Genomic DNA, 51394 nt, shown 5'->3' on the forward strand with positions numbered 1-51394 from the left:
CTCGACTCAATTTGTCAACAACGCTTCAGGCTATCTCAACAACCGTAACGTGTTTACCTTCTTAGGCTAAGCCGAATAGTCCAGGTACTGTTGTTTAACTAAAGGGAGGGCTGTGGTTTCGACTACAGCCCTCTTTTCAGCTAGAAGTTGGGCGTGCTGTAGAAATACCTCTTGCTCGATGTAGCGCTTAAATATGGCGATGACCGCTATGGCAATTAGAGCTTGCTGTTTTCTGCAACTAAGCAGACAGATTTGAGCGATCGCCCTTACCCTTTCTAACCATTAACCTTACCGAAGTCTTCATAGGCGGCAGTAAAATTCTTTAGTAAGGTAGTAGTTAAAGTAACAGGATGCAGGAGGGACATAACTCTATGACTCGCCTCACAACTCCAAATTCACAGTCCCCAAAACTTGGAATGACATTGCTCTCAACCGTTATTGCAGTAGGAATTGGGCTGACGATCGCTCCAGCTACTCTCGCTCACCCATCTACTGCCCGTATTAGCTCGTCACCCTCCGTTACCTGGGGCACCTCAATTGCTCAAACTCCACCACGTGGGTACACCCCACCCCCACCCGTCAATCGGACTTCTTCGGGTGGCACGACAGGCGGTGTGAGAGGACAATGCAGCAGGCAGTCTGGTCTACCACTGCTAGCACTTGCGCCATCTAACGTAGAACAAACTTTTGCGACGTCTCGCCCAACGCTAGCCTGGTTTGTGCCAGAGGAAACGGCTTATGATCTGGTGTTTCAGCTCTTTCAGGGCGATGCAGCAGAACCGCTTTATGATGTGGAAATGACCAGCCAGCCAGGCGTCATGAGTTGGACCTTGCCTGCTGATGCGCCAGAGTTAACTACGGGTGAAACCTATCGCTGGCGAGTCATTTTAATTTGCAACCCCAATCGTCCCTCTCTCTCAGTAATCGACGAAGCCCAGTTTGTTGTTGCTGTGTCACCAGTCACGACAGCTACTTCTAATGACTCTGCTATTCATGTAAACCAGATGGTTGCAGCAGGCTTTTGGTATGATGCGCTGGCACTGACGCTGAGCGATCCGAACGGGGAACAGGGGCGATCGCTACGTCTAGAGCTACTACAAGATCTAGCTCAGATGGAAGAAAGTACTAACGCTCACCGTGCCCAGAATCTCCGCAGCATGATTGATACAGAGCGGTATTAAATTGCCTTACTTCAAGTGTTTCTATTGCGAATGCTTCTATGCATCATGAACAATCTATAGCAGGTCTAAATCAATACTGAAATGAGTAGATTGTGAGAGGTGCATTCCGTTGAGATGCTCCTCTCACAGCTTGTTTGAGATGACTTCAATCTGCCGAATTCTTACACTGTTGAATAACTTACAAACTCATTATTAGTCTCACAACGCGCCTAATGTTTCTACAGTTTAGACTGTAAGAAACGATACAATTTGAGGCGTTCTAGTTTGAATAAGATAAAGTTTCAGTAAACTTCCATAAAAGAATCATAAATTTCAACGAATTCTAGCTTTAGAATAGATGATAAACCTGTTTTAGGTTACAACAGTGATATCTTTCAAAGTCTTCAACTACAACTGGCGCAGTAAATTCTTTTAATTCCTGTTGAGGACAATATCCCCTGTAATAATAGCCATCTTCGATTTATAAACCATCCAATAGAGCTTAGCAGAGTGAGCAAGCTGTTGATTATTTCACATTTAATCAACAGTTTCGCTCAAGGGTTCTTGCTGTAAATCTACGAGGGGATAAATGGTTGACTTTACTGTTGCAATTAGAACGTACAATCGAGCGGATTTACTGTCTCTAATTTTAGATCGATTGCGATCGCAAATCGGAACTGAAGGTATTCAATGGGAAGTCATAGTAGTAGATAATAATAGCACGGATCATACTGCTAAAACTGTTCAAGATTATCAAGCTAATTGGACTTCATCATGTCCGTTGAGATATGTTGTTGAACTTAAACAAGGTGCTTCATTTGCACGGAGACGAGGCATTCAAGAGGCTCAAGGGGAATTAATTGGCTTTCTAGATGATGATAATGTTCCTGCTTTAGACTGGGTTAAGAATGCTTATACATTTGCCCAATCGTATCCTAAGGCAGGAGCATATGGAGGGCAGATTCATGGAAGTTTTGAAGTTGAACCACCTGATAACTTTGGACGGATTGCTCATTTTTTCCCAGTTATTGAACGGCGAGAAGTCATTTGTTTTACTTCAAAATATCCTAATAAAAAAGTTTTACCTCCAGGAGCAGGGTTAGTTATTCGGAAGACAGCCTGGCTCGAAAACGTTCCTGAAAATTTAAGTTTGAAAGGACCAGTGGGAAATTCTCTGTCTGCTAAAGGAGAAGATATTGAAGCATTACTTTATCTCAGTAGAGCAGGTTGGGAGGTTTGGTTTAACCCAGAAATGCACATTTATCACCAAATTCCTAAGCATCGTTTTGAAAAGGATTATTTGATCCAATTCTTTCGAGGAATTGGCTTCAGTCGCTATTACACCCGTATGTTGGGATGGAGTTTTTGGCAGCGACCCCTAATATTGCCGCTATACATGACGAATGACTTGTTAAAGGTTGTTTTACACGTTGCCAAATATCGTAGACAGCTAATCACAGACATAGTTTTAGCTTGTGAAATGGAACTATTTCTGAGCAGCTTTATTAGCCCATTCCATGCCTGTAAAAAGTATTTTTTAGGGAAAGGAATTCATTCGTTATGACGTCACAGATTCAACACCAAACCATTCCTAATATAAATTCTATTTCTTTTCAGAGTAAGCGAAAAAAGAAATTTAAATTAGGAGTTGTTGCTAACGAATTCTTTGATCTGTCAACTAGCAGAATGGGTGGATTTGGTTGGGCAACCCGTCAAGTTTCTACCTGCTTTAATACAAATCCTGAACTTGGAGTTGAAGTCGTATTCCTAGCAGGCGAGTTGTACGAAACACCTGGGCAACCAGAACGGTTGATTCATGGTAGCCGATTAATATTGCGACAACGAAACCGTCTTGCATATTGTCAACGGCTATGGGCTGAACAGTTTGATTGCCTATTGGCGATCGACTACCGACCGAGTTATCGCTCTATTTTCTGGGCACTACCACTTACTCCTATCTTGGTCTGGGTCCGTGATCCCAGACCTCCAGAAGATGTTGATAAAATTAATACCTTGAAAATTCCAGGTGCAGAGGATATTCGCCCTAAAGGAATTGATCCTATCGATTGCACATCGTTAGCTCAAGTTGTGCAAGGTTCTAAATGGTTTAATCGCCCAGTGAGATTTGCTACTACCGCTTCTTTCCTAGATGCCAAAGTCCCTGGAACCTATGGCGTAAAGCCATCTAAAGTTCACTTTCTACCAAACATTATTGACCTTGATCCTGGACAGATCGAGAAGAGCGATCGCCCGACTGTTGTTTTCCTAGCTCGGCTTGATCCTTATAAACGCCCGTGGATATTTACAGAGCTTGCTCATCACTTCCCAGAAGTAGAGTTTATATTTTTAGGAAAAGCACATTTCAAAGGACGAGGGGCTTGGGAAGCAGAGAACCTACCAAGCAACATTAAGTTTATGGGACATGTGGATGGCGATGAAAAAAACAAACTTCTTTCGTCAGCTTGGGCTTTGATTAATACCTCCATCCATGAAGGATTGGCAGTAAGTTTTTTGGAAGCCCTGATATGCGAAACCCCGATTTTAAGCTGTCAAGATCCTGAGACTGTTGTATCCCGTTTTGGGATTTATACAGGACGTTGGGATGGCTCAGGCATGGAAGGGTTGTCAGCCTTTATTGACGGCTTAAACCGACTGCTTAAAGACACAGAACTACGAACTCAATTGGGTAAGGCAGGACGGGAATGGGTTGAGCAAACCCACAATCAAGCTCGCTTTTTAGCTGCATTTCAGAACTTATGTTCACAAGTAGGAGCGCTAAGTGCAACGAATTTGAGCCAGCGCTCTAGTTAAAGGATGAGCTATGTCAACTCCCGTTGTTGTCTATCGCGATGAGTTGTTGCCTTATTCTGAAACCTTTATTCCAGCGCAGGTTGAGCACTACTCAACCTACCGAGGGGTTTATGTAGGAACAACCCGAACGACACAAGCAGATGCATTAATTCCTGCTGAAAAGAGTATTGTTTTAAGTGATTTCGTGTCATCTCCAGCAGTATGGAAAACAGCCTTTAAACTAGCAGGGGTCATTCATCCCGGTTGGTTGAATGCTTTAAAGGAACTTTCTCCTCGCTTAATTCATGCTCACTTTGGGTTAGATGGAGTATTCGCTTTACCGCTTGCACAACGGCTGCAGATTCCGCTGATAGTCACATTTCATGGCTACTTTGCAACTGCGGATATCCAACTTAGCCCTAATCTCACATTCGCATCTAATTTTTTCAAACAGCGCGGCAAATTTTTCCGCGAGCTGTATGCAAGAAGGCGCGATCGCCTGTTTCAAAACGCTCACTGTGGCATTGCGGTTTCTGATTTTATTCGCTCACAGCTTATTGCTAAAGGATATCCAGCTGACAAAATTCAAGTTCATTACATCGGCATTGACATTGATCAATTTGTTCCCAACCCAAGGGTCGAACGAGAATCTGTAGTGTTGTTTGTGGGACGATTTGTTGAAAAGAAAGGCTGTCAGTATTTGATTCAAGCGATGAGTCAAGTCCAAGCTGTTATGCCTGAGGTAGAGTTGGTCATGATTGGCAATGGACCTTTAAAACCCAGGTTAGAAGAGTTAGCAAAAAACACGTTGAAACGCTATCGTTTTTTGGGAGTGCAACCGTCTACAGTAGTGCGAGAGTGGATGAATCGAGCGTCGGTGCTGTGTGCTCCCAGTTTGACCACAGAGACTGGAGAATCTGAGGGATTGCCAATTGTTGTTTTAGAAGCGATGGCGATGCAGTTACCGGTTGTTAGCTCATTTCATGCAGGCATTCCAGAAGCGATCGCCCATGCGGAAACAGGATTTTTATCTGCTGAAAAAGATTGGCAAACTTTGACACAAAATATCCTGATTTTGTTGCAGAACCGAGAGTTGCACAACCAATTTGCGATCGCCGCTCGTAATCGAGTAGAGCAACAGTTTAATTTAAAGCACAATACTGCCAAGTTAGAAACCTGTTATTCTCAAGCTGCTTTGGAGTATTACAGTCGTAGATAGGTTGAACTAGAGGGATGAGTTCTGCCGCAAATATTTAATGCTAGAGCCAACTGCCAATCAATACAAAGGGTGCCCAGTAAGCAGGATGAAAGAATTCTTCTCCTGTTTCAATGAGCCTAATTTGCGCTTGTTGGAGTGCCTCTGCTTTGCTGGACTGCGGAATTTTCAGGTTGGCGTAAAAGGTTTCGACCAGGTCGGCGGTTGCCTGGTCATTCACAAACCAGAGGGAAGCTAACACACTACGAACGCCTGCTTGGGCTGCGGCTCCCGCTAGTCCCAGCGCAGCGCGGTTGTCTCCTACGGCAGTGGTGCAAGCGGTTAGTACTAATAGCTCAACGGGGCGATCGCTTTCTACTTGTCTCAGCAGTCGATCTAGACTGGTCAAGGTGAGTTTATTATCGGGCACATCACCCGTTACCAAGAAGGTATCTTCTGACTCGGTGCCAAACTCACCATGAGTGGCGATATGTAGAATTGGAAACTCTGCCGAAGTCAGGTTCTCCTCAATCCGCTCCAGGCGAAAGTCTGAATTGGTTAGGGTGACGCTTTCGGGTAACTCTGCTTTGATTGCGGAAATTTCCTGATCTACATTGCTCAGGGCAGCGTAGAAGCCAGCTTCGCTATTTGTAGGAGTTTCCATCGTAAGTCCGGCAGCTAATGCTCGCAGGTTTTCTCGATCGAGCGGGTTCAGGTCGGTGAGTTGCAGGCTGGGAGTGTAGGCGATCGCATACCGTTGGATCAAAAACTTTTCCCCATCGTGCAGAGCAGCCATTGGGACACTGCGTAAAATGTCATCTTGCACAAACACCAGTGTTTCAACCTGGGCAGTTGCCAGGGTTGCTTCAAACGGGCGAATCAACTGCTCATAGAGTCTTTGGGCTGGCTCTAAGTTATAGCGACGAAAGGCAGTTTCTAACCCCAAGCGGTAGTCATTGACGGCTGTAGTGATTGCTGAGCGAGAGAGCGGAATCCATTCGTACTGGCGGCGACCATCCGGTAGCGTCAAGATGATAGCGGTTTGGTCATCCAGAATTACTGTACTCAGTAGGGCAGCGCGATCGCCCCGGGTCAACAGTTTTTCTGGCTCCGTCAAGTCCAGGTTACGGGCTATCAATACACAATCATTGCCAAAGTAATTTTGCAGTTCTGCCAGTTTGAGTGAGTCGAGCGTGGTCAGAACACGACTCAGATCGTTAGGCTGATCCTCGGGCAAAGCAGGAAACAGGGTCGAGGGTGGGCTTTGCTTGAGCCGCAGGCTCATCAGTTGGCGGTAAATTGGCTCGATCGCATCGCGAAAGTCAAACTGCACGTCTCGACTGGCAATCAGAATGTCATCTCGAATTGTTTCTATTGTTGTAACCGACTGCTCGTATGCCTGAATTGCAGCGTCAGTCTGGTTTTGAGCTTGCAGAATGCGCCCTGCCTGCCATTCCCACAGATAACGACTGTCAAAATCATATTCGGCTGCTGCCCGTGCCTGTTGGGTTTGCCTGAGCGCTTCAGCTACACGCCCCTGGCATTCATAGAGCCGTCCCAAAGCGCCTAATGCAAAGGACTGCGATCGCCGATCGCCAATTTGTTCAGCAATTTGAATCGCTTGCTGTAGCAGTGCCTCGGTGGGGGCGATCGCGTCCTCAGCAGCGCACTGGTTGCTAGGTCGTGGCTGATCCACCGTTGCGGGTACCTGTAACAGCGCCAGATCAATTGCCGCCAGTGCTTTCTCCTGCATATCAGGAAGCTGGTTGAGCAAAGCTTCTGCCTGCTGGCGAGACTGTTGGGCAGCGGTCGTCGATCCGGTGCGATCGTAGGCTGGAATTGCCGCCAGCAGCACCCGCAGTTGATTTGACGGTAGGGTTGGGCGAGACAAACTTTGCTGAAACTGCTGTAAAGCCATCTGGTCAAAGGTTTGTCCCTCATTCCTCAAATCTAAAGCTCTGTCCCTATCGCCCAGCAACTCTGCTGAAACATACTGGCGATAGCGCACCACCGCCTGACTTGCAGCCGTTGCCCCCAGATCCGCATGAAGTGAAGCTTCCAGCAGCGGATTATTTGCCTGCTGAGCAATGGCTAAAGCCGCATCAAGATATTCCCTGGCGAGATCATAGTCTCCCATGAGTCGGTGTGCCTGCCCCAAACTGCCCAGCGCTGCCGTTTCGCCTAACGGGTCCGCTGAAGTTTGAGCGATCGCCAGCGCACTTCCCCCTACACAGCTACTCTGTCCATCAAAACTGCCACATAACAGCGTGACTGCTTTGCGCGACTGCCCAATGCGGTTATAGATCTGCGCCTGCTCGGTGAGCGATCGCCCCAACTGCCACACATATTCGGATCGCTGAGCCGACGGGCTGGACTGAAGCTGACCGTAATGGTCGATCACATTCTGCCAGAGAGCGATCGCCTCCGTTGCTTGCCCCAACGCCTGGTGAGTGCGGGCTAAATTCTCCAGCACGGTTGCTTCGTCGGCTAAGTTTGGGTGCTGTTCGTAATAGTCTAAAGCTGCCTCCCAGGGGGCGATCGCGCCCTGAAAGTCACCCTGCTGATAAAGCTCCACGCCTTGTTGTACCTGAGCCGTTACATCAACCGCAGGTTCCCTGGCTACTGCTGCAAGATGGCTGGTCAGCACGCTGAAAACCAGACTCAGACAAAACAACCCTACAAACAACAGCCTACGCATTCATCCAACCCTAAAAATATGACTAATGCTCAACACTCACTTACTTATTAACCCAGTATTAAAAAATACCTCAAAGACTCCCACAAGAAATGAATTTGTGTGAAATTAACTGTCAGAATATCTTGGCTTCAGGCAACCTTCAATTCGCTTTTACAAATCTTTCTCGGTACGTTAGGAGACATTGCAGATGTGGCAAGTGAGTAAACTACAGGTCAACCTCTGTATGGCGCGGTTGAGCCTGGGAACCCTGATCATGAGTGGTGCATTCATTCCACTCTCTGCTGAGGCTCAGCTAGAACTCACGCCCGATACTGCTGGCGATCGCACCACCAACACCATCGTTACTCCCGTCAGCGCTGAGATCGATATCATTCAGGGTGGGGCGCGTCCTGCCGATGGCACCAACTTATTTCATAGTTTTGAAGAATTCAATGTGGGAGAAGATCGGGGTGTTTACTTTGAAGCACCTAACGGGGTAGAAAACATCTTTAGCCGCATTACGGGAAGTGATCCTTCTGATCTGCTCGGCACTGTGGGCGTAATTGATCCGGTACTCAACTTTGACGATGCTAACCTGTTTTTGATCAACCCCAACGGTATCCTGTTTGGGCCAAACGCCATTTTGAATGTACAGGGTTCATTTGTTGGCACGACAGCCGATGCGATTGGGTTTGGCGATCGCGGCTCCTTTAGTGCGACTAACCCTGAATTGCCTTCTGAACTCCTAACGGTTAACCCATCGGTATTTTTCTTCAATCAACTAACCGCAGCCCCGATTCAAAGTACTGCACGGGATCTGTTGATTCCTGGACGCAGCGGTATCTTTTTAGGTGGAGACATTGTATTAAACAACAGCAACATTGCTGCCTTACGCAACAGATTAGAGCTTGGGGGCATTGCCGGACGGGGAACCGTTGGAATTAATTCTAATAATGGGATCTTTCGGCTGAACTTTCCAACCCATACAGCTAGGGCAGATGTTTCTCTGTTGAATGGCTCTGCGATCGGACTACTGGTGGATGGAGAGCTTGTAGTCAATGCTCATGATTTGAATCTCACCAACAACAGCAATATTATTTCAGGAATAACCCCTACACCAGGGTTTGAGGCTGCTCAAGCAGGAGACATCACCATTCATGCAACCGGAGATATTACCTTCTCTAACAGAAGCGGGGTGGCTAGTGGTGTTTTAGGTGCAACAGGCCGCAGCGGAAATATCCAAGTGACAGGTCAAAATCTCTTCCTAATCAACGGTTCTATCATTGGGTCTCTCAGTGCTGGACGAGGAGATGCCGGAGATGTAAATGTAGATATTGCAGATACCGTCTCCCTGTCTGGACGGGCACCCAATAATGCTGCTAGCAACATAACAAGCGTAGTTGGTTCTGACGATGAATTTGTAGGTATAGGTAATGGTGGTGATGTCAACATTCAAGCCAGGCGAGTTTTGTTAGACGATAGGGCTTCCATTTCATCCACCAACATTTTCGCTCAAGGTAATGCCGGAAACCTGCGAATAAGGGCAACTGATATTTTACGGTTAACCAATCTTTCTCGCTTAGAGACTGAAACAAGCGGTCGTGGAAGTGCTGGAAATATCTTAATTGAGTCAACCAATCAGGTCATTTTGTCTAGTGGTTCACGAATCTCAACGGCAACGAATGGAACGGGTAATGCAGGCAGAATTGATATTCAAGCAAATGACCGTGTTTTGCTAAACGGAGCTGATTCTCTGGGGAACAGAAGCATTATTTTTGCTTCGGTCAATCCCGCCGCTAATGCCTTCCGAACCCGTAGGGCCGGAAACATCACCATCACGGTAGAAAACGGTCCGCTAACTCTAAATAATGGAACTTATATTGACAGCAATGTAGAAGCCGGAGCAGTCGGCATCGGTGGCAGTATTTTCATTAACGCCGAATCACTTTCTCTGCTAAATGGTTCCCAAATTCAATCTATTCTTCGTGAAGAAGATTCAACCAGTAACACGCCCGGAGCGCAAGGCAGGACGGGTAATATTGCCATTACCACGAGGGATGTTTTTGCTGCCCGAGGAGTAGACCGTAATGGATTTAGCAGTGGTGTGTTTACCTCAGTTGGAGCTGGCACACTGGGTGATGCAGGAAATATCAGGTTGCAAACTGGCTCCATTGCCTTCAACGCAGCTCGAATCACTTCTGAAACATTCGGGCGGGGAAGTGGAGGCAATATTGGAATTACAGCCAACTCCATCACCCTGGTGAATGGAGCGCAAATTGGCTCCAGTACTTATGGACGAGGAGATGCTGGAAACATTAACGTGGATGCTCGTGGCGGAAGGATGACGTTTGATGGCAGGAGAGAGGGGATATTTCCTTCTGGCATCTTTAGCACAGTAGAACAAAATGCTATAGGCGATGGTGGCACGATAGAGGTTACAGCTGGTTCACTGTTCATCACAAACCGGGCACAGTTTTCTAGCTCTACGAGCGGTCGTGGAAATGCAGGAGGGATCACGATTTATGCAAGCGATCGCGTCCATTTCCTCAACTCCATCATTATTTCTGAAGTATCGAGCGAAGGTGGTGTTGGGAGTGGAGGAGATATCGCTCTCACCGTAACGGATGGCTCTCTAGAACTGGTGAATGGCTCTGCTCTCCTCGCTGACACTGAAAACCAAGGTAATGCCGGAAATATCACGCTTGATATTGGTGATACCATTATCCTGACAGGTCAAGGACCTAGCGCAGACGATATCAACATCATTGTTCCAAACCAAATTAGCTCTGCGGTAGATTCTTCTGGAACGGCGGTTGGGGATGGAGGTGAAATTGATATCACCGCTAATCGACTGGTGATGACGGATGAAGCATTTATTAGTTCTGCCACGTTTGGGCGAGGAGATGCTGGGGATTTGTTTGTCACCATTGATGACATTCAGCTTTCCCTCGGTAGCTCCATCACCAGTTCAGTTGGAAGTCGAGGAATTGGAGATGGCGGAGATATTGAAGTTGAATCTCGCTCCATTACCCTAACAGATGGCTCTCAGATTAGCGCCTTCGTAAATCGACAGCAGCGGAATAGCCAGGGAAATGTCATTCCTGCCGGACAGGGAAGTGGTGGAACGCTTCGCATACATGCATTTGAATCGATTACACTGACCGGAACCAGCAACAACGGCTTCTCTAGCGGCTTCTCCTCTCTCACCGAGAGAGGAGCCTCGGGAAGGGCAGGTGATATCTATATCGATACTGGTGAGTTGCAGATTGCAGATGGGGCAATTATAGTTGCCAGTACTTTTAATGCCAGTCCCGGAGGTGATATCTACATTGATGCCAACAGGTTAGAGGTAACGGATGGAGCGCAGGTTGTCACTTCTGCCCGCAGTGGTGGAAATGCCGGAGGTATTCAGCTCAATATCACCGATTCAATTCAGCTATCTGGATTTGATGCTAATTTTGGCGATCGCCAGCAGCGAGTTGAGCAGTTTATTCCCACCTCTGAAGGGCAGTTTGAGCAAGTTGACGACATCATCACAAATGAAGGAGCCAATAGCGGCATTTTCGCGAACACTCGTTCTGGCTCAACGGGTAGGGGTGGTCAAATTACGGCAAATAGCACCGACCTAACCCTTACAGATGGGGCAACCATTACAGCTCGGAGTGACGGGAGTGGATTTGCTGGAAATATCTTTATCACAACGGGCGATCGCCTTCGTCTAAACAACGGTGATATTGTCACCAGTGCGCTCAACTCCTCGGGTGGAGACATTCTAATCAACGCAATTAGAGAAAACAACGGCGAAGTCCGACTGGCGGATCGAGGTATTGTCACTTTAGAAGCAGACAGCGATATTACTACCAACAGCAGCGGCGATGGTGGCAACATCGCCATCGGTGGAACTGGGGTGATTGCCTTTGATGACAGTGATATTATTAGTCGCTCCAGTGAAGCACGGGGTGGCGATATCACGTTGAGTACTTTCTTTAGTGAAACCAATCCTCCTGGCAGTGCGGAAGACTTTGATCGGAATGACCAAGTTGACGTGAATGCGGCAGGCGCACTGGAGTCAGGGCAGATTGTCACCACTGACACTACCACAGTGCAAAACAGTCTGGCTGATTTGCCTGACACCTCTGTGAATGTCAATCAGCTACTTGCAAATAGCTGCATCGTCCGTAGCCAGGAGAACGGCACGTTTTTGGTGACTGGGACGGGCGGACTACCTCAGCGTCCGGGTGATACGGTCGTGCCCTCTTATCCGACAGGGGAGGTTCGTTCAATCCCTCAAGAGACTTCTGATGAGAGTCGGCAGCCCGGCAATCCCGTTGTAGAACCCCAAAATCTCTACCAGCTTGCAGATGGGCGAGTGGTGTTGAGTCGGGAGTGTGAGTAGAGAAATGATCACGGAGGAAGGGTGAGGGATAAGAAGTGATAGGATGGTGGGTTCGTTGAGTTCTTATTGTTGGGCTGTGTGGATTGAAGCATTGAGGCAGAGAGGTTCTGGTGTTTTGGAGGCGATCGCCCTCTATTTAACTCTAACTGTGAGTATGACTTTGGGAGCGACCGCCCAGACCCCGCCTGTGAATCTTCCTGATGACCTCCCTGACCCGGCTGAATCTGATATTCCAAACACCATTGACCAAATTACGCCGCGATCGCCCAGTGAAGAACTACTGCCCTTAGAGCCTCCAACCTCGCTCCCTTCCCCAATTCTGGAACCGTCCACCGTGGAGGCACCAGGGGTACCCAACTTAGCTCCAGTACAGATTCGAGTGAATTCTATTGAAGTGCGAGGCAACAGCATTTTTGAGCAGGAGATTGATCAGTTAATTCAACCTTTGTTGGGACGCGAGGTTTCCTTTGATCAGTTGATTGCCCTACGGTCTGCAATTACGGCGCTCTATACCAGCCAGGGATACATTACTTCTGGCGCATTCTTACCCAACAATCAAGATCTTTCGGATGGTGTGGTGCAAATTCAGGTGGTAGAAGGTGAGCTAGAAGCGGTTAATGTAGAGGGACTAGAGCAGCTTAACTCAAGTTATGTGCGATCGCGACTCACTTTGGCAGGACGTAGACCGCTCAACCAACAAAACCTGGAACGCGCTCTGCAACTGCTTCAGGTTGATCCGCTTTTGCGTCAGGTGAATGCTGAACTAACCGCAGGCAGTGCCCCTGGACTCAGCATTCTTCAGGTTGATTTGCAAGAAGCTCCGCCACTGACCGCCAGCCTTGGCACCAACAACTACCAGCCGACCAGCATCGGTTCTGCTCAACTCACGGTTGCAGCTAGCTATACAAATGTGATGGGAATTGGCGATCGCCTCTCTGCTCAATACGGACGCACCAGTGGTTTAGATTTGTATGACATCAGCTACTCCCTACCTGTAAACCCTCGTGATGGCTCGCTCACGTTGCGCTATAACAGCAATGACAGCCGCATCATTGAAGATGCAGTTGAAGACTTAGGCATTCGCAGCGAGGCAGAAAGCTGGTCATTAGAATTTCGTCAGCCCCTTTCTCGTAGCGTTACAGAGGAGTTTGCGCTGGGATTGGCGCTTGACCTGCGCCGCAGCCAAACTTACATTTTAGATGACATTCCTTTTTCGTTTTCGGCTGGAGCCGATGAAGGTGAGTCTAGAGTCACAGTGCTGCGGTTTTCCCAGGATTGGGTGAACCGGGGCAGAACTCAGGTGTTGGCGGCTCGTTCTCAGTTCAGCATTGGGCTGGATGCATTGGATGCCACGATTAACGATACTGGCACCGATGCAGAGTTTTTTAAGTGGCTGGGGCAGTTTCAGTGGGTGCGGCAAATTGAAGGGCGATCGCTCCTGGTTGCTCGGCTCAATGCCCAACTCACGCCCGACTCACTTCTCTCATTAGAGAAAATTGGATTGGGCGGACAAGACACCATTCGGGGCTATGCTCAAAACCAGCTCGTGGCAGACAACGCCATCTGGACTTCAGTAGAACTGCGCCTGCCGTTAAATCGCTCCAATCGTCTAGAGTTAATTCCTTTCCTAGAAGCAGGTCATGCTTGGAACAGCGACCTCCCCGACCCTGACCCCGATTTCTTGGTTGGAGCAGGCTTAGGCTTACGCTGGGAAGCATTACGCGGGCTAAATCTGCGAGTAGACTATGGCTTACCGCTGATTGGCGTTGACTCTGAAGGTGATTCTTTGCAGGACAATGGTATTTATTTGTCCGTACAATATTTCCCCTGGTAGATCCGCGTATTCCACGGTTAAAACTGTACCTTTTGAAGCTGAAACTAATTAAAGACTTTGTAAAGTGAGTCATTAACTCACCAAATGGCGTTAACTTAAATGGAGCAATGCCAGAAATGAGTTTCTCCCAAAAAACTTCTTCTAAGAAATTTTCTTGAGAAACCATGTTTGAAAATTGCTAAAAGTGTGGAACTTATCAAGCAATTCAACGTCCTTGTACTAAAACGTTTGGGAATCTACCGAATTCTGTTTGTTATTTCGACTGTCAACCATTCAGTAGCTTACTTAAAAGGAACATACAGTTAAACCCCTGATTTTACTACCGCAAAAGATGTATTGAGATACATCAAGATAGGATAACCAGGGCTTTTAAATTTTAATCACAGTAATTACTGGGTTGGCAATTACTAGTAGATAAACCCCAAAAGATCAGTAGTGCAAAAGCATTTAGCACTGCAAAAATATTCATGCCTGCTCCAGTCTGAAACATCTGATCCAACGGTGAGTAACTCAGGACATCTGCCAGTTGATGTTACTCAAGAGGAAAATCATGGCTGTTCTCACGGTTAGCAGTACCGCAAATGACGGTGCAGGTTCGTTAAGACAGGCGATTGCCAACGCTAAAGCAGGAGATACCATCAAGTTTGCCTCCAACTTGGCAGGGCAAAAAATTACACTCAGAAGCCAGCTCGAAATTAGCCCTGGCAAAAATTTAACCATTGATGGTGCTGGTGCAGCAGGGTTAACGATCAGCGGCAACAAGACTTCCCGCGTTTTCTACGTCAACTCTAATCAAGATTTTCCAACCAGTTTAACCGTCAAGAACCTGACGCTTACCGATGCTTACACGGCCGAACGAGGTGGTGGCATTCTTGCGGCTCATAAAGGCAATGTCACCGTAGAAAATGTTCGCTTTAATAATAATGTTGCTGACAAGGGCGGTGGCGCAATCTACACCGAATGGGAAACCGATCTAACGGTCACCAATAGCAAATTTGACCGGAATCAAGCGACTCAAGGCAATGATGAAAGAGGGGCGGGGGCGATCGCTTTCCTTAGTCCCGGCAACTTCATTGTCAGAAATAGTGAGTTTACTAACAACCGTGGCATCAATGGTGGAGCCATCAACAGCCTCAACGGTAAACTCACCATTGAAAACTCTAAATTTGTTAACAATGATACGACCTCTGCCCGGTATGATACAGGCAAAGGAAATCCCTTCCTGCGTGGCTATGGCGGTGCTATTTATACCGATCGCGCCAGTTCTACAAATGAGGCATCTGGCACGATTCAAATCAAAAACAGCGTATTTGAGGGAAATAAGGGACGAGGTGAAGGCGGAGCTGCCTATCTTTACACCGGCACTCAAGACAAAGTCACTATCGAGTCTACCGATTTCAAGAAAAATGAGGTCTTGGCACTACCCAATGGCGGCAATGGTGGCAATGGCGGTGGATTGGTGGTGATGAGCAACGGGCTTAACAAGGGTCTGACCATCCGTGATACTGCCTTTACAGACAATACTGCCGCTGGTCAAGGGGGTGGACTTTGGACAATGGATTCCCCGACTACCATCAACGGCAGTCTTTTCTCAGGCAACAAAACTCTGGGGACAACCTACAGCAATGTAGGCGGAGCGATGGCTCTCTACAGTCCTACCGATATTGTAGATACCAAAATTCTTAACAACAAAGCAGGCTGGGTTGGCGGTGGTATTTCTGCTAGTGATAAGTTTCCCGTTACGGTAAAAGACACTGTCTTTTACAACAACACGGCTGACAACGGCACCAACAACTGGGGCATTCAGCAACACACCAGCAGTGAATTAACTGACAAAGGTGGAAATACTCAGTGGCCACCAAAGCGTACCAACAACTGGAATGATTACAACGCAACGGCTCGAATCACCATAGCTCAACCCACCGCAAGTGACTTAAACACCAACGGAATAGGAGTTGCCTCTGGCACAGGTGGAACTCCGACAATTCCTGGTACCGGTGGAACTCCAACGACTCCTACCGATCCAGTAACTCCCGGCACCGGTGGAACTCCAACGCCTACCGATCCAGTAACTCCTGGCACCGGTGGAACTCCAACGCCTACCGATCCAGTAACTCCTGGCACCGGTGGAACTCCCACAACTCCTGGTACCGGTGGAACTCCCACAACTCCTGGTACGGGCGGAACTCCAACGACTCCTACCGATCCAGTAACTCCTGGCACCGGTGGAACTCCGACAACTCCCGGTACAGGTGGAACTCCGACAACTCCTGGCACTCCTTTACCTCTTGTTGCCAGAGCAGATACTATCTCCACAGCAAAAAATACTCCAATTCGGATTGATCCGCTCTCTAATGATTCTGTAGGAAGCGATCGCCCTCTTACCTTAAATATCTCCAAACGTCCTACTCAGGGCAAGGTTGAGGTGTACGACAACAATACACCTGGAAATGTAACTGATGACTTCATCATCTACACACCCAAGAACAATGCCATAGGTAAAGACTCTTTCACCTATCAAATCAACACGGGTGACGGTGCTGCTTCTAATACAGGTGTTGTGAGAGTAACGATCGGTTCCAAAACTTCTGCGATACCTCAACCTCCTGCGGCCCCGACTCCAACCCCCAACCCTCGACCCCCTTCAGCTCCCACTCCTGCGCTCAAAACACTCCGCTATGAAGCAGAGCAGATGAACCTCAACACCTATAAGGTGGAGGGACTGGACGGCTCCCGGGCATCAGCAGACCGCTACATCTCACTCCGCAGCACTGGCGAAACCTCGGGGAGTGCTAACGGTGTGTTTCGAGGTACAGCAGGTACTTATCAAGTCCGAGTCGGCTACTACGATGAAAACGATGGTCAGTCTTCTGCCAGCGTGACCGTTGCAGGTCAGCGTAAGAACTTCAAGCTCGACAAAGACCTGCTCTCTGACTCTGCCATGCACGATGCTAAAGCCGTAGTCACGACTCATTCTGCTGTCACCTTGAAAACAGGCGATCGCTTTGAGATTTCGGCTCGATTAGATAAAGGAGAGTTCGCTCGATTCGACTATATCGAGTTTGTTCCTGTAAATCAAAGGAGCAGACCTGTAACTGGACGCACTGAGACATCCAGAACAGTGATTCAAGGTCGAGCGAGCAACGACACTCTGATTGGCTCCAGCGCTCCCAACAAACTGTACGGTGGCAAGGGCAGTGATTCCCTTGACGGAAAGGCAGGAAACGATGTGCTGATTGGAGTAGATGCCAGAGATCCAAATCCAGGACGCAACGAGAAGGATGACCTGGTGGGTGGAGAAGGCGCAGACCGCTTCTACTTGGGCGATCAGTCCAAGATTTACTATAACGACGGCAGGTCTGACAGGGCTGGGGTAGGAGATTATGCTCGAATTCAGGACTTCAATGCCAGTGAAGGGGACAAAATTTACCTACACGGCAAAGCAGAGGACTATCGATTAGGAGCAGCCCCTCCGAGAGTGGGCACAGGAACAAGTATCTTCCACACCACGGGTGAACGAGATGAATTAATTGCCGTGGTAGAAGAGGTGCAACTTAGCTTGAGCAGCAATAGCTTTAAGTTTGCATAGGGTTTGAGAGGTTATAGGGTGCTTACCGGTTGATGATTCATGAGAGAAACAACATGGCTATTATTACTGTTACAAGCATCGCCAATAGTGGAGCAGGTTCTCTGAGAGAGGCGATCGCCAACGCACAGTCTGGAGATACCATTAAATTTAGCTCTACTTTGGCAGGGCAAACGATTACCCTCACCAGCGGGCAGCTTGAAATCAACAAAGGTTTGACCATTGATGGTTCAGGTGCTGCAGGTGTAAAGATTAGTGGTAATAACACCAGTCGAATCTTTGATGTAACCGCATCCAGTTCAAGTTTTACACTGCGAAATCTCACCCTGATCAATGGAAGAGCCAATGGTACGGGAGAAGCAGGTGCCGGAGGTGCTATCCGCACCGCTGGCGGTGGTCAACTGATTGTCGAAAATAGCACCTTTCAAAATAATGCTTCTTTTGGTGAGGGTGGCGGTGCTATCTGGGCAGGTTACAACAGCACCAATACTATTCTCAACAGCACATTTAATGGCAATGATGGCACATCAGGTCAAGGGGAACGAGGTGGCGGTGCTATTGCAGTCAAGAGCAAAAGCAGTCTCACTGTTAAGAACAGCCAGTTTACCAATAACAAGGGAACTAATGGTGGTGCAATCAACAGTCTTTTAAGCGGACTCACGGTTGAAAACTCCACTTTTCTCAATAATGACTCAACCGCAGGTGGTCCGTTGGGCCTTCATACCAAAGGGTATGGAGGTGCCATTTACACCGATGGAGCCAATGCCTCTGGACCGAATGCTACACCCGGACCTCAAGGGGGTGTCATTACAATTCGCGATAGTCGATTTGAAAGTAATACTGGGGCTGGACAAGGAGGAGGACTTTTTCTATTTGCTTATCCTCCAGACAAGGTAATCGTTGAAAACACAATTATCACGAAGAATAAGGTCGTTGAAGATGCGAAGGGAGATGCTCTTGGCGGTGGTCTTCGACTCGGCAATGCTGAATTTACAATTAAAAACACTACATTTACAAATAATCAGGCGCTTGACCAGGGTGGTGGCTTATGGGTAGGAGAAAAGTCTCTAGGCACCATCATTGACAGTACCTTTTCGGGTAATCGGGCTGAGAGCGCTGATCAGAAAGAAGGTCTGGGAGGAGCAATCACCCTAGCCAATGGCTCTAATCCTGTCGATATTGTTAATACTCTCGTTTCTGATAACTACGCTGGTTTTCAAGGTGGAGGGCTCTGGGGTGGTGGCTCGTCCACGACTGTTAAGGATTCTGTGTTCGTTGATAATGTTGCAAACAATGGCGGAAATAACTGGGACATCAAGAATCATACGGGAACTCAGTTTAGCGATCGCGGCGGCAACATTCAATGGCCTCCCAAAAATCCAAATGACTCCACCGATGTGAATGTCACGGCAAACGTCAGCCTAGTTGACCCGACCCCCAACGATCTGACAGACGTGGGCAGCAACATTAACAACACTGGACCAAATAACAATCCTGTTGTGGGCAATCCCAACCCGATTATTCCAGATCCAGACAGCACGCCTCTTCCTAATACGCCTTCTCTAATCGCCAGAGCGGACTCCGCTACCACACGTCAAAACATCCCAGTTCGCATCAATCTCCTGGAAAACGACTCCCTCCCAAACGATCGCCCCTTCACTCTCAATATTGCTAACCGTCCCACACGCGGTCGTATTCAAATCAACAACAATGGTACCCTACAAAATACCTCCGACGACTTCGTTCTCTACACACCCAAAAACAACATTACAGGGCGAGATAGTTTTACCTATCAAATCAACACGGGTAACGGTACATCCGCTACAGCAGTAGTGAGAGTGGCGATCGCGCCCCAATCTCCTACCCAGCCTCCTACAGCTCCTTCCCAACCCTCATCGTCCCCCACACCCTTTAGAACCCTGCGTTATGAAGCAGAGCAAATGAGCCTCAACAACTACAAAGTTGAGTCCTTGGATAACTCCCAAGCATCCGCAAAAAGCTATATTTCCCTACGCAGCACTGGCGAAACCTCTGGGAGTGCTAGCGGTGTGTTTCGAGGTGCAGCAGGCACTTATCAAGTCCGAGTTGGCTACTACGACGAAAACGATGGTCAATCCTCCGCTACAGTTACCGTTGCGGGTCAGCGTAAGAACTTCAAGCTTGATAAAGACCTGCTCTCTGACTCTGCTATGCACGATGCTAAAGCAGTGGTTACCACTCACTCGTCCGTCGCGCTCAAGACAGGCGATCGCTTTGAAATTTCGGCTCGATTGGATAAAGGAGAGTTTGCTCGATTCGACTACATTCAGTTTACCCCTGTCAAACAGCGACCGACTGGCACTGGTAAAAGCACTACAAACGCTCGAACAATGCCGAAAAATGCAGATGTGTTGCGGGGTGGCGAGGGAAATGACTTTTTGGATGGAGGGCGAGGAAATGATGTCTTGGTAGGGGCAGAAACAAGAAGCTCAACTCCAGGACGAAACGAGAGAGATATCTTAATTGGAGGCAAAGGTGCTGACCGTTTTCAGTTAGGAGATAAATCTCACGTCTTCTACAACGATGGCAAAGCAAACGACCCAGGACTTAGAGATTACGCTTTGATTAAAGACTTCAACCTCAGTCAAGGAGATAGAATTTATCTGCATGGGGAAGCTGATGATTACCGCATTGGGGCAGCTCCTTCAACGAACAGTAGAGGACTGGGAATTTACCACACAGAAGGCGGACAACAGGAGCTAATCGCTGTGATCGAAAATCAGCAAAGCTTGAATTTGAGAAGCCATAACCTAAGATTTGTATAAAGCGTCTAGCCTCTAGTACCCACTGTCATCGATGGTTGAGACTCAGTTTGACCATACTCTAGCTTAATGATTTGGTCAGCTAAGTGGAAGTAGCGATCGTCATGAGTAATCACCAGAATGGTTTTGCCTTGCTCTTTTAGCCGGACAAGAATTTCTCGATAAAATAGCTCTCTAAACAGCGGATCTTGGTCAGAAGCCCATTCGTCAAATAAGTAGATGGGACGATCTTCTAAATACGCAGTTAGAAGTGCAAGCCGCTTTCGTTGTCCTTGAGAGAGATGAATTGTTGAAAATACGCCATTCCTCACACTTACTTTATGGTCTAGCTGCAACTGCTTCAGGTAATGTTTTGCTTCATGATCCAGATTAGGGCGATCGCATCCTAAACAGCGCTCGAACAGGTGAAAATCTGAAAAGATAGCGGAGAAATGCTGTCGATACCATTCTCGGTTGTGGTCAGCGATCGCCACGCCATCAATTGAAACCTTACCCGACATCGGCGGATACAATCCCGTAATCAGTTTAGCTAAAGTCGATTTACCGCTACCGTTGCCGCCAACCAGATAAGTCACTTGTCCGGGCTGCAAAGACAGGCTGACAGGGCCCAGAGTAAACCCATGTTCATCTCCGTCAGGATGATAGGTGTACATCACCTGCTCAAGCTCAATCTGACAGTGCTGACTCACGTTTTGAGGTGTAATTCTGTGAGTTGCGGGGATATCGAGTTCGGCTTCCTGAGCCAGGGCTAATTTCATCCGTTCAATTTTCCGCAGCGCCACATTGCCGCGCAAGAAGTCAGGCAGTCGGTGCAGCAAATTTTGAATTGGAATTGCTAGATAAGTGGTCGTGAGCGCATAGGATGCCAGCATTGCAGGCGATGTTTCAACGAATCGAGGCAAGATAAACAGGGTGAAACCGAGGATGGCGAAGAGAGAGAACTGCCCTAAACCGTCTGCTAGTGCAAAGATTCTCATTGCCGCAATGTTTTTCTGCCGCATCGTGGCAGCACTGCCCTGTAGCTCCTCTGTCAAAAACTCTTCTCGGCGCGATCGATGCAGTTTTAATTCTTTGGTGCCAGTGGCAATCGCCTGAAAGTGCTTGAACAAATGATCCTCTTCTTCACGAGCGATCGCAAACAGTTGTTGGGCTTTGCCTAACGTGGAGTGAGTACACCAAACGGCGATCGCCGTAATAGCAAAAATGACAATAAACACATCGCTTGAAAGCCAAACTAGATAAGTTAAACAGCCGACAATAGTAGCGAGGTCGGTGCAGACATTAGGAATGACAGAAACCGTGTGAGAGAGAACGCGTACATCATCTGTGAGAGTCGCCAGTAGTCGATTACTGCCCAGCATTTCCAGATGTTGCAGGGGTGCAGCTAGAATGTTTTCACTCAGCCGCAGCCGCAGCTGATAAATTGCATTTTGGGAAAGGCTGATTAGCATAAACTGAGAAAAAGTACTGGTCAAAAGGGTTGCCGTTACCAGCCCCAAAAAGTAAAGCAGTGAGTGAGAAACAGCAGCTTGACCGACTGCCTGATTAATTAGCCAGATTAGCTTTGCATTAACTCCCCCACTCACCAAACCCGCAACCGCAGCAATCGCAATGTTGAGCCACGATGTCTTTAGCAAAAATTGGATAAATTTCATCTCACGCTGTCCTCTACAAAAGCTTTACCGAAATCGTTGTCTAGAGCGTTTGAAACAAAATGCCTTCTACCCCAACACCCGGTGAAAATGAAAAGGCAAGCCCTGTTAATGACTGTTGCGCTGTATCTTGCCATCCCGTACCGGGGTCAATTGGGGTATGAAAAGCGCTTTCAGGATAGCGAAACTGCTCCAATCGATTTAGCATTCGCTCCATCACAAACAGCACAGAAGGACTCAACATGTTGCCATACTGCCGTAAGACTTCCCAACTGTCAGCCACCTGATCATCGGTTAGGTCAAGCGATCGTTGCACCTTCTGAATAATCCGAGTTCCACCAGGATGCACTGCCCACAGATTAATGTCTTGCTTGGTCAACTGGTGATCTGCCAAATACCGTTCAATAATTCCACCCACTCCGGTCTCAATGTAGTCAGGTAATTGACGCGAAAGTTTGCAGGTAATGCCGCTATCTTGAATACCTAGAGCAATTCCGTCTTGAGTGTTTTCTGCCAAATAGCTCAAGTGATCGCGGATAACAACATGCCCCTGTCCTAAGCATTCTGCTTCCGTGCAAGCACCAATCACTACGGCAGCACATCCATCTCCAAAAATGCTGTGAATGATCACGTCATTCAGGTCGTCTTCAAAGACAGCATTGATAGAACTGAGCTCCAGACAAACAACGAGGGACTTGTGCGTCGGATTTGCTCTCACATAGTCAGAGGCAACTCGCAGCCCATTCATGGCAGCGGCACAGCCCATGAAATTGATTGTTACTCGCGCAATGTCTCGCCGCAGACCCAACCGCTCAATCAAAGCTGCATCTACTCCCGGTGCCACAAATCCCGTGCTAGAAACAAACACAATCTGACGAATGTTACTCCTGATATCAACGGTTGTGTATCCAGGAAGGTTTACTTTTGGGGCTGAAGCGGCGGCGATCGCCCGTTCTGCAACCCGCTCTGCTAGAGGAACTGCGTGTTCTTGATAGAGTCGCATCCGGTCTTTGATGCTGCTAGCGTTGAGTGTGGCGATCGCATCCTTTGACAGCAAATTAATTGCCAGATGCCGAGTATCAATCCGAGTATTGTGATAGAGCTTTTCAATTAGCGATCGGTTTTGCTCTAGGTTAGGCAGTTGAGCGACCAACTGAGCTGCATCGGATTGCCGGATAGTGTGTTCTGGTGTTCCGGTTGCAATGCTTTCAATGGTGGGTAAGACTTGCCTTAAACTCACCATATTTGGTGCAAAAGTGGTATTGGCAAAAGAATTTGTGGAAACGGGGTTAACTTGGATAGTGGCGGCACTCATGACATTTACTCCTGGTTAAAAATGAATCACTCACTAACACGTAATCTTGAACTCACACGAAATCCGTTTTGTAAAGAAGCACTATTGGGTGTAGGGGCGAAGCATTCGGCAAAAGAATTGTGCTTCAGTGGCAGGGATTGTGACCGAATGCTTCGCCCCTACCGATACCGCTACTCTATAGACGGATTTGGCATCACATTTCTGGGCTGATTGCTTTCGCATTTGAACTTTCAATTACTCACATTTAGCGGTTTAGGACTAGATTGAACCGATACCAATTACACCTTTGATGATGTAGTGCACAGAAGTTCGTAAAGCTTGAGGATTCACATGTTCTGCCAATACATTCAAATTGTTCTCTTTTGCCAAACGAGACGGACTGAACAGATAGTGTTTTGCCATGATGGGGAGGCGATCGCCAAAGAAATTCTTAGGCTGCAACCACTCAATTCCCATCTTTTCTGCTTCATCCCGAACAATTGCTTCACTGGCAATGTTGGCAAACCCACTTCTTTGGAAAGGCAAGACATGATGGACTCGATGCGGGCTCAATCCAGCCGACAGAAAACAGTCCACATATTTGTTGCCAATCATCGTCAGGTCATAGGAATTCTTGATCTGAAAAGTTGCCCAATCCTGACCCTGGCTCAAATCCGCAGTAGACTCCTCTTCCTCAAAATCGTGACTAGCGACAATCATGAAGGTGCTAATCCAAAGAGTGAGACAAAACTGAATCAGCCATGCATTCAGATCACCCTGCATCCAAAACAGCACCAGTTCACCCAGCAGCAAAAACCGCATTACCAACATCCCCAGATAGTGAGGCAGTCCTCGTTGCCAGGAGCCGTAAAAGTCCTTTACACCATGCTTGACCGCATAGGAACACATCTCAAAACTGCGAACAAACATCCCTGGAAACACATGTCCCAACTTATGCAGCGTGTGTAACGGAATCCGGTAATAGCGCGGCAGATCCATCATTGCGGTGAACACATTGCGTTTGACATCGACTTCACTCTGGGTATGGGGATGGTGCATCAATGTGTGACCATCAATTACCACAAACGCCATAGGCACGTAGTTGATATCAAAAACATGAGAGAAAAACTTGTTGAAACCAACCTGGGCCCGGTGAATCAGATAGTGTCCTGCACCTGCCAGAGAAATTCTTAACGCCATCATGATGGGTGCAAACAGGTACACTGGCATGAACTGTGGAGCGGTTAGACGCAATACCTGCACCAGAATGTAGGCGATCGTCAAAACAACAGTCGTGATATCAAAAAGGGTATCCACTCTGGCAATTTTGGCTTTCATCTCTGGTTGATTCAGCCGCGTTCTGATTCTGTTGAGCAACTGGTCATCTTTGTGAAAGTCAAATTGAGGTGTATCTCGCCAGCCGTCAAATCCATCTCGAAACAGAAAAGGTGGAGCATTGTATTTGGGGTGAAAGTCATCAGGAGTGGCTTTTCTACCGAGAGCGTACTTCTTTAGGACTTTCTTGACTTTTGCTGGGTTGCGATGCAACACATTCACCAATGTGGTGATATCTCGGTTTCTTAACCGTCCAATAAAAAACTCACCACCAGGATGTTGTTTAACAAAATCTGATAAGTCATAAACCTCACCGTCATAGATCCAGACATTTGACATTTGCTTGCTGGCAACCTCTGGTGGTCCTTGCATAGCGGCGATCGCCTCTGGGGTTCTCACCACTTCTGGCAGCGCAGTCAACGCAGTCCGAGCTTTCACTTCTGGTCTAAATTGGCTGACATGGGATAACGGTTCTGACTCACCTGGGTAGACAAGATCTGCTGCTGAACTTGCTGCTCCAGTCGCGCCAGATTCTCCATAATCTCGCTCATTTCCTGGGCGATCGATGAGTTGTACAGACTCCAAAACTTCTGATAATACATCCATAACTCCTTGAACTCCTTAAAAGCTTTTGTCCTGGTGGGTTTGGAGAAGCTCCCCCATCCATTCGCTTAAGTTGATAATAGGAGTTCAAGTGAGTGCAGGTGTTACAGGTTTAATCCAGAGTGGCTGTACGAATCAGCGAAGTCAGTGGATGTTTATTGCTGTCTTGCTTGCAGAAAAGTGAAATGAAGTATTGAAGATACTGGTTTCCCTCTCTAACTTTAGATAGAGGTAAGATTTCCCACAAGCAAGTTTCCTTAGAAAAGAAACTTAACGGTCAGCTAAAGAATTCTGTCTTTTTAAATACTGAATCTACAAACTTTTTATAATAGCTACACCTCAGAAGGTGGAAAGCGAAGAGCGAGTAGACCTATGCTTAATTCCAAGTTGATGACGAATGGGTTGAAGGTATTGTTGGTCGATGATGACCGGGATACCTGTGAATTATTGACGCTCATGCTCAACTTGTATGGCATTGAAGTAACCTCTGTTAACTCGGCACCAGCGGGTTTGGAAGCAGTGGCAAGTCTGCATCCTGATGTATTAATTAGTGATATTGCAATGCCAGATGAAGATGGCTATTCTCTCATTCGTAAGGTAAGAAGTCTTGATGCCGAACACGGCGGAAGTGTCCTTGCGATCGCCATTACCGCAGCAGTCACGGGAATTGCTCAATATGAGACCTTCGCAGCAGGATTTCAAAGATATCTTGCAAAACCATTTGACCCAGAAGAATTGGTTGCGGTGGTATCCGATTTAATGGATAAACAGTCGTAGGTGAATTGCTTATTAAATAAACGGTGTTGTAGCAGCCCTGTCCTTCATCTACCAAAACTACCTGACCACTAGAAAGCTGCTTGACTGGGTTAACTATCCAGGGGCGAGAAAAAGGTTCAACGTAGGGGCGCAGCATTCGGGCGAAGACCTTCCCTTGAGCTAAGAGGTTGTTTAGCGAAGGCTACGCCCTTTCGGAGGCTTGCTAATATCTAAAGTTATCTTCTGTCGCTTAGCTCAGCTGTTAGCGACATATTCTCCTTATCCTTGAGCTGTCTAACCGGGATCTCAATGAAGAATTCGGTTCCTCTCCCTGGATTAGACGAATAATAGAGCCGTCCTTGATGTTTCTCGATCACAATCCGGTGGCTGATTGCTAAACCGAGTCCCGTTCCTTTGCCAATTGGTTTAGTTGTAAAGAAGGGGTCAAACAATCGTTGCTGAAAGATTTCTGGAATGCCTGGTCCGTTGTCGGCAATGCGAATAGAGACCCAGTCTGGATCATGCATTTGTGTCTGAATTTCGATCGCAGGTGAGGAATATTCGGCAGTCGTGGAGCGCTGATAGACTTCAGCACATTCTCCGACCATTTCTAGTGCATCAATCGCATTCACCAGCAGATTCATAAACACCTGATTCATCTGTCCGGCATAGCAGTCAATCAGCGGCAGGTCATCGTAGCGTTTAATAATTTTAATGCCTGCCGATTTTGCATCAGTTCTTAGACGGTTTTGCAAAATTAGAAGAGTATTGTCAATGCCTTCGTGAATATCGACGGGCTTCATTTCGGCTTCGTCTAGGCGAGAAAAGCTGCGAAGAGATAGCACGATTTGCCGAATGCGCTCTGACCCAACCCGCATAGAGGTCAAGATTTTAGGCAAATCTGTGACGAGAAAATCGAAATCGATTGTTTCTACTTCAGTTTGAATTTCGGGTACTGGGTTGGGATAGTGCTGTCGGTAAAGCTTAACCAGGTTGAGCAAATCTTGTGTGTAGTCGCTAGCGTGGTCAATATTGCCGTAAATGAAGCTGACGGGGTTGTTGATTTCGTGGGCAATTCCAGCTACGAGCTGCCCTAGGCTAGACATTTTTTCGGTTTGTACAAGCTGCGCCTGAGTTGCCTGGAGGTCATACAGCGCTTGCTGAAGCTGCTGTGCCTGAATCTGTGCTTGAAGTGCGGCGGTACGAGTCTGAGAATAAAGTTCTGCTTGGTCAATGGCGATCGCCAACTGATCCGCCACATCTCGCAGCAGTTCCACTTCATGGTCGCGCCAAGGACGAGCCTGCTTGACATGCTCACACACAATTACACCCAACCGACCCGACCGGGTTTGCACGACGACTGTTAAAAGCGACTTAAAGCCTAAGTTGGCAAGCTGGCTCCGACCCGTTGCATCAAGCCGAGTCGTAGTTGCAACATCATCAACCTGCAAAATGCTGGAGCGCAAAATGACTTCTCTTAAAACCTCACTATCCCTTACTGGATAATGAGCCAGATTGGGCAGCAAGTCTTGGTCGCAGGCTTCGTGGCTCAGATCAAATCGAGCAGGGTCAGTGTTGGGTAAGTACCAGAGAAATTTGCAGCGATCGATTTGCAGTAGGTTACGGATCTCAGTGACTGCGGTAGTCAGAATGGTATCTAACTCTAGAGAATTGCGGATCTGACTAGACAAACTGCGCTTGAATAGCTCTGCGCGTTGGGTTAACTTTTGCAGGCGATCGTTTGCCTCGATCAGTTCCCGTGATTTTTGCTCAAGCTGACAGTTATACAAAATCGCTTGAGCTGCCTCTGCCAACATATCTGTGACTAGCGTGGAGGCATCAAACTTAACGTCATCCATGCCCAGCCAGGGCTGCGGTTTGATCAGTTCGTCATCTACCTGCACCAGGTCAAACTGTCCATTTGGTCGTACCTTGCCAATGCGGCAGGGTTTCCAGAGGTGATGGTTTTGCTCCACTCGCACCATGCCACCAGGAGTTTGCATTGCTTGACCATAAGCCGCTAGCCGGACGTGATCGACCTCAAATGACTGCGCCTGCTCGACAGCCTGTTTCCATAGATAAACCTGAACATACGCTGACTCAACTGAGTCGCTTGTGACTCGATCTGCCCCGTAAGTTGCCTTGAAGTTTTTTACGAAGGTTTGATTTCTGAGGTTTTTCAGGCTCTGAAAGTAGCTATGCGCGGCGTAATGACCAACTGCTGACTCCACCCCAAGCTGTTGAATTTCTTCTTCGGTGACGCTTACGGCCAGAATGGGAATATCTTCAGCATCGATTCCTGCTTCGCGGTATTGCGGATAAAATCCCAGGTTGCTGTCAGTGTTAACCGTGCTAAAGACGACATCAGGCTTGGTTCGCTTGATGTTGGCGATGATTTGCCTGAAGTCCATGCCGCCGACTGGAACGTAATCTTCTCCTAGGACGGTGCCGCCCTGCTGCTTTAGTCTTGCCCGAATGATTTTACTAGCGGTACGAGAAAAGACGATGTCCGACCCCACTAGGTAAAACCGCTTGCCCTTGTTTTGCAGGAGCCACTGAACGGCTGGCTCGATCTGCTGATTGGGACAAACGGCAGTATAGAAGATGCTTTTAGAACACTCCAGCCCTTCATACTGAACGGGATACCAGAGTAGGGCGTTTAAGCGCTCCAGAGTTGGCACGATGAACTTACGAACCGTAGAAGTCCAGCAGCCAAAGATGGTGACGACCTGATCCTGTTCAATCAGCTTGCGGGTCTGTTGCTCAAAAATTACGGGTTCCGATGCACCGTCGGCAACAATCGGCTCGATTTGTTTGCCCAATACTCCGCCAGATTGATTGATTTCGGTGATCGCCATCATCTCTGCATCTTTCAGCGCAATTTCACCGATTGCCCAAGGGCCAGCGAGAGAATGGAGTATCCCGACTTTTACTGTAGAGCCTGCGATCGCGCTTATCACTGACGTTTTACCCTTTGGGTTCAAAGATAAAGGCTGAGTTTCAAGTGTATTGAGTCAGATGATTCCCTGATTAGCGGCTATGTGCCCACTTTAGCCTTCATTCTGTTGAATTTCTGCACGAATCGGCAATTCTTAAGAGATTGCAGGTCACTAAGCCTACCCTGCGGATGCGGTAGGTTTAGTTTTTAGCTAAATGCTTATCTTCTAGGGCAGCAATTTCAATGTCACCTCATCCACATCCCATAGACTACCCATGACGGAGCCTGCTCTTAACGTTTTTTAGACATACCTGCGGTTCAGGGGGAACATGATGAAGTTTGAGGTTAGCCTTGAAGCTTCGTAGATAAAGGTTTTAGCGAAATAAGAAGAGAAGCTTTGACTTTCGATGAAGGCGATCGCCAGCGGCTATGCTAGGTGAAACTCTAGTCTTTTTAATGAATGATTGATCTGAATCCACTGTTTGAATTTTCACGCACTAACTGTGTTGCTATCTGTGCAGTTCTGGTTCCAGCCAATCTGCTGGCGACCTCACAAACTCTGCTGCTGTTGTGGTTTCGTCGCCCTCTGAGGCAGGTATGGCTGATGGCGGCGATCGCCAGCCTCTGTGCGCTGGTGATGGTGCTGCACGTCATGACCTGGCTAATCATCGGCGTGGTAATGATGCAGACTTTTATCTTGTTTGGCTTAGGGGCAATGTGTCTGTGTACCAATCTGGGGGCGATCGCCTACGCCAGCTATAGACGAGCCAAACCTCGCGGTAGTTTCTTTGCCAGCAGACCTTCGCCTTCTACCTGAAGACAGCATTTTCTCAGCCTTAAGCCAGATTAAATTTTGAGAGCTTCTTGCTAGGTTTAGTTGTCTGATCCTTTTGACAAACTGGAGAAGCTTAAATGGACGGAACAAAGGGTTTACTTCGTTATCTTTCTCTCGCTCCCGTATTAGCAACCATTACGCTGGTTGTGATCGCTGTACTGCTCAGCAACTTCATCTACTTCGTTCCCGATCGCCTATTCGTGCCTTCTCCTTAAGACTGGGTGATTTCTAGGAGAACCATTGCCGACGGGCAAGGTAACAAATCAGATCTTCCAAACATTTTCAAATCTGAAAACACTTAAGCGTGGGGGACTGCCTCCACGCTTAAGTGTTTTGAGCATGACAACTCCCCTGACTCGTAGAACGGGTTAGCGCACTGCAACCCCCAAGGCACTAGATTTTGTGCCTCAACCCAACCTTCGATGCTGATATTCTTAGCGTAGTACCGTTACTAAAAGCGTTATGGAAACCGACTGGATGAGTTTAACAATAGGGGGATTGGCGATCGCCCTGGTTATTGCTGCATTCTTGATGATGTTTACGACCGTCTTCACCACCCGCAAACGGTAAAAGCTTCCTGGAACTTGAACAGGCTCAATCCATCCTATTTCTAGTTCAAGCTTCTAGTTCAAGGCAGTTCTTGACGGTGAACCTGAAACTCTTGCTCTAGGGAAGGAGTTTGCATGTCTTCCTGGGTCATTTCTTGAAGTTCAGACATTTGAGCTTGAAGTGCCTGAATTCGCTCTTGCAGTCGAGCCTTGATGCCGGATGGACCGGATGCAACGCAATCTCGGCAAGCTTCGCCTTTAACAACGTCCTGGCGATCGTAAATGACTGCCAGCAAAAGCTGATTGCCCCTAGTTCGAAGTGGGTAGGCTCGACGACCGCAGATTGTGCAGAAGACGGGTGCGTTGCCGATATATACACTTGGCTCCCAGACAATTTTCATTCACCACCTCTAGAGCATCCAATGCCTTCAGAATAATGGAAGGCTTTGGCAGATGTTCGCGACTTGTATAACAGCAAGGACGTGACGGTGCGTGACTTGCACATTGCGCCTACAATTCCTGCCAACTTAACCTACAAAATATGGCAACTGCCGTATAAACCGCAATATTTCTCAATCTCCTTTAGGTATTCCGACGTGATGTTAGCTTTAAGCGTCTTCTGAATTACTTGAATCGGCAATCTAAGAAGAATGTTGGACAGTAGATTTGGACAGTAATTTAAAAATAAAATTGCCCCACAGCTAGGGACCGCGAGGCAAAAGGACAGTTAAACGCTAAGTTCAGTGTGTTTGAGCTTTAAGTTGATTTGGCTGACCCATGTGACGATTTCTCCAGTGTCCATTCACCTGGATTAAAGTGGCACATTCAGGTCAACCTTTTACCCCACTGGCTGTCTCAGTCGGAACGATGTAGTTTTGCATCAGCACAAAAAACAGCAAGATTGGCGCAATTGAAATGACTGAACCCGCTGCAATCAAGCGCCAGTCGAGCGAGAACGCGCCTGCTAGCTTGGCAACTCCCAGCGGTAGCGTGTAATATTCCTGTTGGTCGAGGATGATCAGGGGCCATAGGAAATCACTCCAGGAACCGATAAACACGAAGATTGCTAGCGTCACCAGCGCTGGACGAATCGAGGGCAGCATGACAAACCACCAGATGCCCAATTCAGAGCAGCCATCGATTCGAGCGGCTTCTTCCAGTTCTTTGGGTACGCCTTGAAAGGCTTGTCGCAGCAGGAAGATGCCAAAGGCAGAGGCGATCGCCGGAAAAATCAGCCCTAGATAGGTATTTCGCAAGCCAAGCTGCACGATCAGGATAAATAGCGGAATCATCACAACCTGAAACGGAATCAGGATGGTTGAGACGACCAGGCTAAAGATCAGGTCGCGCCCCCGAAACTCCAGTCGGGCCAGCGGGTAAGCTGCCAGCGAACAGAGCAGCAGATTTAGCCCCACGGTCAGGATCGCCACCAGAGTGCTGTTAAACAAATAGCGCCCAAACGGATTGGTTTGCCAGACGGTGACAAAGTTTTGCAAGGTTGGCTGGCTAGGCAGAAACCGGGGCGGAAATTGGAAAATGTCTTCCGTTGGGGCTTTGAAGGCTGTACTAGTGAGCCAGACCAGCGGCAATAGCATAACGATGGCGATCGCCCCCAGCGCCAGGTACGTCCAGGCATACCTCCAGGCAAATGAATTGCGTCGCCGCTGCCACACATTCAAAGAGGATTGCGGATGGGGTTTGGTTGCATTCACCACAAAGCGTCCTTGCTCAGTTGTCATCCTAACGAGATGACTATTGTATGGCTTCTTCAGCGTTTCAGGGATAGAGTGTGGGTTCTGTTTTTCAGCAAGGTTCCAGTACCCAGAAGGGCGATCGCCAATAGTCCTAATTCCGCCCCAGGTTCAGGCACATCGGTCGGGGATTCGGCATCAAAAGCAACCTCGATATCTTCGTCAACCACGATCAAAACACTTTCTTGATTAAATCGTTGGGTATAGGCGGTAATGATTTCGTCAATTGCCGCCTCACTTTCCACCGTGTCGTCCAACAGTAACCGGACAACTTTTGACCGTTCCTCAATAATGGTGCCGGTACTGTCTTGAAATTGCCCATCTGCTTCAAATACTGTCAAGCCAGCCGGAAAACGAGCGGTAATCACTTCATCTAAAAAGGCTTGGAATTGCGCTTCAGATACCTCGCCACCACCGGGAATGTTGCGCCCAAAAAATAAGTCTGTTTGAATCAGTTCGGGAATGGGATCATTGTCAATGGCGTTCTCACCTGCGCCAAAGCCAACCGCGATGTCTTCGTTAACTGCTAACAAAATGCTTTCTTGATTGAATCGTTGAATGTAAGCATTAATAATTTCGTCGATCGCTGCTTCATTTTCTACCGTATCGCCTAACAGTAATCGGACAACTTTTGACTGTTCTTCGATGATGGTGCCGGTGCTATCCTGAAACTGTCCCTCTGCCTCAAACACGGTTAAGCCAGCCGGGAAACGAGGGGTAATCACTTCATCTAAAAAAGTCTCGAATTGCGCTTCAGATACCTCACCACCATCCGGTATGTTGCGCCCAAAAAACAGATCTGCTTGGATAAACTCTGGTACTGAATCATTGTCAATCAAGTTTTCACCTGTTCCAAATCCAACTTTAAGTTCATCCTCATTAGTTGTTTGTAGTACGCTTTCCTGATCAAATTGCTTCGTGTAGGCAGTCACGATTTGGTTGATTTCAGCTTCAGTTTCAGCCGTATCTTCAACAAACAGAGTCACAACTTTAGAGGGTTCTTCAATCAGGGTTCCTGTGCTGCTCAAAAATTGTCCTTCAGAATCAAAAACAGTTAGCCCTTCTGGGAAAAGAGGGGTGATGACGGAATCCACAAAAGCTTGAAATTCTTCTTCCGAAACCTGCTCACCATTCGCAATGTTGCGTCCAAAAAACAGCTCCTTCTGAATCAAGGTAGAAGCTTCTGCTTTAGGAATTACTGCGATCGCAATCGATAATGTGGCTGTGATTGCAGCAGTTCTAAACTTAGATAATCCATTCTTCATAAAGTTCAACTCCGGCTATTAATCAAAAGTGATGAAGTGATGAAACGTAGTGGGAAAAGGCGATCGCTTCTCTTCAAAACGAATCCTTTTACTACAGCCACAAGCCTAAGCAATTGATTTATCTCTGTCGGTGGGAGAAAGTCTGAAATAGTCAGAACTGCTTTAAAAAATTTCCTGATTGGGGTGGCGATCGCTGTCAAAAGAAAAGTGGACAGTGGAGTAGCCTACCCATGAGTGATCTTTGCCTGTTGGCTGTTAGCTTGTTGAATCAGGGACAGCTTCCGGGAACCCCTGAACTGCCGCAACCGCTCGACTTTGAGGAGGCCATTAGCGCTCCGCGCAACTCCGCAGGAACCGCCCCCTCTCCCAACTGCCAGCCCACCCTGACCAAAGGCACGATCGCGGTTACAGAAGCACATCAGCCTGAATTTAGCCGCTCCGTATCAGCGCGACCCTTGACGCGAGCCTACTCCCCGCTGCGATTTCTGCCAGAGTCGGCTCCACCCTTACCCCAGTTTCCTTACCCCGTTCCGATAGCGCCAGAGCTGATTCCAGAAACGCCACAGACTCAGTCCCTTCGTACTGGACGACGCCCTAGCTCTGGGAGCCAACTTTATCAGCAGCGGTTAGCTGCCTTGAGCGCAGGTAGAACCTACACTCGATTACCAGTAGATAGCTTTTATGAAAGTTGGATTAATGCCACCCGGCAGCCGACTTATGAGCAGTGGACTAGCCTGCTAGGGCAAGAAGCACGGGCGATCGCCTACGGGCAGGGAAGCAATCGGTTGACCGTATTGGTGGGAGATTCTTTGCTGTTGTGGTATCCGCCAGAGCAGCTATCTGGCGATCGCCTCTGGCTTAATCAAGGCATTTCTGGTGACACTACTGCAGGCATTCTCAGGCGACTATCGGCATTTTCTCAGGCTCGACCCGACACCATTCACGTTATGGCAGGCATCAATGACCTGCGACAAGGGGCAACGGATGCAACCGTGCTCAATAACCTGCGGCAAATCATGCGGCAGCTTCGGCAAAACCATCCCCACGCCCAGGTGATCGTTCACTCCATTCTGCCGACTCGTCTCGCAGCCCTGCCCACTGAGCGAATTTATCGTCTGAATCAGAACATAGCGGCGATCGCTCACCAGGAAAACGTCAACTATCTAGACTTACAGCCCGAATTCATCGGATCAGATGGCATTTTGCGGCGCGAATTGACCACCGATGGACTGCACCTGAGTCGCAGCGGTTACGCGGTGTTGCAGGCAGCGATTCGGTAAGTGGGGATTGGGGATTAGGGGTTAGGGATTGTGTAAGGAGGTTGCTGTAGGGGCAAACAGCCGTTCGCCCTGTTAGTCGGATGGGTCAACTCATATCTTCCTAACTCTTCAAGCTGTACTACAGGTCACTTTTCGCCCTGACAGATTGCTCAATAATGGCTAGGAATCGGGGAAGTTTTCGGTAGAACGCAAGGACTGGAAGAAACTGTCCTTGGCCGCTCAGTTATTCATCATTGCTCAACCCCTAACCCCTAACCCCCGTTCTGCAATCCTGCTCCCTCTGTGCTGCTAGACTCAACTCGGCTGCTTTTTGATTTGCAACAAGTCAACCAGATTGTGGAGAGCTTTGCCAGTTGTCTGGCTCCTGAGGCGATCGCCCAAAAAGCTACAGCAGGTCTGGTTGAAAAGTTTGGCTGCGCCTTTGCCCGCATCTGGATCGTTGAGCCAGACCGTCAATCGTTGCGAATGATTGCCTCGGCAGGGCTTTATCCTCGCACCGATGGTTCTTTTGCTCGTGTGCCAATGGGAGCATTCAAAATCGGCAAAATTGCTCAAAACTGCATTCCCTTTCTCAGCAATCGGTTGGCAGAAGAAACCTGGGTGAAAGATCGAGAATGGGCGATCGCCAAAGGCATTTGCGGATTTGCTGGATATCCTTTGGTGATTAACGGGCGAGTTATTGGCGTTTTAGCAGCATTTAGCTATCAGCCTATGCCCGCTGAATTTATCGAAGTGCTGCAACTGCTTTGCACGCCCATTGCCGTTGCGCTCGAAAATGCCTTGCTCTATCAGCGGGAAAAGCAAAATTGGCAAAGCCTCAGTCACTCCAGCACACCGCTTAGTCAAAGTCCACTCTCTGAGCAACTGGCAAACTTGCTGCAAGATGCCCGGTTTATCTTAATGGGGACGGAACAGCAGCTTACTCCAGCGATCGCCTATCTACTTCTGCAAGTGGCTGAACGTTTACGCACTTTGGGCTGTGCTTACTGCCGTCTCACCTATGCGGTGGACGAAACTGTGAGTTTGGAGGCAGTCATTCCGCGATCGCCCCACAATTCCGCTTGTCCAGCCCAACCCATTGCCTCAGTATTTGAAGAGTTTGCCTTTGCATTTACTTGCCTGGGTGGAATGCTGCAAATCCGCAAAGGAGAAAGACCAGGAGTGACTGAGTTATTCCTAAAAACTCCAAATCGCTCTCCATCCAGTCAATCAGCCGTTGGAGTGTGTTGTCAATCACCGTTGTTACAGATTGCCCTGACCCAAATGGCCTATCTGGCAGGGCTAACCGTTTGTCCTGATCTGGATGCATCCATTCCGCTGTTGACTGACCAACCTGCGCGAGCGACCTCTCACCCTGCCGCTATTTGGATTGCTACAGGTACCCAACCCACTCCGCCAAATGTCAAGGCTAGAGTTGACTTGTCCATTTCACCTGAGCAACTGCAAGCGGCTGTAGAAGCGGTCAGTCAAGGTGAAACCTGGGGCGTTGATGCGGATCACTCAGATAAACAGTTTCTTTCGGGACGAGAACAGGAAATTTTAATGTTGTTGGCGCAGGGTTTGCGCGATCGCGACATTGCCAACAAACTCTACATCAGTGAACGCACCGTCAAATTCCATATCAACAATCTAATTACCAAACTCAATGCCAATACTCGCGTTCAGGCACTCCATGAAGCGATCCGGCAAGGTTGGGTTGCGTCTGCTTGATGGAATTTGCTCGTTCCCAAGCTGGAGTTTAGGAACTAGGAAAAACTAGGACTTGAGACAGAACAGGAGGTTGAGTTCAGGGCTTACAGCAATTTCCACTTGTATAAATTACGAATCCCTGTAGGGGCGTTTCGCGAAACGCCCCTACGCTACTTATTACCCATCTGAAAGGAGCTGTAACCGAAAGGGGCTGTAAGTCAATATCATTAGGCTTAAGCCCCTTGCTCCACAGGGCAGTGCGTAGCTTTGTGCGTAAGCTCAAGCGGCAAAATTCCACATGACGGGGTTGTCGTCCAGGTGGTCGGTAACAGTGCGACCGATCGCACCAATTTCTGCCAGGTCACTTTCTGAAAGCTGAATCTCAGCCGCTTTTGCATTTTGCACGGCCTGATCAGAATTGCGGGCTCCGGCGATCGCATTCACTTGAGGTTGGGCGATCGTCCAGGCGAGAGCCAACTGAGCCATACTGCACTGGTTGCGATCGGCAATGGGACGCAGTTTTGCTAATGCCTGCTGTGCCCGCTGGTAATGCTCCCCCTGAAACAGCTTATTTTTATTGCGAATATCGCCCTCTTCAAACTGGTGATCTGCACCAAACTTACCTGTCAGCAAACCCTGTGCCAGAGGTGAGTAGGCAAGGATAGAAATATTATTCTCCACACAGTAGGGCATCGCATCTTGCTCAATGCCGCGCCAAAACAGATTGTAAGGGGGCTGAAGACTGTCGATTCTACCGTACTGGGCAGCTTCGGCTAATTGATCGCGAGAGAAGTTTGACACCCCGATCGCCCGAATTTTGCCCTGCTGTTTCAAGTCATTCAGCGCTCGCATTGTTTCCTCAATCGGGACGATTTCGCTGTTAAAGGCTCCAGCGGGCCAGTGAATTTGGTACAGATCAATGTAGCCTGTCTTCAGATTTTTTAACGAGCCTTCACAAGCATCAAACACCTGCTGATATTTCAAATGATTTGCAAAGACTTTGGTTGCAATTACGACGCGATCGCGCACTTCTGCAAGCGCCTGTCCCACAATTTGCTCGGAGTAGCCCTTGCCATACACTTCTGCAGTGTCAAACGTCGTAATTCCTGCCTCAAAAGCTGCTCTCAAAGCTTGAATCACTTCTGCATCTTCAATACCAACCCAACCGCTCTTGCCTGCCTGCCAGGTACCCACAATGACTGGGGTAATTTCGATTCCTGAGGTGCCAAGCAATCTTGCCATGCTGATTTCCTTATTTAACGGTTAACCCCATGCTCAAACATTCTGTCGGCATAGCTCAGATACTCAAGAAAGATTTTTGTTAATCCCAACTTTCCCAAACACTAGCCAAGCCGCTCCAAACATTGCTCGACTAATCCCAAACATTGCTTGACTAGTCTCAAATACTAGTCAATTAGTCTCGAACACTACTTGACTAGTCTTAAACCCTACTCGACTAGTCTCGAACACTACTCAATTAGCCTCAAACCCTACTCGACTAGTTTCAAACATTGCTCGACTAGTCTCAGAATCTGCTCAAGCAGTATTTGAGTTAACTTGAGTAGTGCCAAGTATTGCTCAGCTAGTTTTAACTGCTGACTAAGTAGGGTTTTAACTGGCTCCAGCAACTTCTAGAGACAGGTTGTGCTTGTTCCCGTTCACGCAGTCGGCAGCTCCTGCCAACATTGCCGCCTACGCATGAATTCCCCAGAACAATTTGAGAAAACGACCTGTTATGGGGAACTTATACGTTTGAACTCAACAAAATTAACTTGCTGTTTGAGTACAGTGAGTTTCGTCCCTCCTGTATTGTGTCCGTTAACTCTTTTGTGATTGAGCAGAATGCAGAATTTTATTGACACACCAAAATCCCGCTGTTTTTAGATAGCAAAGCAGTGAGGTGGGTGCGATCGCGCCCTAACATTACCTATCTGCATTCCGCCAATCAATTCAAATTTCCTAATGATTGTTCCGTGAGTATTTTTCAAGGAGCCGCAAATCAGATAATGGTATCTGGGGAAAAGAACTTGAATCACTTTGATCCCAACTACTTTGCAGGTGGGGTGGAAGCTAGCGTTATTCCCCAGATTAACGCTAGCTGAACTTTTGAAGTCATAGGCTTAAACAGCACAGACCTGTCGCAAAAGTGACCTATCCAACTGAATAGGATTCAGGCCGTTTCTGCGCTTACAAAGGAGACTGAAACCCTCTTTTCCAAAGGTAAATGCGCAACTCCTGACAAAGAGTTGTGCTGTGGCTGTACCAACTGAACTCTACTCTGCTTCTTTTGAATCAACTCTTTGATCGTGTTGACATATCGGTAATCATCGCTCTTGCTTGAATAGCGTTCTAGCTGATCCAGCGTAATTAAGTTTTGTTCTGCCAAACTCAGGACTTCCCAGGGCAACAAGGCATTCAGCTTCACACTCTCAACAAAATATTCGCAAGTCTCGCCCCGTTCGGTATTCAGTGCCGTTACCTGACTTTGAATCGTCTGTAAATCATGGTAATCAGCGCTTCTAGCGATCGCTCCGCTGGACTTGATGCGGCAAGCCAACCTGTAAAACGTGTCTTCCATGGTTAAAAATTAAGTACTTTACTTGACAAACCCATGACCGTAAGTGGGTAGACACGCCATGCGATCTAAGATAACACTAAGCAACACGATTGCAATACAAGCAAACAGTTTTTTCCAAAAATTTTAGGTTTTCCAAATAGACCTTCAGTTTTGTGATTTTCGGCTTTGAATTAAAGTTTTAAGCCAAAGCTTATTTGTATCAGAACGCCCTTGAAATGCGGTTTTCAAGATTTTGTTAGCTAAAGATGTGAAGTCGATATCTGGAAGAGATCTAATTTCCAATTAAGTAATGAAAATGAATAATTCCATCTCTTCTTTAGTAGACGAACGGTCGTCTACATCGGCCAAAAGGCGTAAGTCCCTAAATTATTTAGTAGACGAACGGTCGTCTACATCGGCCAAAACGCTTAAATTCTTGAACTTTTGCTAAGCTCCCAGAACGGCTAGAGGAAGCTCTCCCTTAAGCCCCTTCTACGAATTTTTGATGAAGCCGAACTGAGGCGATCGCATCTCTTCAGTAATTTGATTAAGATATGCAACGGAAATCTTTAGGGGTGCGAACGGAATCGATCTGCCTGCTGCAACCGTTTTCTACTGCGGCTGCTTGACTGACATCTACCCACTTCGATCCGGCTACCACTATGAATAAGAAAAAGGGTGCGATCGCCAATCAGCATCGCCTGACTCGTGCTGAAAATCCAGTTGCTCAGCCTCAGAACCGTACTCGGCGTTCAATTTCCAGCTTTTTAAGCTTTGGTGCATTAACCCTAATTTTGGTCTATGCGGCTCAAAAGTGGTTTGCTAAAGCAGAAGTTACTCATTTTTGGACTCATCTCATCAGTTGGCCATTATTTAGTTGGCTCACTCGCCCTTCCTGGGTTATTGCGCCACTGGTACTGACCATTGTTTTTCCACTATTGATCGACTTTCCTCGATACCCTGCTCAGGTTACGAAGCATGTCGCAGCTGTCCTGTGGGGACATCCGTTAAATTGGCAAGTTTGGCTCAGTCGAATTGCTGCGATCGCGCTTCTAGCCTACCTATTTCTCATTTCACCAACGTTGTCTTCTTTAACTACAGCCAGTTTGACTTGGTTTGTTCCATCTGACTCTGGTGCACTGGCTGATGCGATCGTTGTCTTAGGTCGGGGTGAAACCGCCAATGGACAGCGCTATGAAGCCGCCGCGCAGCTTTGGCAAGACCAGCGAGCCTCACAAATCTTCGTCACTTCGCAAGAGAATTTTATCCACACGGCAGAACTGTTGCAGCAAAGGCAAATCCCTACACAGATTCTCAGCGGCACTAACTGTGTTATGACAACTTATGATGAAGCCGTTTTAACCGCAGCAATTTTAGGTCCACAAGGGGTTGAACACATCATCTTAGTGACTGACCCGCCTCACATGTTGCGATCGCTCCTTACCTTTAAAGGCATGGGCTTCAGCGTCACGCCTCACACTACACCACTTCCTGCTGCGATGAGTTCGGCGGAACGTTCCCTACTGGCATTGCGAGAATATCCAGGACTATTGAGCTACGCACTGCTGGGTCGCCTTAACCAACAGTCCAGTAATTTGAAACAACCTCCTGCAAAAACATTGCAAGATATAGAACGGCGAAAATGCCAGCTCCCCAAGATAGAGTAGAGGAACTATGGTTCCCTTTGAGACAAATTTACTGGATGCAGCTTTAGCTCGTCGCCGAGAAGACAACGAGGCACAGCGACTTGCAACAATAGAACAGGCAATCCACTGGTTAGAAACGGAGGGAGAGCAATATGGAATCAATGAGGCTTATCTGTTTGGTTCAGTAACTCGTCCCTATCGGTTCACCGATAACTCTGATGTAGATGTTGCAGTAGAGCAGTTCAACCCAGAAGATTTCTTTGTTGCAATGGCTGCACTGTCTGAAACATTGGAGCGCGACATAGATCTGGTAGATTTATCCAAATGTCATTTTGCCCATCGTATTCGTCAGCAGGGACTGGTATGGAGGCGGGAAACTTAGCAGTTTTCGCGGCAGATATTACAGCTCAACAGCAAGTTATTGAGCGAGTATTTGCAATGTTAGAGCAGCGGGCGGAGGGGCTTGAGCCTGATTACCCTGAGCGCTTAGAGAGCGTTGCCTATCAGCTTCACAACTTCTATGGCGCGATCGAAGAGTTACTCAAGATCGTTGCAACTTATTTTGAAAATAACGTTTCAGATACAGCGCGATGGCATAGCCTGCTGTTACTGCGAATGACACAAGCGGTGGAGGGAGTTCGCCCTGCGGCTATCTCAACGGAGAGCTACGCTTTGCTGAATGCTTTGAGAGCGTTTCGACATTTTTTTCGTCATGCCTATGGCGTTCCAATTGATTTTGCTCAGCTTCAGAGCAATTTGACCAAGGCACAGCAGCTTAAACCGCTGCTTGACAAAGATTTGAGGCGTTTTTTGCAAGATCTTAGGGGCTTAAGCAATTGAAAATTTCACTATTCACATCAAAAAAATGGAAGAGCTAAGCTCTTCCATTTTTTTAACTTACAGCAATTTCCACTTGTATAAACCACAAACCTCTGTAGGGGCGGTTCGCAAACCGCCCTTACGCTAGGGCTTACCCATCTAAAAATGGCTGTAAGTGATCCTAAAAACGTCTATACAGTTATACGGCTGCAAAGAAGTTTTTGGACTTAACGGGGTCGGGATTCATGGTTGCATCACCAGGCTTCCAACCAGCGGGGCAAACTTCATCGGGGTGAGATTGTACGTACTGAATCGCCTGCAGAGTCCGTAGCGTCTCATCAACACTCCGTCCAAACGAGAGGTTGTTGATGGTGGAGTGCTGAATTACACCATCTTTGTCGATGATGAACAGTCCACGTAGCGCGACTCCTGCTTCGGGCTCCAATACGTTGTAAGCGATGCTGATCTCTTTCTTGATATCAGAAACCAGAGGATAGTTGAGGTCGCCTACACCACCTGATTTGCGGTCGGTTTGAATCCAGGCAAGGTGAGAAAACTCACTGTCAACAGAAACACCCAATACCTCGGTGCCAATCTGCTTAAACTCATCAAAGCGATCGCTAAAAGCAGTGATTTCAGTGGGGCAAACAAAGGTAAAGTCGAGTGGGTAGAAAAACAATACGACATACTTGCCGCGATAGTCAGACAGCTTAATGGTCTTGAATTCTTGATCGACCACAGCGGTTGCAGTGAAGTCGGGTGCAGATTGACCGACCCGGAGGCATCCTTCTGTCTGATAAGTCATGAATTTACTCTCCTTAAGATGAACATGCGTCTACGTTCGTTTGTATCTTGTTCGTTTGTATAAGAAGCTAGTCAGACAGTCGCCCACTGGGCAACGACCGCTTTATTTACGAACTGTTACGACTATATCATAGTCATAACGATTTTGAGTAACAACGCCATCCTAGCAACCTCGAAAGGAAACGGTAAGACTTCACTGAAAACTATCAATTTTTTTGCTGTGCAAATTTATAGTGAATCCTGTAGCGATAGCAACCTGTAGAACAGGGAGTCGGTTTAAACTGCCAGTATCAAGATAGTTTAAGTCTGGGAAGCCTTTGGACTTCGTTGATCTTTGAAGCTGTTGGATCTGAGGATGCTTTGAGGCTAGAGTCTTCGGTTTCACACTTTAAGCATCTCTTGCCAGGCGATCTCAACCTTGCTGGTTTCGGGTGTTGGTCTATTAGTGATGTGGGCATGGGTGAATTAGATACGAGAGAATGGCTGCTGACAAATGGGCTGGGCAGCTTTGCCAGCGGGACAGTTTGCGATGCCCACACGCGCACTTATCATGGCTGGCTGGTTGCGGCACTCGACCCACCTGGACAGCGGACCCTGTTGCTGTCTCGGATTGACGCAACCCTTGAGCTACCGGGACGACGCTTTGACCTGGGCACCAATTTTTGGATGAGTGGGGCGATCGCCCCCTCAGGCTATCAACTGCTGCAATCTTTTCAGCTTGAGCCAGTGCCAACTTGGGTGTGGGGTCAAGCTGACTGGCAGCTTTCGCGTCAAATCATTCTGCCCCATGGGTTGCTGCCGCCTGAGCAGAATCTGGACCCCCCCTCGTTTCGCAATCAGGTGTTGATTCGCTATCGCTATCAGGGAGAAGAACCTGCGATAGTCAAGCTGCGTCCCCTGGTAGGCGATCGCAACTTTCACCACCAGCAACAAGAAGACCCCAACCTAAATTTCTCTCAACTGATTGAGCCACATCGCGTATTAATTCAGGCTTTGCGCCCTGACTGGGTAGGAACACCGTGGCAGCTTTGCTGGTCACACGGAACCTACCAGCCCAACGGCGTGTGGTACTGGAGCTACCGCTACACCGAGGAAACGAAACGGGGCTTGGGCGATTGTGAAGACCTCTACAGTCCTGGCTATTTGACGGTCGAGCTTCAACCTGAAGAGACGCTAACGCTGGCAGCCAGCGTTTGTTTACCTGACACGATTCAGTCTGCTGTCCAGCTAGATTCTCAGACCTTTGAGCGAACGATTCAGGCAAAATACTATCGGCTCGATCACCATTTCAAAGAACTCTATCAAGATGCGATCGCCACTTCTAAAGAGAAAGCTGCGCTCTGGCGGCAGCTTCTCCATGCGGGCGATCAATTCATTGCTTATCGTGCTTCGATTTCAGGTCCGACCGTGATTGCGGGCTACCACTGGTTTAACGACTGGGGACGCGATACGCTGATTGCGCTGCCCGGTTTGGCACTGGCAACGCGACGATTTTCTTTAGCACGAGGGCTACTCGAAACATTTGGGCATTATTGTGCAGACGGTCTAATTCCCAATGCGTTTCCCGATGCGGGGGCAAGACCTTTCTATAACAGCATTGACGCAGCCCTGTGGTGGATTGAAACGCTGGGACTGTATCTAGAAGCTACTCAAGACTGGGATTTTCTGGCAAAGCAATATCCTATCGTGCGGCGCATCTACAAAGCTTTTGTAGCAGGCACTATACACAACATTCAGGTGGATGCGTTTGACAATCTAGTGTCGTGGGAGGCTCCCGGTGTGGCGCTAACCTGGATGGATGCAGTAATAGATGGGCAGCCTGTTACACCTCGACAGGGCAAAGCTATCGAAATTAACGCGCTATGGTATTCAGCCCTGTGCTGGGCTCACCAGTGGGCAGAACGTCTGCGCCAGGTATCAACCGCAGACTCGGTGAGCCTCACTAACCAGGCGAAGCGCTATGCTCAGCAGGCGGAGCAAGTCAAAGCCTCACTACAAAAATTTTGGAATCCACATCAGGGCTATCTGTATGACGTGATCGAACCGACGGATCGCCCCGATCCTCAAATTCGCCCAAATGCGGTGATTGCGCTTTCGCTCTATCACTGCGGCTTTCCAGAACATCAGGGGCGGCGGGTGTTGCAGGTGGCTCGCGATCGCCTGCTCACCCCCTATGGTTTACGGTCACTTTCACCAACAGACAGAGACTATATTGGCAGGTATGAAGGCAATCTCTGGCAGCGCGATTGTGCCTATCATCGCGGCACCGTTTGGAGTTGGCTGATTGGTCCTTTCGTTCGGTCATGGCGCAGATTTTATGAGGCTGAACCGCTTCCCTTTAGCTGGGAGCCACTGCTGGAGCATTTTCAGCAGCAGGCTTGCCTTGGCTCGATTTCAGAAATCTTTGATGGTGATTCGCCGCACCAACCTCAAGGGGCGATCGCACAAGCCTGGTCAGTTGCTGAGCTAATTCGCCATTGGGATGAAATTCAACGTTAGAAGGTAGAGCTTTTTGTCAAACCCGCCTAACTGTCCTACATCTCTTGCTATCATTGCTATGAACTTGGGGCTGTGGCTCAGATGGATAGAGCAAGCGCCTCCTAAGCGCTAGGTCGGCGGTTCGAATCCGCCCAGTCCCGTCCATGTTTTACAAGGGGTTGAGGCTCTACCAGCAGGGTTTTGTGGGAATTCTGAACCGATTCTTTTCTTTGAGTAATTTTACAAAAACAATTCCAGCAGAATTATCTTGTTTTCCTCTATCCAGAATTGTTGTTCCTGCAATCTTTACGTGCGTTTAATCCGTTTATTGGCATACATCTGTTGATCAGCTTGGATCATCATCTGTTCCAATGAAGTCTTTACATCGACCTGGCAAATAGCTAAACCAATACTCATGGATAGATGATAGGGATTCTTCCTTGTTTCGTTGGAGAGGATTATGTTCCCTTGCAAACGAGACACAACATCATCTTTTGCTCCACAGCTTGATACGAATACGGCAAATTCATCTCCGCCCAATCGAGCTACTACATCTGATTCACGAAAGGTTTGTTTCAATACTTTAGCTGCGTTTATAATCAAGCGATCGCCCATTTCATGCCCTAACGTATCATTCACCCGCTTCAATCCATCCAGATCAATGAATAGCAGACAAACAGACGTATTGACACGATGGGCTAGTTTAAGTTGTTGCTCTGCTAGTAGGAGAAAGCCACGTCGATTATTTAGCTTGGTTAGTTCATCTGTGATCGACAGTTGCTGAACGGCTTCTTCTGCTTTTTTTCGTTCTTTCACTTCTTCACGCAGTTGGGCGTTCGCAAATTCTAATTCAAGCGTGCGGTCTTTTACCCGTTGCTCAAGCTCGGCATATATTTGAACATTTTCTAACGCAACGGATGTTGTATCTGCTAATGCTTGGAGTAGTTCAACTTCTGGTGCAGTGGGTTGGTGATATTGCGCCCAGTACACCCCAATGGCTCCAATGGGAGCAAGGGCCCGAATGGGTACCATTGCTAAGCTCTTAACAAAAGTGGGTTGGTAAGCAGCAAAGGGAATCCGCTCATCTCCATAAACATCTTCAATCACGACGGGTTGACGGTTCTGCATCGTCCATCCCCCAATACAGATTTTCAGCGGAAACCGTTGCCCTTTCCACAGGGGTGCAATCGCATCTTCATCCGCATAGAAACATTGATCCTGGTCGCGCAAAACAAAACTGACACCATCAGCATGAGTCAATTCGCGCGGCTACTTGCATAATCGTCATGATGGTTTCTAGGCTACGGGCAAGAGAAAGCTCTTGCACAACCGTAATCAGCCGTCTCATGGACTGTAAGTGCGATAGCGAATGCGGTTCAGCGACAGTTGGTCTAGTAGTTTGAATAGAGAGATTCATTGAGGGACTGGCTTACTCAGGATCAAGAGGCGCAGAGAAATAGCAAGCAGAAGAAGAGGGTTTAGGCTATCTATCTTTAGACAGGCTTTGTAGTCTGCGTATAAAGACCCTAGTAGATTTGGTGAACGCGGAATTTACTGAGATTGAGTAGAAATTTCTATCAGAATTAACTGTATATCAGCTTTTGAAGTTAGAGCTTCAAGCCGCAAACTGTCAGAAATAGAACAACTATCTTTACGTAAGATTGTTTCTAGCCCATTAGATTTCAGCAGACCCACAGCTTGCAGTAACTGTCAATTAGTGTTTACATCCATGAGATCTCACTACACTAATTGGGGTAAAGGTAGCACTCGATGGATTTTCCTAAACGGGATAAAGAGTTGCCCCTTTTCACCCCTGTTTTGCGCTTGAGATTTCAGCGCAAGACTCACAACGGTCCAACCCGCACCAGCATTCTTGCGTTTTTAGCTCACAAAGATTTCCCATCGTTAGATAATGCTCGTTCTCCTATCTTTTAACTTCCGTTTTTTTCCTCCTTCTTGCAGTCCCTCCGTTGGAGACTCACGTTAATTAGACGGAGACATCAGCAGATCAAATAACAGGTTAGGACGGAACGGTGGCTCTTTGAGTTGCGTTTGATTCTGCTTCAAAGGGAAAGTTCGATCGCCCACCACGAGTGGCTCAAACTGTCGAGATAATCGTTCTTCATGCGATCGCAGAAAAATGACACGATCGCTGCGAACTTCTCCTGGCAACTCTCTTCGATCGAGCGCAACCTCTCGATTGATTTGTAGAAAATCATCCTTAAGCGCAATATACTCTTGCCAGTCATCATCCAACCGATACGCCTTCGGCTGAATCGATAGATTCGGATCTTCATCATTGAGCCAGCTCAGCGGAAATTTGTAAATCAAGCTCAACAAACGCGGAAATCGACTGTTGAAACTTTGCACTCGCTCTAGTCCTACTGGATCTTGATTGAAGTCAATTAAAATAATGCTTCTTGTGGTCATATCGGGGCAGAGTTGCGCAATATCTGTCCAAAATGTTCGCTGATACTGCGCGATCGCCACAAACTCTTGCTGAACTCTAAATCCACTCGCAATCAGCAGCGTAAAAAACAAGGCTAGCCCCACTGTAGCAATTGATTTTTTTCGGCTGTGGCTCACCGCAAACTGGATCGCACAGCAGGCGCAACCACACAAAATTGCAGCTCCAAAAGCAGCAGCAAGATGCACAAGCGAAGCTCTACCATTTACTAGATAAATGTTGTCCTCATCACCAGTGAGGGTGAGAACATACGCTAACACCAGCGCGACAAATCCGGTAATCAGCAATCGCCACAGACTGGAAAACTGGCGCTGAAAATGCTTTGATGCTTCTTCAGTTGGTGGTCGCTTTGTCTGGTGATTCAGTCCCGAAAAATGCAAGCCGTAAGCAATTGCCAATAACAGCAAACTCAGTGGAATAATCCATTGTACCTCTAGAGCCATGAAAGCCTGAATGGGTTTCATGATAAAAGCAGCGATCGATACAACTGGTCCTGCTGTAATTGAAAGCAGCACCTGTAAGACACTATTCTTATCATCATTAATCTGAATCAGCCGACCGATACGCGATTCACCAACCAGTGTACGAAGCAGCAAAACAACGAGCATCAATGCGATTAGAATCGCAGCATGTCTAAATAACTCTTGCCGCGATCGCCCATTCCATTTCCAGGTCGGCTTCAGCAGTGGAGCAATCCAAAATAGCGGTAGAAATTTTTCATAGCAGAACAATGAAATAAAAATTAGTAAATATGAAAAAATGCGATTTCTTCTGTCATCTGATAAATATAAGTGTGAGGCAACCAGAAATAGGATAGATGCGGGTAAGATGCCAAAAGCGCTTGTAAGCCAAGCATGATTTGTATTGGCAGGAAATAAGGCGAAAGCCAAAGCGCTAGTGAGTGCAAAAAAAGCGTTTTGCGTCGTTCGCTGCATCAGCCTGTGAAACAATAAAACATGAACTAGATAAACGAAATAGGCAATTACATACATGGCGGGTAGACCACCGAATTGAACGCCTAAACGAGCAAACACATAAATCAGTCCGGTGTGCAGTGGTCGTCCTTCTTCGACTGCTATAACCTCAAAAATTGGCAGCCAATATTGCCAAACTTGCGTCCACTTCCACTGCATCATCAGCGGAACTCTGGTGAAATCTTCTCGATATATCGAAAACTGCTGAAAGTTCTGAAAGTAAGCAACCCAAATAATCAGCGCTAAAAGCAAAAAGACAAACCCGTTAAAAGCTTGTTGGCGATTTAGCACTTTAAGATTGAGCGGATATTTGGACATTATCTGATGCTCTGATGCAAGGAGTTTTCAATGCTGATGCGATCGATATGAACGTAACGCTAGTAGTCGAATTCGCACAATTTTGATTGCCCTTACTACTCTAGTAGAGCATCGACCCATTGCCTAGACGATTTGAAATCACATCTGAATTTGAGAGCACATCTGAATTCTTGACAACTTTTGGTCTTTGTTGTACCAAATGCGTTGCAAAAGAGTTTTCTATTTTCGAAGACTGAGCAGCAGTGTTTTAGCAGAATTGCCCCCTATTTATACCTTCTGTAGTTTGGGCGATCGCGTTAATCTAATTGCTGTTGTTTGCTACTAAAACTGATGGGACAGGCAATTGTTCAAGTTGATGCATTTACCGACAGTCCGTTTAGGGAAAATGCAACTGTGGTTTGCGTTTTGGCTGAGCCACAGTCGGATGAATAGATACAAAAGAACGATTTAAATCCCATCATCGGTTTTACACTGCGCTTCACGTTGCGATGGTCTTGCTCAATGACATGGTTCAAATACTGGTTCTGTCGTAATTCTGTCTCAGCTTTCAACGCTTCAACTACCCCTTCCACAACCAAGAGTAAGCTTGTAGCGCATGACGACGAACACCAAGGTTTAATTCTGAACGTGTCGCACGACTCTCTAAAAAGAGACTTAGACCAATGCTCTCCAGGCGTAAAAGCATTTTTTGCTGCACTTCCCATTAAGTTGCTGACAAAGGCTCTGCGGACGCTTACGTAAAAATGGCGCTTGAAAGTATTGCCATCGCTGTGGATGTTGGTTGATGGGACATCGCCTAATTTCTTAAAATTGAAGCATGAACCTCTCAGAAATTCTCCCCCAACTTAAAGCGTGGTTTCCCGCCGCAGACCACAAAGAACGAGACCTCCCAGGCGGTGGACGTTGGTACTACGTCCCCTGGCAATCGATTAGAGCGAGGCTGGATGAAGTGTGTCCTGATTGGCAGGTCAGTTACGGTGAGCCTATCTATCTGGACAAGTACTGCGTCATCTCCTGCACTATTACTATTTGCGGCGTAAGTAGGCAGGCAATCGGCAATGCCCCAATCGAGCTAATTAGCAGCAAGGGCAAGGATATGTCGCGTGGAACGCCTATTGAACGGGCGATCGCCGATGCCTTCAAAAATGCTGCTGAGGCTTTTGGTATTGCTGCCTACCTGGATGAACAGGTTGATGACAAGACCAAGGCTGACTTTGTTCGCTATATGCAGAAGCATGGCAACGGTAAGGCAGTAGTCAATTATCAAGAAAACCAACGCCTAGAGCGAGGTGAGCCGCCTACACCAAAACGTGTTGACCCTCCCAGCCGTCCCTTTGGACAGCCCGCACCCAGCACCAAGTCTGTTATCACAGAATCGCAGCGCAAGCGGTTGTGGGCGATCGCCACTAACAATGGCGGATACACCGAGGCTGGCTTTAAGCGACTGATTGAGGGGTGTGGCTTTGCCAGCTCCAGGTCAATCACGGTCGATAAGTACAGCGAGATTTGCTTGAGGGCTAGCGACCCTGGCACGGCAGCTATTTACAACCAGGAGTCACAAGCCTCATAGTGCACGCAGGCTTCTTTTGTATCACCTCAACCAGCAGGAACTATTCAGCGTCCCGCTGGTTTTTGTATGCTGTCCTCCATATCTCTTGAAGACCTCCTCAATACTGTCGATCGCCTCCTCATACTGCCCAACCTCAGAAGCCTTTAGATACTTAGATTTCTTCCCGCCAAACTGGGCTTTACGGCTCCTTAACTGCCATGTGCATGGTCAGTTCTGGCAGTTCCAGACGGCTTTGACTGAGCAATCCAGCAACACATCATCCTGTGCTCTAATCCCTGCCTACTGCGACTGGAGGGAGGTGAGTTTTTCGAGCAATGCTTGGTATCCGTTCATTTTTTGATTCGTGTGCAATCTAGAACTGTTTTAGCAATTTGCCCACGAATCAACAATGACTTTCAGCCCGACGGCGAAGCTGGGCTGAAAGTCATTGCTCTCCCGCTTGCGAAGCCATTCCCGCGAGAGATTGACCGTTTGATCAACTTTACCCAACGATTTTTTGCTGCCATCAAATTCTACTGGCAGCCATCTCTAGCACAGCTTGTAGTAACACATCTTGCTCAACAGGCTTAGCCAAATGCTGCTGGTAACCTGCCGCAAGCGCTTGCTCTCGATCTGATTCTCTAACATTAGCTGTCAGGGCGATCGCTGGCACCTGCCCTCCTTGCTCAACTGTCAAGGCTCTAACTCGACGGATTAACATGTAGCCATCTTCGCCAGGCATACTCACGTCACTAACTAAAACGTCTGGTCGCCATTCCAGAACTGATTGGAATGCATAATCAGCAGAGATAACTGCTGCTACCTCTGCACCGTAAACCTCGAATAGGAAAGCGAGAAATTGGAGATTATCAACATCATCATCTACGAGCAGCACCTTCAAACCATCCAGCCTAAGATCAGCATCGGAGGACATGGATCAGAAACCTTAATGAAATTTGTAGGGGAAATTTGATATTCCCACAAAAAGCTTTGCTTTTCGTTGTTTTGCTCAACCAACTGAAGGGAAGCAACTTCTCCAAGGTTAAGCCGATCACTTTGCAGGAATGACAGAATCTCGTGCTCTGCACTTTTCGATGTCCAGCCAGTACTCAGGATTGGCAGTATTGGGCGATCGCTCTCTGACAGGCACTCCAACACCCATCTAACTTGCTCTGCTGTTACTGCACTACCTCAAGTTTGGAGATGTCCCTGTCTCACCTCGTTTCATACCTTGATTCAGCAACGCTCAACTTCTAGCTGAAAAGAGGGCTGTAGTCAAAACCACAGCCCTCTCTCTAGTTAAACAACAGTACCTGGACTATTCGGCTTAGCCTAAGAAGGTAAACACGTTACGGTTGTTGAGATAGCCTGAAGCGTTGTTGACAAATTGAGTCGAA

The 51394-nt window shown here is 47.7% G+C and carries 32 protein-coding genes, 1 tRNA gene and 2 pseudogenes; 20 read left to right on the forward strand and 15 right to left on the reverse strand.

Features of this window, described 5'->3' with window-relative positions; translation table 11 throughout:
* Positions 1-371: 371 nt before the first annotated feature.
* The 4 genes from H6G00_RS19555 (at position 372) to H6G00_RS19570 (ending at position 5169) form a co-directional block, all read left to right on the forward strand.
* A complete protein-coding gene (locus H6G00_RS19555) occupies positions 372-1181 on the forward strand; it encodes a DUF928 domain-containing protein (RefSeq protein WP_190798022.1) in 810 nt (269 codons plus the stop codon).
* 568 nt (positions 1182-1749) lie between these two features.
* The gene (gene hpsE / locus H6G00_RS19560) at positions 1750-2724 is read left to right on the forward strand and encodes a hormogonium polysaccharide biosynthesis glycosyltransferase HpsE (RefSeq protein ID WP_190798023.1); all 975 of its coding nucleotides are present in this window, start codon (positions 1750-1752) and stop codon (positions 2722-2724) included.
* Between the two features lie 122 nt (positions 2725-2846).
* On the forward strand, positions 2847-3971 hold the full coding sequence (locus tag H6G00_RS19565) for a glycosyltransferase family 4 protein (RefSeq protein WP_242042382.1): 1125 nt from the start codon (positions 2847-2849) through the stop codon (positions 3969-3971).
* Between the two features lie 10 nt (positions 3972-3981).
* The gene (locus tag H6G00_RS19570) at positions 3982-5169 is read left to right on the forward strand and encodes a glycosyltransferase (protein WP_190798025.1); all 1188 of its coding nucleotides are present in this window, start codon (positions 3982-3984) and stop codon (positions 5167-5169) included.
* A 40-nt stretch (positions 5170-5209) separates the two neighbouring features.
* On the opposite strand, the gene H6G00_RS19575 is transcribed toward H6G00_RS19570, so the two are convergent.
* Complete coding sequence (locus tag H6G00_RS19575) at positions 5210-7843, reverse strand: CHAT domain-containing protein (RefSeq protein WP_190798026.1); 2634 nt, start codon at positions 7841-7843, stop codon at positions 5210-5212.
* Between the two features lie 187 nt (positions 7844-8030).
* Here H6G00_RS19575 and H6G00_RS19580 point away from each other — a divergent pair, with 187 nt between their 5' ends.
* The 4 genes from H6G00_RS19580 (at position 8031) to H6G00_RS19595 (ending at position 20442) form a co-directional block, all read left to right on the forward strand.
* Positions 8031-12218, forward strand: a complete 4188-nt coding sequence (locus H6G00_RS19580) for a filamentous hemagglutinin N-terminal domain-containing protein (RefSeq protein WP_190798027.1) — start codon at positions 8031-8033, stop codon at positions 12216-12218.
* 43 nt (positions 12219-12261) lie between these two features.
* Positions 12262-14052, forward strand: coding sequence for a ShlB/FhaC/HecB family hemolysin secretion/activation protein (locus H6G00_RS19585; RefSeq protein ID WP_190798028.1), 1791 nt, complete (start codon positions 12262-12264; stop codon positions 14050-14052).
* A 550-nt stretch (positions 14053-14602) separates the two neighbouring features.
* Positions 14603-17641, forward strand: coding sequence for an Ig-like domain-containing protein (locus H6G00_RS19590; RefSeq protein WP_190798029.1), 3039 nt, complete (start codon positions 14603-14605; stop codon positions 17639-17641).
* 53 nt (positions 17642-17694) lie between these two features.
* Positions 17695-20442 (forward strand): Ig-like domain-containing protein, encoded by a 2748-nt coding sequence (locus H6G00_RS19595; RefSeq protein ID WP_190798030.1) that lies wholly within the window; start codon positions 17695-17697, stop codon positions 20440-20442.
* Positions 20443-20447: 5 nt separating this feature from the next.
* Here H6G00_RS19595 and H6G00_RS19600 read toward each other — a convergent pair whose 3' ends face one another.
* From H6G00_RS19600 to H6G00_RS19610, 3 genes are all read right to left on the reverse strand, one after another.
* Positions 20448-22094, reverse strand: a complete 1647-nt coding sequence (locus tag H6G00_RS19600; RefSeq protein WP_190798031.1) for a cyclic peptide export ABC transporter — start codon at positions 22092-22094, stop codon at positions 20448-20450.
* A gap of 40 nt (positions 22095-22134) precedes the next feature.
* The gene (locus H6G00_RS19605; protein WP_242042383.1) at positions 22135-23406 is read right to left on the reverse strand and encodes a 3-oxoacyl-[acyl-carrier-protein] synthase III C-terminal domain-containing protein; all 1272 of its coding nucleotides are present in this window, start codon (positions 23404-23406) and stop codon (positions 22135-22137) included.
* A 258-nt stretch (positions 23407-23664) separates the two neighbouring features.
* The gene (locus H6G00_RS19610; RefSeq protein ID WP_199318601.1) at positions 23665-25326 is read right to left on the reverse strand and encodes a cytochrome b5-like heme/steroid binding domain-containing protein; all 1662 of its coding nucleotides are present in this window, start codon (positions 25324-25326) and stop codon (positions 23665-23667) included.
* Between the two features lie 369 nt (positions 25327-25695).
* Here H6G00_RS19610 and H6G00_RS19615 point away from each other — a divergent pair, with 369 nt between their 5' ends.
* Positions 25696-26100 (forward strand): response regulator, encoded by a 405-nt coding sequence (locus tag H6G00_RS19615; protein ID WP_190690551.1) that lies wholly within the window; start codon positions 25696-25698, stop codon positions 26098-26100.
* Positions 26101-26315: 215 nt separating this feature from the next.
* Here H6G00_RS19615 and H6G00_RS19620 read toward each other — a convergent pair whose 3' ends face one another.
* Positions 26316-29039, reverse strand: coding sequence for a transporter substrate-binding protein (locus H6G00_RS19620; protein ID WP_199318602.1), 2724 nt, complete (start codon positions 29037-29039; stop codon positions 26316-26318).
* Positions 29040-29477: 438 nt separating this feature from the next.
* Between H6G00_RS19620 and H6G00_RS19625 the strand changes: the two genes are divergently transcribed.
* Together H6G00_RS19625 and H6G00_RS19630 are read left to right on the forward strand one after the other, a co-directional pair.
* Positions 29478-29834, forward strand: a complete 357-nt coding sequence (locus tag H6G00_RS19625; RefSeq protein ID WP_199314346.1) for a hypothetical protein — start codon at positions 29478-29480, stop codon at positions 29832-29834.
* Between the two features lie 95 nt (positions 29835-29929).
* On the forward strand, positions 29930-30067 hold the full coding sequence (locus H6G00_RS19630; RefSeq protein WP_190690553.1) for a photosystem I reaction center subunit IX: 138 nt from the start codon (positions 29930-29932) through the stop codon (positions 30065-30067).
* A gap of 413 nt (positions 30068-30480) precedes the next feature.
* Here the strand turns inward: H6G00_RS19630 and H6G00_RS19635 are convergent, their stop codons facing one another.
* The 3 genes from H6G00_RS19635 to H6G00_RS19645 form a co-directional block, all read right to left on the reverse strand.
* Entirely contained in the window at positions 30481-30801 is a 321-nt protein-coding gene (locus tag H6G00_RS19635; RefSeq protein WP_190641039.1) for a hypothetical protein, read from the reverse strand.
* 429 nt (positions 30802-31230) lie between these two features.
* Positions 31231-31995, reverse strand: a complete 765-nt coding sequence (locus H6G00_RS19640; protein WP_242042385.1) for a carbohydrate ABC transporter permease — start codon at positions 31993-31995, stop codon at positions 31231-31233.
* Positions 31996-32168: 173 nt separating this feature from the next.
* Positions 32169-33416, reverse strand: coding sequence for a DUF3574 domain-containing protein (locus H6G00_RS19645; RefSeq protein ID WP_190798033.1), 1248 nt, complete (start codon positions 33414-33416; stop codon positions 32169-32171).
* 230 nt (positions 33417-33646) lie between these two features.
* Here H6G00_RS19645 and H6G00_RS19650 point away from each other — a divergent pair, with 230 nt between their 5' ends.
* Both H6G00_RS19650 and H6G00_RS19655 read left to right on the forward strand, forming a co-directional pair.
* Positions 33647-34696: a GDSL-type esterase/lipase family protein gene (locus H6G00_RS19650; protein ID WP_190798034.1), complete on the forward strand. Its 1050-nt coding sequence runs from the start codon at positions 33647-33649 to the stop codon at positions 34694-34696.
* Between the two features lie 282 nt (positions 34697-34978).
* Complete coding sequence (locus H6G00_RS19655) at positions 34979-36406, forward strand: LuxR C-terminal-related transcriptional regulator (protein ID WP_347278205.1); 1428 nt, start codon at positions 34979-34981, stop codon at positions 36404-36406.
* Positions 36407-36664: 258 nt separating this feature from the next.
* Here the strand turns inward: H6G00_RS19655 and H6G00_RS19660 are convergent, their stop codons facing one another.
* Positions 36665-37627, reverse strand: coding sequence for an aldo/keto reductase (locus H6G00_RS19660; RefSeq protein ID WP_190798035.1), 963 nt, complete (start codon positions 37625-37627; stop codon positions 36665-36667).
* Positions 37628-38555: 928 nt separating this feature from the next.
* Positions 38556-38963, reverse strand: coding sequence for a hypothetical protein (locus tag H6G00_RS19665; RefSeq protein WP_190690563.1), 408 nt, complete (start codon positions 38961-38963; stop codon positions 38556-38558).
* A gap of 641 nt (positions 38964-39604) precedes the next feature.
* Between H6G00_RS19665 and H6G00_RS19670 the strand changes: the two genes are divergently transcribed.
* From H6G00_RS19670 to H6G00_RS19680, 3 genes are read left to right on the forward strand one after another with little or no spacing between them, the layout of a single operon-like run.
* Positions 39605-40609, forward strand: coding sequence for a YdcF family protein (locus tag H6G00_RS19670; protein WP_190798036.1), 1005 nt, complete (start codon positions 39605-39607; stop codon positions 40607-40609).
* A 7-nt stretch (positions 40610-40616) separates the two neighbouring features.
* The gene (locus tag H6G00_RS19675; RefSeq protein WP_190798037.1) at positions 40617-40970 is read left to right on the forward strand and encodes a nucleotidyltransferase domain-containing protein; all 354 of its coding nucleotides are present in this window, start codon (positions 40617-40619) and stop codon (positions 40968-40970) included.
* The gene (locus H6G00_RS19680; RefSeq protein WP_190798038.1) at positions 40952-41428 is read left to right on the forward strand and encodes a hypothetical protein; all 477 of its coding nucleotides are present in this window, start codon (positions 40952-40954) and stop codon (positions 41426-41428) included. Before H6G00_RS19675 ends, H6G00_RS19680 begins: the two co-directional genes overlap by 19 nt.
* Positions 41429-41606: 178 nt before the next feature.
* Here the strand turns inward: H6G00_RS19680 and H6G00_RS19685 are convergent, their stop codons facing one another.
* Positions 41607-42212 carry a peroxiredoxin gene (locus H6G00_RS19685; RefSeq protein WP_190641048.1) on the reverse strand — a complete coding sequence of 202 codons (606 nt, stop codon included), beginning with the start codon at positions 42210-42212 and terminating at the stop codon, positions 41607-41609.
* Positions 42213-42667: 455 nt separating this feature from the next.
* Between H6G00_RS19685 and H6G00_RS19690 the strand changes: the two genes are divergently transcribed.
* Both H6G00_RS19690 and H6G00_RS19695 read left to right on the forward strand, forming a co-directional pair.
* Positions 42668-44710 carry an amylo-alpha-1,6-glucosidase gene (locus H6G00_RS19690; protein ID WP_190798039.1) on the forward strand — a complete coding sequence of 681 codons (2043 nt, stop codon included), beginning with the start codon at positions 42668-42670 and terminating at the stop codon, positions 44708-44710.
* Positions 44711-44776: 66 nt separating this feature from the next.
* Positions 44777-44850: transfer RNA gene (locus H6G00_RS19695), tRNA-Arg, on the forward strand.
* Between the two features lie 145 nt (positions 44851-44995).
* On the opposite strand, the pseudogene H6G00_RS19700 reads toward H6G00_RS19695, so the two are convergent.
* A pseudogene (locus H6G00_RS19700) lies at positions 44996-46037 on the reverse strand (sensor domain-containing diguanylate cyclase).
* Between the two features lie 422 nt (positions 46038-46459).
* On the opposite strand from H6G00_RS19700, the gene H6G00_RS19705 reads away from it, so the two are divergent.
* On the forward strand, positions 46460-46624 hold the full coding sequence (locus tag H6G00_RS19705) for a hypothetical protein (RefSeq protein WP_190798040.1): 165 nt from the start codon (positions 46460-46462) through the stop codon (positions 46622-46624).
* Between the two features lie 48 nt (positions 46625-46672).
* On the opposite strand, the gene H6G00_RS19710 is transcribed toward H6G00_RS19705, so the two are convergent.
* Together H6G00_RS19710 and H6G00_RS35575 are read right to left on the reverse strand one after the other, a co-directional pair.
* Positions 46673-48448, reverse strand: a complete 1776-nt coding sequence (locus tag H6G00_RS19710; protein WP_190798041.1) for a hypothetical protein — start codon at positions 48446-48448, stop codon at positions 46673-46675.
* Positions 48449-48888: 440 nt separating this feature from the next.
* A pseudogene (locus tag H6G00_RS35575) lies at positions 48889-48981 on the reverse strand (IS6 family transposase); the annotation flags it as partial.
* A gap of 284 nt (positions 48982-49265) precedes the next feature.
* On the opposite strand from H6G00_RS35575, the gene H6G00_RS19720 reads away from it, so the two are divergent.
* Entirely contained in the window at positions 49266-50018 is a 753-nt protein-coding gene (locus tag H6G00_RS19720; protein WP_190798043.1) for a Rad52/Rad22 family DNA repair protein, read from the forward strand.
* A 505-nt stretch (positions 50019-50523) separates the two neighbouring features.
* On the opposite strand, the gene H6G00_RS19725 is transcribed toward H6G00_RS19720, so the two are convergent.
* On the reverse strand, positions 50524-50931 hold the full coding sequence (locus H6G00_RS19725; protein ID WP_190798044.1) for a response regulator: 408 nt from the start codon (positions 50929-50931) through the stop codon (positions 50524-50526).
* Positions 50932-51394 lie beyond the last annotated feature (463 nt).

Origin of the sequence: Leptolyngbya sp. FACHB-541 (assembly GCF_014695875.1) — a bacterium.
Lineage (GTDB): Bacteria > Cyanobacteriota > Cyanobacteriia > Elainellales > Elainellaceae > JAAUTN01.

Coding starts and splice junctions, on each gene's coding strand:
- H6G00_RS19555 (WP_190798022.1), top strand. CDS start 372: ATGACTCGCCTCACAACTCCAAATTCACAGTCCCCAAAACTTGGAATG.
- hpsE (WP_190798023.1), top strand. CDS start 1,750: ATGGTTGACTTTACTGTTGCAATTAGAACGTACAATCGAGCGGATTTA.
- H6G00_RS19565 (WP_242042382.1), top strand. CDS start 2,847: ATGGGTGGATTTGGTTGGGCAACCCGTCAAGTTTCTACCTGCTTTAAT.
- H6G00_RS19570 (WP_190798025.1), top strand. CDS start 3,982: ATGTCAACTCCCGTTGTTGTCTATCGCGATGAGTTGTTGCCTTATTCT.
- H6G00_RS19575 (WP_190798026.1), bottom strand. CDS start 7,843: ATGCGTAGGCTGTTGTTTGTAGGGTTGTTTTGTCTGAGTCTGGTTTTC.
- H6G00_RS19580 (WP_190798027.1), top strand. CDS start 8,031: ATGTGGCAAGTGAGTAAACTACAGGTCAACCTCTGTATGGCGCGGTTG.
- H6G00_RS19585 (WP_190798028.1), top strand. CDS start 12,262: ATGGTGGGTTCGTTGAGTTCTTATTGTTGGGCTGTGTGGATTGAAGCA.
- H6G00_RS19590 (WP_190798029.1), top strand. CDS start 14,603: ATGGCTGTTCTCACGGTTAGCAGTACCGCAAATGACGGTGCAGGTTCG.
- H6G00_RS19595 (WP_190798030.1), top strand. CDS start 17,695: ATGGCTATTATTACTGTTACAAGCATCGCCAATAGTGGAGCAGGTTCT.
- H6G00_RS19600 (WP_190798031.1), bottom strand. CDS start 22,094: ATGAAATTTATCCAATTTTTGCTAAAGACATCGTGGCTCAACATTGCG.
- H6G00_RS19605 (WP_242042383.1), bottom strand. CDS start 23,406: ATGAGTGCCGCCACTATCCAAGTTAACCCCGTTTCCACAAATTCTTTT.
- H6G00_RS19610 (WP_199318601.1), bottom strand. CDS start 25,326: ATGGATGTATTATCAGAAGTTTTGGAGTCTGTACAACTCATCGATCGC.
- H6G00_RS19615 (WP_190690551.1), top strand. CDS start 25,696: ATGCTTAATTCCAAGTTGATGACGAATGGGTTGAAGGTATTGTTGGTC.
- H6G00_RS19625 (WP_199314346.1), top strand. CDS start 29,478: ATGATTGATCTGAATCCACTGTTTGAATTTTCACGCACTAACTGTGTT.
- H6G00_RS19630 (WP_190690553.1), top strand. CDS start 29,930: ATGGACGGAACAAAGGGTTTACTTCGTTATCTTTCTCTCGCTCCCGTA.
- H6G00_RS19635 (WP_190641039.1), bottom strand. CDS start 30,801: ATGAAAATTGTCTGGGAGCCAAGTGTATATATCGGCAACGCACCCGTC.
- H6G00_RS19640 (WP_242042385.1), bottom strand. CDS start 31,995: ATGCTATTGCCGCTGGTCTGGCTCACTAGTACAGCCTTCAAAGCCCCA.
- H6G00_RS19645 (WP_190798033.1), bottom strand. CDS start 33,416: ATGAAGAATGGATTATCTAAGTTTAGAACTGCTGCAATCACAGCCACA.
- H6G00_RS19650 (WP_190798034.1), top strand. CDS start 33,647: ATGAGTGATCTTTGCCTGTTGGCTGTTAGCTTGTTGAATCAGGGACAG.
- H6G00_RS19660 (WP_190798035.1), bottom strand. CDS start 37,627: ATGGCAAGATTGCTTGGCACCTCAGGAATCGAAATTACCCCAGTCATT.
- H6G00_RS19665 (WP_190690563.1), bottom strand. CDS start 38,963: ATGGAAGACACGTTTTACAGGTTGGCTTGCCGCATCAAGTCCAGCGGA.
- H6G00_RS19670 (WP_190798036.1), top strand. CDS start 39,605: ATGAATAAGAAAAAGGGTGCGATCGCCAATCAGCATCGCCTGACTCGT.
- H6G00_RS19675 (WP_190798037.1), top strand. CDS start 40,617: ATGGTTCCCTTTGAGACAAATTTACTGGATGCAGCTTTAGCTCGTCGC.
- H6G00_RS19680 (WP_190798038.1), top strand. CDS start 40,952: ATGGAGGCGGGAAACTTAGCAGTTTTCGCGGCAGATATTACAGCTCAA.
- H6G00_RS19685 (WP_190641048.1), bottom strand. CDS start 42,212: ATGACTTATCAGACAGAAGGATGCCTCCGGGTCGGTCAATCTGCACCC.
- H6G00_RS19690 (WP_190798039.1), top strand. CDS start 42,668: ATGGGTGAATTAGATACGAGAGAATGGCTGCTGACAAATGGGCTGGGC.
- H6G00_RS19705 (WP_190798040.1), top strand. CDS start 46,460: ATGGATTTTCCTAAACGGGATAAAGAGTTGCCCCTTTTCACCCCTGTT.
- H6G00_RS19710 (WP_190798041.1), bottom strand. CDS start 48,448: ATGTCCAAATATCCGCTCAATCTTAAAGTGCTAAATCGCCAACAAGCT.
- H6G00_RS19720 (WP_190798043.1), top strand. CDS start 49,266: ATGAACCTCTCAGAAATTCTCCCCCAACTTAAAGCGTGGTTTCCCGCC.
- H6G00_RS19725 (WP_190798044.1), bottom strand. CDS start 50,931: ATGTCCTCCGATGCTGATCTTAGGCTGGATGGTTTGAAGGTGCTGCTC.